General features: G+C 75.4%; 51 protein-coding genes and 1 rRNA gene (1 of these 52 cut by a window edge). 9 read left to right on the top strand and 43 right to left on the bottom strand.

All coding sequences use genetic code 11. The features are described from left to right. The 8 genes from BM158_RS07805 to BM158_RS07770 form a co-directional block, all read right to left on the bottom strand. Positions 1-121: ribosomal RNA gene (locus BM158_RS07805) — 16S ribosomal RNA — on the bottom strand; the annotation flags it as partial. 427 nt (positions 122-548) lie between these two features. Next, positions 549-1,343, bottom strand: a complete 795-nt coding sequence (gene dapB / locus BM158_RS07800) for a 4-hydroxy-tetrahydrodipicolinate reductase (RefSeq protein WP_091556029.1) — start codon at positions 1,341-1,343, stop codon at positions 549-551. A gap of 46 nt (positions 1,344-1,389) precedes the next feature. Beyond that, positions 1,390-1,746: a VanZ family protein gene (locus BM158_RS07795; protein ID WP_091556027.1), complete on the bottom strand. Its 357-nt coding sequence runs from the start codon at positions 1,744-1,746 to the stop codon at positions 1,390-1,392. Beyond that, on the bottom strand, positions 1,743-3,086 hold the full coding sequence (locus BM158_RS07790) for a M16 family metallopeptidase (RefSeq protein ID WP_229827920.1): 1,344 nt from the start codon (positions 3,084-3,086) through the stop codon (positions 1,743-1,745). The genes BM158_RS07795 and BM158_RS07790 overlap by 4 nt, the downstream gene beginning before the upstream one ends. A 32-nt stretch (positions 3,087-3,118) precedes the next feature. Further along, the gene (locus tag BM158_RS07785) at positions 3,119-5,365 is read right to left on the bottom strand and encodes a polyribonucleotide nucleotidyltransferase (protein WP_091556023.1); all 2,247 of its coding nucleotides are present in this window, start codon (positions 5,363-5,365) and stop codon (positions 3,119-3,121) included. A gap of 262 nt (positions 5,366-5,627) precedes the next feature. Next, positions 5,628-5,897: a 30S ribosomal protein S15 gene (gene rpsO / locus BM158_RS07780; protein WP_091066175.1), complete on the bottom strand. Its 270-nt coding sequence runs from the start codon at positions 5,895-5,897 to the stop codon at positions 5,628-5,630. Between the two features lie 92 nt (positions 5,898-5,989). After that, positions 5,990-6,949, bottom strand: a complete 960-nt coding sequence (locus tag BM158_RS07775) for a bifunctional riboflavin kinase/FAD synthetase (RefSeq protein ID WP_091556021.1) — start codon at positions 6,947-6,949, stop codon at positions 5,990-5,992. A gap of 1 nt (position 6,950) precedes the next feature. Further along, positions 6,951-8,096: a branched-chain amino acid aminotransferase gene (locus tag BM158_RS07770; protein ID WP_091556019.1), complete on the bottom strand. Its 1,146-nt coding sequence runs from the start codon at positions 8,094-8,096 to the stop codon at positions 6,951-6,953. Positions 8,097-8,204: 108 nt separating this feature from the next. Here BM158_RS07770 and BM158_RS07765 point away from each other — a divergent pair, with 108 nt between their 5' ends. Beyond that, on the top strand, positions 8,205-9,182 hold the full coding sequence (locus tag BM158_RS07765) for an alpha/beta fold hydrolase (protein WP_091556017.1): 978 nt from the start codon (positions 8,205-8,207) through the stop codon (positions 9,180-9,182). On the opposite strand, the gene BM158_RS07760 is transcribed toward BM158_RS07765, so the two are convergent. Continuing rightward, the gene (locus tag BM158_RS07760; protein ID WP_091556016.1) at positions 9,157-9,474 is read right to left on the bottom strand and encodes an antibiotic biosynthesis monooxygenase family protein; all 318 of its coding nucleotides are present in this window, start codon (positions 9,472-9,474) and stop codon (positions 9,157-9,159) included. The two genes, BM158_RS07765 and BM158_RS07760, sit on opposite strands and share 26 nt — an antisense overlap. 57 nt (positions 9,475-9,531) lie before the next feature. Between BM158_RS07760 and BM158_RS07755 the strand changes: the two genes are divergently transcribed. Continuing rightward, a complete protein-coding gene (locus BM158_RS07755) occupies positions 9,532-10,338 on the top strand; it encodes a hypothetical protein (protein ID WP_091556014.1) in 807 nt (268 codons plus the stop codon). Between the two features lie 17 nt (positions 10,339-10,355). Beyond that, positions 10,356-11,312 (top strand): 2-hydroxyacid dehydrogenase, encoded by a 957-nt coding sequence (locus BM158_RS07750; protein ID WP_091556012.1) that lies wholly within the window; start codon positions 10,356-10,358, stop codon positions 11,310-11,312. 2 nt (positions 11,313-11,314) lie between these two features. Here BM158_RS07750 and truB read toward each other — a convergent pair whose 3' ends face one another. The 10 genes from truB to rimP form a co-directional block, all read right to left on the bottom strand. Next, a complete protein-coding gene (gene truB / locus BM158_RS07745) occupies positions 11,315-12,229 on the bottom strand; it encodes a tRNA pseudouridine(55) synthase TruB (RefSeq protein ID WP_091556009.1) in 915 nt (304 codons plus the stop codon). Beyond that, positions 12,226-13,515: an MATE family efflux transporter gene (locus tag BM158_RS07740; RefSeq protein ID WP_091556007.1), complete on the bottom strand. Its 1,290-nt coding sequence runs from the start codon at positions 13,513-13,515 to the stop codon at positions 12,226-12,228. Before BM158_RS07740 ends, truB begins: the two co-directional genes overlap by 4 nt. Next, positions 13,512-14,489 (bottom strand): DHH family phosphoesterase, encoded by a 978-nt coding sequence (locus BM158_RS07735; RefSeq protein WP_091556004.1) that lies wholly within the window; start codon positions 14,487-14,489, stop codon positions 13,512-13,514. The genes BM158_RS07740 and BM158_RS07735 overlap by 4 nt, the downstream gene beginning before the upstream one ends. A gap of 4 nt (positions 14,490-14,493) precedes the next feature. Further along, positions 14,494-14,772 (bottom strand): hypothetical protein, encoded by a 279-nt coding sequence (locus tag BM158_RS07730; protein WP_191328786.1) that lies wholly within the window; start codon positions 14,770-14,772, stop codon positions 14,494-14,496. Continuing rightward, a complete protein-coding gene (gene rbfA, locus BM158_RS07725; protein ID WP_091556001.1) occupies positions 14,769-15,278 on the bottom strand; it encodes a 30S ribosome-binding factor RbfA in 510 nt (169 codons plus the stop codon). Before rbfA ends, BM158_RS07730 begins: the two co-directional genes overlap by 4 nt. A gap of 24 nt (positions 15,279-15,302) precedes the next feature. Continuing rightward, on the bottom strand, positions 15,303-15,599 hold the full coding sequence (locus BM158_RS07720; protein ID WP_091556000.1) for a DUF503 domain-containing protein: 297 nt from the start codon (positions 15,597-15,599) through the stop codon (positions 15,303-15,305). 31 nt (positions 15,600-15,630) lie between these two features. Further along, positions 15,631-18,561: a translation initiation factor IF-2 gene (gene infB / locus BM158_RS22665; RefSeq protein ID WP_091555998.1), complete on the bottom strand. Its 2,931-nt coding sequence runs from the start codon at positions 18,559-18,561 to the stop codon at positions 15,631-15,633. A gap of 63 nt (positions 18,562-18,624) precedes the next feature. Beyond that, a complete protein-coding gene (locus BM158_RS07710) occupies positions 18,625-19,014 on the bottom strand; it encodes a YlxR family protein (RefSeq protein ID WP_091555997.1) in 390 nt (129 codons plus the stop codon). 8 nt (positions 19,015-19,022) lie between these two features. Then, entirely contained in the window at positions 19,023-20,147 is a 1,125-nt protein-coding gene (nusA, locus tag BM158_RS07705) for a transcription termination factor NusA (RefSeq protein ID WP_091555995.1), read from the bottom strand. Next, a complete protein-coding gene (gene rimP, locus BM158_RS07700; protein ID WP_207506225.1) occupies positions 20,144-20,782 on the bottom strand; it encodes a ribosome maturation factor RimP in 639 nt (212 codons plus the stop codon). Before rimP ends, nusA begins: the two co-directional genes overlap by 4 nt. 183 nt (positions 20,783-20,965) lie before the next feature. On the opposite strand from rimP, the gene BM158_RS07695 reads away from it, so the two are divergent. From BM158_RS07695 to BM158_RS07685, 3 genes are read left to right on the top strand one after another with little or no spacing between them, the layout of a single operon-like run. Then, positions 20,966-21,481 (top strand): hypothetical protein, encoded by a 516-nt coding sequence (locus BM158_RS07695; RefSeq protein WP_091555993.1) that lies wholly within the window; start codon positions 20,966-20,968, stop codon positions 21,479-21,481. After that, on the top strand, positions 21,478-21,981 hold the full coding sequence (locus BM158_RS07690; protein ID WP_091555991.1) for a ferritin-like domain-containing protein: 504 nt from the start codon (positions 21,478-21,480) through the stop codon (positions 21,979-21,981). The genes BM158_RS07695 and BM158_RS07690 overlap by 4 nt, the downstream gene beginning before the upstream one ends. Positions 21,982-22,024: 43 nt before the next feature. Next, positions 22,025-23,497 carry an Nramp family divalent metal transporter gene (locus BM158_RS07685; protein WP_229827573.1) on the top strand — a complete coding sequence of 491 codons (1,473 nt, stop codon included), beginning with the start codon at positions 22,025-22,027 and terminating at the stop codon, positions 23,495-23,497. Between the two features lie 3 nt (positions 23,498-23,500). Here the strand turns inward: BM158_RS07685 and BM158_RS07680 are convergent, their stop codons facing one another. The 5 genes from BM158_RS07680 to dxr are packed head-to-tail and all read right to left on the bottom strand — an operon-like array spanning position 23,501 to position 30,106. Continuing rightward, on the bottom strand, positions 23,501-25,420 hold the full coding sequence (locus BM158_RS07680) for a penicillin-binding transpeptidase domain-containing protein (protein ID WP_229827574.1): 1,920 nt from the start codon (positions 25,418-25,420) through the stop codon (positions 23,501-23,503). 42 nt (positions 25,421-25,462) lie between these two features. Then, positions 25,463-26,332: a GNAT family N-acetyltransferase gene (locus BM158_RS07675; protein WP_229827575.1), complete on the bottom strand. Its 870-nt coding sequence runs from the start codon at positions 26,330-26,332 to the stop codon at positions 25,463-25,465. Positions 26,333-26,336: 4 nt separating this feature from the next. Continuing rightward, positions 26,337-27,491, bottom strand: a complete 1,155-nt coding sequence (gene ispG / locus BM158_RS07670) for a flavodoxin-dependent (E)-4-hydroxy-3-methylbut-2-enyl-diphosphate synthase (protein WP_165628849.1) — start codon at positions 27,489-27,491, stop codon at positions 26,337-26,339. A 27-nt stretch (positions 27,492-27,518) separates the two neighbouring features. Beyond that, positions 27,519-28,952, bottom strand: a complete 1,434-nt coding sequence (locus BM158_RS07665) for a M50 family metallopeptidase (protein ID WP_229827576.1) — start codon at positions 28,950-28,952, stop codon at positions 27,519-27,521. Continuing rightward, positions 28,910-30,106 carry a 1-deoxy-D-xylulose-5-phosphate reductoisomerase gene (gene dxr, locus BM158_RS07660; protein ID WP_091555990.1) on the bottom strand — a complete coding sequence of 399 codons (1,197 nt, stop codon included), beginning with the start codon at positions 30,104-30,106 and terminating at the stop codon, positions 28,910-28,912. The genes BM158_RS07665 and dxr overlap by 43 nt, the downstream gene beginning before the upstream one ends. A 66-nt stretch (positions 30,107-30,172) precedes the next feature. On the opposite strand from dxr, the gene BM158_RS07655 reads away from it, so the two are divergent. Further along, positions 30,173-30,490, top strand: a complete 318-nt coding sequence (locus BM158_RS07655) for a DUF2631 domain-containing protein (RefSeq protein ID WP_091555988.1) — start codon at positions 30,173-30,175, stop codon at positions 30,488-30,490. Between the two features lie 14 nt (positions 30,491-30,504). On the opposite strand, the gene rlmN is transcribed toward BM158_RS07655, so the two are convergent. The 3 genes from rlmN to BM158_RS07640 form a co-directional block, all read right to left on the bottom strand. After that, the gene (rlmN, locus tag BM158_RS07650; protein WP_091555986.1) at positions 30,505-31,698 is read right to left on the bottom strand and encodes a dual-specificity RNA methyltransferase RlmN; all 1,194 of its coding nucleotides are present in this window, start codon (positions 31,696-31,698) and stop codon (positions 30,505-30,507) included. Between the two features lie 66 nt (positions 31,699-31,764). Continuing rightward, the gene (locus BM158_RS07645) at positions 31,765-32,565 is read right to left on the bottom strand and encodes a hypothetical protein (protein WP_091555985.1); all 801 of its coding nucleotides are present in this window, start codon (positions 32,563-32,565) and stop codon (positions 31,765-31,767) included. Between the two features lie 88 nt (positions 32,566-32,653). Beyond that, positions 32,654-33,301, bottom strand: coding sequence for a TrmH family RNA methyltransferase (locus BM158_RS07640; RefSeq protein WP_091556468.1), 648 nt, complete (start codon positions 33,299-33,301; stop codon positions 32,654-32,656). 42 nt (positions 33,302-33,343) lie between these two features. Here BM158_RS07640 and BM158_RS07635 point away from each other — a divergent pair, with 42 nt between their 5' ends. Beyond that, the gene (locus BM158_RS07635) at positions 33,344-33,676 is read left to right on the top strand and encodes a DUF952 domain-containing protein (RefSeq protein ID WP_091555983.1); all 333 of its coding nucleotides are present in this window, start codon (positions 33,344-33,346) and stop codon (positions 33,674-33,676) included. Here the strand turns inward: BM158_RS07635 and BM158_RS07630 are convergent. The 5 genes from BM158_RS07630 to rpsB all read right to left on the bottom strand — a co-directional run bounded on the left by BM158_RS07630 (position 33,673) and on the right by rpsB (position 38,140). After that, complete coding sequence (locus tag BM158_RS07630) at positions 33,673-34,779, bottom strand: phosphatidate cytidylyltransferase (RefSeq protein WP_091555981.1); 1,107 nt, start codon at positions 34,777-34,779, stop codon at positions 33,673-33,675. The genes BM158_RS07635 and BM158_RS07630 overlap by 4 nt on opposite strands. 32 nt (positions 34,780-34,811) lie before the next feature. Then, complete coding sequence (frr, locus tag BM158_RS07625) at positions 34,812-35,369, bottom strand: ribosome recycling factor (protein WP_091555980.1); 558 nt, start codon at positions 35,367-35,369, stop codon at positions 34,812-34,814. A 58-nt stretch (positions 35,370-35,427) separates the two neighbouring features. Continuing rightward, positions 35,428-36,195 carry a UMP kinase gene (gene pyrH / locus BM158_RS07620; protein ID WP_091555977.1) on the bottom strand — a complete coding sequence of 256 codons (768 nt, stop codon included), beginning with the start codon at positions 36,193-36,195 and terminating at the stop codon, positions 35,428-35,430. A gap of 112 nt (positions 36,196-36,307) precedes the next feature. Further along, positions 36,308-37,123 carry a translation elongation factor Ts gene (gene tsf / locus BM158_RS07615; RefSeq protein WP_091555976.1) on the bottom strand — a complete coding sequence of 272 codons (816 nt, stop codon included), beginning with the start codon at positions 37,121-37,123 and terminating at the stop codon, positions 36,308-36,310. An 84-nt stretch (positions 37,124-37,207) separates the two neighbouring features. Next, positions 37,208-38,140: a 30S ribosomal protein S2 gene (gene rpsB / locus BM158_RS07610; protein ID WP_091555974.1), complete on the bottom strand. Its 933-nt coding sequence runs from the start codon at positions 38,138-38,140 to the stop codon at positions 37,208-37,210. Between the two features lie 325 nt (positions 38,141-38,465). On the opposite strand from rpsB, the gene BM158_RS22325 reads away from it, so the two are divergent. Then, positions 38,466-38,978 (top strand): M23 family metallopeptidase, encoded by a 513-nt coding sequence (locus BM158_RS22325; RefSeq protein ID WP_229827577.1) that lies wholly within the window; start codon positions 38,466-38,468, stop codon positions 38,976-38,978. Between the two features lie 72 nt (positions 38,979-39,050). On the opposite strand, the gene BM158_RS07600 is transcribed toward BM158_RS22325, so the two are convergent. The 11 genes from BM158_RS07600 to BM158_RS07550 all read right to left on the bottom strand — a co-directional run. Next, positions 39,051-39,428: a DUF4267 domain-containing protein gene (locus tag BM158_RS07600; RefSeq protein WP_091555972.1), complete on the bottom strand. Its 378-nt coding sequence runs from the start codon at positions 39,426-39,428 to the stop codon at positions 39,051-39,053. After that, positions 39,425-40,009, bottom strand: coding sequence for a hypothetical protein (locus BM158_RS21730; RefSeq protein WP_091555970.1), 585 nt, complete (start codon positions 40,007-40,009; stop codon positions 39,425-39,427). Before BM158_RS21730 ends, BM158_RS07600 begins: the two co-directional genes overlap by 4 nt. After that, entirely contained in the window at positions 40,006-40,626 is a 621-nt protein-coding gene (locus tag BM158_RS07590; RefSeq protein ID WP_091555969.1) for a class I SAM-dependent methyltransferase, read from the bottom strand. Before BM158_RS07590 ends, BM158_RS21730 begins: the two co-directional genes overlap by 4 nt. Before the next feature lie 64 nt (positions 40,627-40,690). Then, positions 40,691-41,503 carry an RNA polymerase sigma factor WhiG gene (gene whiG / locus BM158_RS07585; RefSeq protein WP_091555967.1) on the bottom strand — a complete coding sequence of 271 codons (813 nt, stop codon included), beginning with the start codon at positions 41,501-41,503 and terminating at the stop codon, positions 40,691-40,693. Between the two features lie 13 nt (positions 41,504-41,516). Then, positions 41,517-42,473 carry a tyrosine recombinase XerC gene (locus tag BM158_RS07580; RefSeq protein ID WP_091555964.1) on the bottom strand — a complete coding sequence of 319 codons (957 nt, stop codon included), beginning with the start codon at positions 42,471-42,473 and terminating at the stop codon, positions 41,517-41,519. Positions 42,474-42,560: 87 nt separating this feature from the next. After that, on the bottom strand, positions 42,561-43,520 hold the full coding sequence (locus tag BM158_RS07575) for an FRG domain-containing protein (RefSeq protein WP_091555962.1): 960 nt from the start codon (positions 43,518-43,520) through the stop codon (positions 42,561-42,563). A 36-nt stretch (positions 43,521-43,556) separates the two neighbouring features. Next, positions 43,557-44,765 (bottom strand): DNA-processing protein DprA, encoded by a 1,209-nt coding sequence (gene dprA, locus BM158_RS07570; protein WP_091555960.1) that lies wholly within the window; start codon positions 44,763-44,765, stop codon positions 43,557-43,559. Next, positions 44,762-46,285 carry a YifB family Mg chelatase-like AAA ATPase gene (locus tag BM158_RS07565; protein WP_091555958.1) on the bottom strand — a complete coding sequence of 508 codons (1,524 nt, stop codon included), beginning with the start codon at positions 46,283-46,285 and terminating at the stop codon, positions 44,762-44,764. The genes dprA and BM158_RS07565 overlap by 4 nt, the downstream gene beginning before the upstream one ends. After that, entirely contained in the window at positions 46,285-46,641 is a 357-nt protein-coding gene (locus tag BM158_RS07560; protein ID WP_091555956.1) for a YraN family protein, read from the bottom strand. Before BM158_RS07560 ends, BM158_RS07565 begins: the two co-directional genes overlap by 1 nt. Before the next feature lie 113 nt (positions 46,642-46,754). Further along, positions 46,755-47,090: a DUF2469 domain-containing protein gene (locus BM158_RS07555; RefSeq protein ID WP_091555954.1), complete on the bottom strand. Its 336-nt coding sequence runs from the start codon at positions 47,088-47,090 to the stop codon at positions 46,755-46,757. Continuing rightward, a protein-coding gene (locus BM158_RS07550) for a ribonuclease HII (RefSeq protein WP_091555952.1) crosses the window boundary here: on the bottom strand, positions 47,087-47,539 show its 3' portion. Its footprint extends 267 nt past the window's final position; only the last 453 of its 720 coding nucleotides appear in the window; the start codon falls outside the window, past its right edge; its stop codon occupies positions 47,087-47,089. The genes BM158_RS07555 and BM158_RS07550 overlap by 4 nt, the downstream gene beginning before the upstream one ends.

The following is a 47,539-nucleotide window of genomic DNA, read 5'->3' as shown; positions in this document are numbered from 1 at the left end:
GCCCACGTGTTACTCACCCGTTCGCCACTAATCCACCAGCAAGCTGGCTTCATCGTTCGACTTGCATGTGTTAAGCACGCCGCCAGCGTTCGTCCTGAGCCAGGATCAAACTCTCCGTAGATGAATTCAACCCAGACCAAGAACCAAGACCTGACAGATCTTGATCATCAATCCAGAAACCCCCAGACCCACAAGCCTGAAGGGGTCAAACAGTTGGCACTGACTTTCGGCACGCTGTTGAGTTCTCAAAGAGCGGACGCGCAAGAACCCCGGCCTCCCGGCCTTCGATGTCTCGGCTTGTTGTCCTGCTCGGCGCTTCGGGCCCGACCTCGCGGTCGTCCCCGGCGCAGAGAGAAAGTTACGCCACCGGTCGGGGCGCGTCAAACCCGGGGGGTCCCCCGGGTGGCGTCCCGGCGTCCGGCGGGGGTGCCTGCGGGGTGAACGAGCAGGTCAGCGGATTCCGAGCCGGCGCCGTCTGGGAGGCAGGTCACGTGTCGGCGGGGTGTCGCGGGCGTGTCGGACGCGTCCGCGCTCCCCCACCCGACCCGTCAGAGACCCAGCAGCGACTCGATGCCGATGGTCAGACCGGGCCGGCGCTGGATCTCCCGGACGGCCAGCAGCACCCCCGGCATGAAGGAGGACCGGTCGTAGGAGTCGTGCCGCAGGGTCAGCGTCTCGCCGTGGGTGCCGAGCAGCACCTCCTCGTGCGCGACGAGACCGGCCAGGCGCACGGCGTGCACGGGCACGCCCCCGACCACCGCGCCGCGGGCACCGGGCAGCGACGACCCGTCCTGGGTCGCGTCGGGTGCCGGGGCGACGCCGGCGTCCGCCCGCGCCTGGCTGATGAGCTGTGCGGTGCGGGTCGCCGTCCCGGACGGGGCGTCGACCTTGTTCGGGTGGTGCAGCTCGACGACCTCGACCGAGGTGAAGAAGCGGGCGGCCTCGGCCGCGAACTTCATCAGCAGGACCGCACCGATGCCGAAGTTCGGGGCGATGAGCACACCGAGCTCGGGCTTGGGGGCCAGCCACTCCCGGATGGTGGCGATCTTCTCGTCGTCGAAGCCGGTGGTGCCGACCACGCAGTGGATGCCCTGGTCGATGCAGAAACGGATGTTCTCCATCACCGACTCCGGACGGGTGAAGTCCACCGCGACCTGGGCACCGGCGTCGGCGACGTTGAACAGCCACTCGCTGCCCTCGACCATGGCGACCAGCTCGAGGTCCTCGGCGTCGTCGACCGCCTTGCACACCTCGACACCCATCCGGCCGCGGGCACCGAGCACCGCGACCGGGGTGAGCGGGCCGTCGGGGGCGGGGGCGGTGACGGGGCTGCTGGAGGTCATGGCCGCACCCTGACGGGCGCCCGACCCGGATGCAACCCCGGGACGATCAGCGGCGGGCGAGGGTGGCCGCGCGCCAGAGCAGCAAGCCGGCCAGCACGCCCACCACGTCGGCCAGCCAGTCGCCGAGGGAGGCGTCGCGGCCCACCAGGTCGGTCCCCTGCAGCGCCTCGCTGACCGCGGCGTAGAGCACCATCAGCACGGCGGTGACCCCGCGACCGACCCCGGCCCACCGCGCGGTGAAGGCCAGGGCGGCGAACAGCAGGGCGTGCACCACCTTGTCCACGCCGTAGGGGGTGGTGGGCACGTCGCCCGGCGGGGCGAACAGCACGGCGAGGGACACCAGCACGCCGACCGCGAACGCGCCGCGCGCCAGGGCACCGTGCTCGGTGAACCACTCCCTCATGCCGACAGCCGCTCCAGGTCCCTGTCCCGGTAGGGGCCGACGACGGCCAGCGCGGTGGGCCGGGCCAGCAGGTCCGCGGCGACGGCACGCACCTCGGCGGTGTCCACCGCCTCGAGCCGGGCCAGCACCTCGCGCACGGGCAGGTACTCCCCGTAGGACAGCTCGCTCTTGCCGATCCGGCTCATCCGCGACCCGGTGTCCTCCAGGCCGAGCACCAGCCCGCCCTTGAGCTGACCGATGCCCCGGGCCACCTCGTCGTCCCGCAGGCCGTCGGCGGCGACCTCGGCGAGCCCGGCCCGCACCAGCCGGAGCACCTCGGGGACGCGCTTGGGAGCGCAACCCGCGTAGACGGAGAAGACCCCGCTGCCGGCGTAGTGGGTGAGCGAGGACCCCACGCTGTAGACCAGGCCGCGCTTCTCGCGGATCTCCTGGAACAACCGTGAGCTCATCCCGCCGCCCACGGCGGCGTCGAGGACGGCGGCGGCGTACCGGGTGGGGTCCAGCCGGCCCATCCCGACCGAGCCGAGCAGCAGGTGGGTCTGCTCGGTGCGCCGGTGGATCAGGCCGGTCCGGTGCGCGGGCACGCCGGGCACGCCGTCGTCGCCGAGGCGCAGCGGGTCGGGGCGGGCCCCGCCGGACAACCGCTCGCCGAAGGCCGCGCGCACGAGGTCGAGGACCTGCGCGTGGTCGACCCGGCCCGCGGCGGCCACCACGATCGAGGGCGTCGCGTACCGGCCGCGGTACCAGCCGTCGACGTCGTCCCGGGTGAGCGACTCGATGGACTCCACGGTGCCCAGCACCGACCGGCCCAGCGGGGTGTCGCCGAACAGGGTCGAGGCGAACAGGTCGTGGACGGCGTCGGCGGGCTCGTCGTCGCGCATGGCGATCTCCTCGAGCACCACCGTGCGCTCGGACTCCAGGTCCGGGGCCGTGTTGAGTGCGTCGGTGACCAGGTCACCGAGCAGCGTCACCGCCAGCGGCAGGTCGCTGGCGAGCACGTTGGCGTAGTAGCAGGTGTGCTCCTTGGCGGTGAAGGCGTTCATCTCACCGCCCACGGCGTCCATGGCCGTGGCGATCTCCAGCGCCGTCCGCGAGCGGGTGCCCTTGAAGAGCAGGTGCTCGAGGAAGTGCGAGGAGCCGGCCAGCCCGGGCGTCTCGTCGCGCGAGCCCACGCCGACCCAGATGCCGACCGTCGCGGAGAGCACGCCGGGCATCTGCTCGGTGATGACCCGCAGGCCACCGGGCAGCTCGGTCCGCTCGACGCGGCCGCCGACCTCGTCGACGTCCAGCACCTCGGTCTGCCCGACGGCGACCGGGGTGGGCGCCTGGTCGGCACCCACCCCGGTCACGGTCGAGCTGCGGTCAGCCGTGGTCACTCACCCGCGGGGGCGGCGGCCTCGGCCGGCGCCTCGGCGGCGCCGCCCTCGACCACGGGCACCAGGCTGATCTTGCCGCGGGCGTCGATGTCGGTGATCTCGACCTGCAGCTTGTCGCCGACGTTGGCGACGTCCTCGACCTTGGCGATCCGCTTGCCGTTGCCCAGCTTGCTGATGTGCACCAGGCCGTCGCGGCCGGGCAGCAGGGAGACGAAGGCACCGAAGGCGGTGGTCTTGACGACCGTGCCCAGGAACCGCTCGCCGACCTTGGGCAGCTGCGGGTTGGCGATGGCGTTGATCCGGTCGACCGCGGCCTGGGCCGAGGGGCCGTCGGAGGCGCCGACGTAGATCGTGCCGTCGTCCTCGATGGTGATGTCGGCGCCGGTCTCGTCCTGGATCGCGTTGATCATCTGGCCCTTGGGGCCGATGACCGCACCGATCTTGTCGACCGGGATGCGCACCGTGGTCACCCGGGGGGCGAACGGGCTCATCTCGTCGGGGCCGTCGATGGCCTCGAGCATGACGTCGAGGATGTGCAGCCGGGCCGCGCGGGCCTGGGTCAGCGCACCGGCGAGGACGTCGGAGGGGATGCCGTCGAGCTTGGTGTCCAGCTGGAGGGCCGTCACGAAGTCCTTGGTGCCGGCGACCTTGAAGTCCATGTCGCCGAAGGCGTCCTCGGCGCCGAGGATGTCGGTCAGCGCGACGTACTCGGTCTTCCCGTCCACCTGGTCGGAGACCAGACCCATGGCGATGCCGGCGACCGGGGCGCGCAGCGGCACACCGGCGTTGAGCAGCGACAGGGTCGAGGCGCAGACCGAGCCCATCGAGGTCGAGCCGTTGGAGCCCAGGGCTTCGGAGACCTGCCGGATCGCGTAGGGGAACTCCTCGCGGTCGGGCAGCACGGGCAGCAGGGCCCGCTCGGCGAGGGCGCCGTGGCCGATCTCGCGGCGCTTGGGCGAGCCCACGCGGCCGGTCTCGCCGGTGGAGTACGGCGGGAAGTTGTAGTTGTGCATGTAGCGCTTGCGGGTCACCGGGTTCAGGGTGTCCAGCTGCTGCTCCATGCGGAGCATGTTGAGCGTGGTGACGCCCATGATCTGGGTCTCGCCGCGCTCGAACAGCGCCGAGCCGTGCACCCGCGGGAGCACCTCGACCTCGGCCGACAGGGGCCGGATGTCGGTGACGCCGCGGCCGTCGATGCGGACCTTGTCGCGCAGGATGCGCTGCCGGACGACCTTCTTGGTGACGGCGCGGAAGGCGGCGGAGATCTCCTTCTCGCGGCCCTCGAACTGGTCGGCCAGGGCGGCCTTGACCTCGTCCTTGAGCGCGTCGGTGGCGTCCTCGCGCTCGGCCTTGCCGGCGATGGCCTGGGCCACGGTCAGCTTCTCGTGCGCCTGGGCCTCGACGGCGGCGTAGACGTCGTCCTGGTAGTCGAGGAACCGGGGGAAGTCCTGCACCGGCTTGGCGGCCTTGCCGGCCAACGCCGACTGCGCCTCGCACAGCGCCTTGATGAAGGGCTTGGCGGCCTCGAGGCCCTGGGCCACGACCTCCTCGGTGGGGGCGGTGGCGCCACCGGCGACCAGCTCGATGGTCTTCTCGGTGGCCTCGGCCTCGACCATCATGATCGCGACGTCGCCGTCGGGCAGGACCCGGCCGGCCACGACCATGTCGAAGACGGCGTCCTCGAGCTCGGTGTGGGTGGGGAAGCCGACCCACTGGCCGTTGATCAACGCGACGCGGGTGGCGCCGACCGGGCCGGAGAACGGCAGGCCCGACAGCTGCGTGGACGCCGAGGCGCCGTTGATGGCGAGCACGTCGTACAGGTGGTCGGGGTCCAGCGAGAGCACGCTGATGACGACCTGGACCTCGTTGCGCAGGCCCTTGGCGAAGGTCGGGCGCAGCGGGCGGTCGATGAGCCGGCAGGTGAGGATCGCGTCCTCGGAGGGCCGGCCCTCGCGGCGGAAGAACGAACCGGGGATCTTCCCGATCGCGTACATCCGCTCCTCGACGTCCACCGTCAGCGGGAAGAAGTCGAAGTGGTCCTTGGGCTGGCGGCCGGCCGTGGTGGCCGACAGCAGCGTGGTGTCGCCCATGGTGGCGACGACGGAGCCGGCGGCCTGCTTGGCCAGCCGGCCGGTCTCGAAGGTGACGGTGCGGGACCCGAAGGACCCGTTGTCGATGACCGCGGAGGCGGTGAAGACGCCGTCCTCGGCGTCGTAGTCGACGGTGTCGGTGGGTGCGGACATCTCGTGAGTCCTCTTCCTGCGCCGCATGCGGCGGCGCCCTCTTGGTTCGGCGGTCTGCGCCGGGTGGTCCCTGGGACCGGTCTTCGATCGAAGCCCTCGGGTCGCGGGGCTGGTGCCTGCCGCGTCCCGGGGGCCACTACCGAGGACCGGGCCGTGCGCGGTGCGCGACCAGGGCCGGTGCGTGGCCGCCTGGGCCCGTGCGGCGGGTGCCGCACGGGAGAGGGGACCGTCCCCGCGGTGCGGAGCCGGTCCCCTCGACGTGCTAGCGGCGCAGACCGAGCCGCTCGATGAGCGAGCGGTAGCGGTTGATGTCGGTCTTGGCCAGGTAGTTCAGCAGCCGGCGACGCCGGCCGACCAGCAGGAGCAGGCCCCGCCGGCTGTGGTGGTCGTGCTTGTGCTGCTTGAGGTGCTCGGTCAGGTCGCTGATCCGTCGGGTCAGCATCGCCACCTGCACCTCGGGGGACCCGGTGTCACCCTCGACCGTCGCGTACTCGGTCATGATCTGCTTCTTCGTCGCGCTCTCCAGCGCCATGGGTGCCTCCTGGGCAGGTCACGTGTGGCCCCCGGTCGGTGTCACGGGGGCAGCATGCACACACGTCGGCAGGGCCGACGCCGTGGGCAAGGCTACACGGTGCCCAGGACGCGCCGGGTCTCGAGGACGTCGCGGTCCATCTGCTCGACCAGCGCCTCGGGGCCGGTGTAGGCGACCATCGGGCGCAGCCGCTCGGCGAACTCCACGCCCACGTGCTCGCCGTAGAGGTCGCCGGACCAGTCGAGCAGGAACGCCTCCACGGTGCGGTGGGTGCCCTGGAAGGTGGGGTTGGTGCCCACCGAGATCGCGGCCGGGAAGCGGCGGCCGCTGCGGCCGGCCCGGTCGCGCAGCACCAGGTGGCCGGCGTAGACGCCGTCGGCGGGGACCGCGGTCCAGGGCGGGGACTCCACGTTGGCCGTCGGGTAGCCCATCTCGCGGCCGCGCTGGTCGCCCTTGACCACCACGCCGTCCACCCGGTGCGGCCGGCCCAGCGCGCGGGCCGCCGCACCCAGGTCGCCGGCGGCCACGCACGCCCGGATGTAGGTGGAGGAGATGGTCACCTCTCCCCCGCCGGCGGAGTCCGCGGTCAGGTCCAGGCCCTCGACGGCGAAGCCGAACCGCCGTCCCTCGCGGGTGAGGGAGGCGACGTCCCCGGCGGCGCGGTGGCCGTAGCTGAAGTTCTCCCCCACCACCACGGCCACCGCGTGCAGGTGCTCGACCAGCACGGTGTGGGTGAAGGACTCCGGGGACAGGCGGCTGAACTCCGGCGTGAAGGGCAGCACGCACATCGCGTCCACGCCCAGCTCGGCGACCAGCTCGGCCTTGCGGTCGGCGGAGGTGAGGATGGCCGGGTGCGAGCCGGGCCGCACGACCTCGGCCGGGTGCGGGTCGAAGGTCAGCAGCAGCGCCGGGCGGCCGAGGCTGCGCGCCCTGGCCACCGCGGCGCCGATCAGCTGCTGGTGCCCGCGGTGGACACCGTCGTACATGCCGACGGTGACCACCGTCCGGCCCAGGTCGCCGGGGGTCGCCTCCAGGCCGCGCCAGCGCTGCACGTCAGGCGGCGGTGACGGTGTGCTGCCAGCCGTGCTCGTCGGCGACGCGCCCGTGCTGGATGTCGAGCAGCCGCTCGCGCAGCGCCATGGTCACCGCGCCGGGGGTGCCGTCGCCGACGGTGAAGTCGCCGGTGCGGGCCTTGACGTGGCCGACCGGGGTGATCACCGCGGCGGTGCCGCAGGCGAAGGTCTCGGTGATCGAGCCGTCGGCCACCCCGGCCCGCCACTCCTCGACCGAGAAGCGGCGCTCGGTGACCCGGTGCCCCAGCTCCTGGGCCACGGTGATCAGCGATTCGCGGGTGATGCCGGGCAGCAGGGTGCCGGTCAGCTCGGGGGTGACCAGCTCGGCGTCGGCGCCTGCACCGAGGACGAAGAACAGGTTCATCCCGCCCATCTCCTCGACGTACTTCTTCTCCGTCGCGTCGAGCCAGACGACCTGGTCGCAGCCCGCGGCGATGGCCTGCTCCTGGGCCAGCAGGCTGGCGGCGTAGTTGCCGGCGCACTTGACGTCGCCGGTGCCGCCGGGGGCGGCCCGGATGTAGTCCTCGGAGAGGTAGACCGACACCGGCTGGACGCCGCGCGGGAAGTAGGCGCCGGCCGGGCTGGCGATGACCACGAACAGGTACTCCGACGCCGGGCGGACGCCGAGGAACGGCTCGACGGCCAGCTGGTACGGGCGCAGGTACAGCGTCTGGTCCGGGCCGGTGGGCACCCAGTCGCGGTCGGCGTCGACGAGGGCGTCGACGGCGGCGAGGAAGCCCTCGGCGGGGACCGGCGGCATCGCCATGCGGACCGCACCGCGCGCCATCCGGGCGGCGTTCTGCTCGGGCCGGAAGACCGCGACCGAGCCGTCGGGCTGGGCGTAGGCCTTGAGGCCCTCGAAGATCGACTGCGCGTAGTGCAGGGCGGCGGTGCTGGGGTCGAGCTGGAGCGGGGCGTACCCGGTCAGCGTCGCCTCGGTCCAGCCCCGCCCGGCGACGTAGCGGGCCACGACCATGTGGTCGGTGAAGACCTTGCCGAAACCGGGGTCGGCCAGCAGCTGCTCGCGCTCGGCCACCGGGCGGCGGGTCGCCTGCTCCACCACCAGCGGCACACCCTCGGCGAAGGTGCGCGAGGAGGTGTGGCTGGGGCTGAGCGTGTCGGTCATGGCTCCCACTTCGAGTGTCCGGGACAGGCACCGGGCACGTGCCCGGCCCCCTGCACCCTAGACCCGCACCACGTCCCGGCCCGCCGGGTGCGACCTACGCTCGGGTGCATGTCACCTGCGGTCACACCATGGACGACGCCGCACGTGCGGCAGGTGCGGGTCCGGCTGCACGGCCACGACCTCTCCGCCCGGGTGGGCGGGACCGGAGGACCGGTCCTGCTGCTGGTGCACGGCCTCCTCGGCTCCGGCGCCAGCTTCGGCCCGGCGCTGGACCTGCTCGCCCGCGACCACCGTGTGGTGGCGCCGGACCTGATGGGCCACGGCGAGTCGGAGAAGCCCCCGGGCGACTACAGCCTGGGCGCCTTCGCGACCCAGGCCCGCGACCTGCTCACCGTGCTGGGGGCGTCGTCGGCGACCGTGGTCGGCCACAGCCTGGGCGGCGGGGTGGCCCTGCAGTTCGCCCACCAGTTCCCGGCGCTGGTGGAGCGGCTGGTGCTGGTCGACTCCGGCGGGCTGGGCCGCGACGTCTCCCCCGCCCTGCGCGCGGTGACCCTGCCGGGTGCGGAGTACGTGCTGCCGGCGGTGTTCAACCGGTGGACCCGGGCCGCGGGCCGGCAGGTGCTGCGGCCGCTGCAGCGCTGGACGCCGCCGGGCACCACCCAGGTGGTCAGCGGGCTGGACACCCTGGCCGACGCCGACGCGCGCGCCGCGTTCGTGCACACCGCCCGCGCGGTGCTGGACACCGGTGGGCAGCGGGTCAGCGCCGCCGACCGGGTCTACCTGGCCCGGGCGCTGCCGCTGCTGCTGGTGTGGGGCGGCGCCGACGCGGTCATCCCGGTGCGGCACGCGCACGAGCTGCACGCGCTGCTGCCGGGCAGCCGGCTGGAGGTCTTCCCCGGCGCCGGGCACTTCCCGCAGGTGGACGACCCGGGCCGCTTCGCCGCCGTCGTCACCGACTTCGTGACGACGACGGCGGACGACGTCCTGACGCCCGCGCAGCGGGAACGGCGGTGGGCCGACGCGGTGCGCGGGGCCAGCTCGGTGGCCGACGCCGCGGCGGTCAGCCCTTCGCCGACGCCTGCGTGACCACCTCGAAGGACCACACGTGCGACCCGGTGGCGGCCGGGGCCATCCCCGACCCGCCGCCGGAGTGGCCGCGGGCGAAGTCCTGCCCGTCCTGCCACGCCTGGAAGTCCTCCTCGCTGCGCCAGCGGGTGTAGACGAGGTAGGAGTCGGTGCCCTCGACCGGGCGCAGCAGCTCGAACCACTCGAACCCGTCGGAGGACTCCACGGCCCCGGCGCGGTTGGCGAAGCGGTCCTCGAGCCGCTCCCGGGCCTCGGCGGGCACGGTCAGCACGTTGATCTTCACGACGCTCATGCCCCTCCCCTGCCCCGCCGGTCCCCCGGCCACACCGCGTCGGGCACCATCGGCGCCGTGACCGAGCTGGCGCTGGCCGCCGCCGTGCTGGCCATGCTGGTCAACAGCGCCGCCTCCCTGCTGGAGGCCGAGGGCAGCCGGCGCGTGCGGCCGGGGCGGCCGCTGGCCACCCAGCCCCGCTACGTGGGCGGTCTGGTCCTCGACGGCCTCGGCTGGGTGCTCTCGGTCGTGGCGCTGCGGTCGCTGCCGGTGGTCACCGTGCAGTCGGTGCTCGCCGGGGCGGTCGCGGTGACGACGGTCGCCGGCCGGACCGGGCGGGTGCGCGACCTGCCGCGGCGGTCGTCCGCAGGGGTCCTCGCCGTCGTGGCCGGCCTGGTGCTCGTGGCCGCCGCGGCGCAGCCCGGGCGGCCGGCGGCGCTGCCCGCGGCCGCGGAGCCGGCGCTGCTGGCCGCCGCAGTGGTCGCGCTGCTCGCGCTCGAGCCGGTCCGCCGGTCGGGGACGGCGGTGGCCACCGCGGCCGCGGCGGGGCTGGCCTACGGCGGGGTGGCGCTGTCGGTGCGGGCGCTGCACGTGCGGTCGGCCGGGTGGGGGTCGGTGGCCGAGCTCGCCGCCGAGCCGCTGGCCTACGGCGTCCTGGCGCTCGGGGTGACCGGCACGCTGTGGACCGCCGCCGCCCTCCGCACGGGGGTCGTGGGCACGGTGACCGCGGTCCTGGCCACCACGCAGGTGGTGGTGCCCGGGCTCCTCGGGCTGGCCCTGCTCGGGGACCGGCTGCGGCCGGGCTGGGCGCCGGTGCTGGCGGTGGGGTTGACGCTCACCGTCGCCGGGGTCGTGCTGCTCGCCCGGGCGCCCCGGGCCCGCTGACGCCGTACGGTCCGGGCGTGGACCGACCCCGGGTGGTGCTGAGCCGGCGACTGCCGGACGCCGCGGTGCAGCTGCTGGCCGACGTCGCCGACGTGGTGCAGCCCCCGGTGGACCGGCCGCTGGGGGCAGCCGAGCTGCGGGCGGCGGTGGCCGGCGCCGACGCGCTGGTCTGCCTGCTGCTGGACCGGGTGGACGACGCCCTGCTGGACGCCGCCGGGCCGCAGCTGCGGGTGGTCGCGAACATCGCCGTCGGCTACGACAACGTCGACGTCGAGGCCTGCCGTCGCCGGGGCGTGCGGGTGACCAACACCCCCGGGGTGCTCACCGACGCGACCGCCGACCTGACCCTGGCCCTGCTGCTGGGCATCACCCGCCGGGTCGGCGAGGGCGACCGGCTGCTGCGCGCGGGCCGGTCGTGGGGCTGGGACCTGGACTTCATGCTCGGCACCGGCCTGCGCGGCGCCCGGCTGGGCCTGGTCGGCTACGGCGCGATCGGCCAGGCGGTGGCCCGCCGGGCGGCCGCGTTCGGGATGGAGGTCGCCTACGCCGCCCGCCGTCCCGCCGCCGACGGCGCCCCGCCCGCCGAGCACCTGCCGCTGGAGGAGCTGCTGGCCGGCTCCGACGTCGTGTCCCTGCACTGCCCGCTGACCCCGCAGACCCGGCACCTGGTGGACGCCGCGGCGCTGCGGTCGATGCGGGCCGGCGCCTACCTGGTGAACACCGCGCGCGGGCCGGTCGTCGACGAGGCCGCGCTGGTTGCGGCGCTGGAGGCCGGGGAGATCCGGGGCGCGGCGCTGGACGTGTTCGAGGACGAGCCCGCCGTCCACCCCGGCCTGGTGGGCCGCGACGACGTGCTGCTCACCCCGCACCTGGGCTCGGCGACCGTGCAGACGCGGGAGGCGATGGCGGTGCTGGCGGCCCGCAACGCCGCGGCGGTGCTGGGCGGGCAGGAGCCCCCGACGCCGGTCCGCTGAGCTCAGGCGGGGAAGCCCACCGAGACCCGGGCGGTGCGGCCGGCGTCCTCGACCAGGGCGACCAGCCGGCCGGCGGGGTCGACCGCGGCGTGCAGGCCCGGTGCGCCGGTGGCCACGACCCGCTTGCCGTGGCCGAGGTCGACGGCCTCCTCCGCGGTGACCCGGCGCTCGGGGAACACCGCGGTGGCCGCGGCGGTCAGCGGCACGAAGCCGGGACCGGCACCGGCCAGCAGCGCGGCCGCGGCGTCCTCGACGGGGCAGGCCACGGCCTGGTCGAAGGGGCCCGACCGGGTGCGGCGCAGCGCCGTGAGGTGCCCGCCGACGCCGAGGGCGGCCCCGGCGTCGCGGGCGATGGCCCGGATGTAGGTGCCGGTGGAGCAGACCACCTCGACGTCGGCGTCCACCAGGTCCGGGGCCGGCCGGCGGACGTCGAGCACGGCCAGGGAGTGCACGGTGACCGAGCGGGGGGCGAGCTCGACCTGCTCGCCGGCGCGCACCCGGTCGTAGGACCGCACCCCGCCGACCTTGACCGCGCTCACCGACGAGGGCACCTGCTGCAGCGGCCCGGTCTGCTCGGCGAGGGCCGCCCGCACCTGCTCGTCGGTGAGCCCGCCGGCCGGGGTGGTGGTGAGCACCTCGCCCTCGCGGTCGTCGGTGACCGTGGTCTGCCCGAACCGCACGGTGGCCGCGTAGGCCTTGTCGTCGCCCGCCAGGTGGCCGAGCAGCCGGGTGGCGGTGCCGACGCCGAGCACCAGCACGCCGGTGGCCATCGGGTCCAGGGTGCCGGCGTGGCCGACCTTGCGGACCGACAGCGCCCGCCGGGCCCGGGCCACCACGTCGTGGGAGGTCATGCCGGGCTGCTTGTCGACCACCAGCAGACCGGGCGGGACGTCGGCGTCGGGGCGGCGGGGGCTCACCGGACCACCGTGGCACGGGTCCACCGGTCGCCGGACACCCGGGCCAGCACGGCGACCAGCCGCAGCGCGATGAACAGCGTGAGGCCGGTCCAGACGCCGGGCAGGCCCCAGCCGAGGGGCACCGACAGCAGCGACAGCGGCACGAAGCCGACGAGCGCCGACCCGATGGTCACCGTGCGCAGGTAGCCGACGTCGCCGGCGCCCATGAGCACGCCGTCGAGGGCGAAGACGACGCCGGCCAGCGGCTGCACGAACGCGAGGAACCACCAGACGACGGCGGCCTGGCCGAGCACCGCGGGGTCGGCGGTGAACAGCGGTGCCACCACCGGCCGGGCCAGCAGCAGGACGACGGCGACCACCACGCCGGTGCCCAGGCCCCACCACACCACCCGGGCCGCGGCGGCGCGGGCGTCGGCCACCCGCCCGGCGCCCAGGGCCTGGCCGACCAGGGTCTGCGCGGCGACGGCGTAGGCGTCGAGCACCAGGGCGAGGAACAGCCACAGCTGCAGCGCGATCTGGTGCGCCCCCAGCTCGGCTGTGCTGGACCGGGCGACGACCGCCGCCGCCACCGCGAACGCGCCCTGCAGGACGGCGGCGCGCAGCAGCAGGTCCCGGCCGATGGTGAGCTGGGCGAGCACGGCGGGCAGCCGGGGCCGCAGCGGGACGCCCTCGCGGCGCAGCGCGGCCAGGAACAGCACCGCGGACACCGCCTGGCCGCACACGTTGGCCACCGCCGAGCCCTCGAGCCCGAGCCCCGCGGGGTAGACCAGCAGCGGGTTGAGCACCAGCGAGACCAGGCTCCCGGCGACCACGAACCGCACCGGCCGGCCGAGCTCGGCGACCCCGCGCAGCCAGCCGTTGCCGGCCAGCGCCACCAGCAGCAGCGGCAGGCCCAGGCAGGCCACCCGCAGCCAGCCCTCCGCGGCCTGCGCCACCGGCCCGTCGCCGCCGGCGAGCAGCCGGGTGAGCGGGCCCGCGGCGAGCTGGAGGCCCAGCACGCCGAGCAGGCCCAGCCCCAGCGCCAGCCAGGTGGCCTGCACGCCCTCGGCCACCGCGCCCGCCCGGTCCCCGGCGCCGGCCCGCCGCGCGGCGCGCGCCGTCGTCCCGTAGGCCAGGAAGTTCAGCAGCCCGGCGACCGGGGCGAGCAGGCCGCCGCCGACCGCGAGCCCGCCGAGCTCGACGGTGCCCAGGTGGCCGATGACCGCGGTGTCGACCAGCAGGTACAGCGGCTCGGCCGCCAGCACCACCAGCGCCGGCAGCGCGAGCGCGGGGACCGACCGGGTCACAACCGCTCGCGGATGGCGGCCAGGGTGGCGTCGCGGTCGAGGTGGGAGGTGAAGCCGGCGGCCATCCGGTGCCCGCCGCCGCCCAGCGCGATGGCCACGGCGGAGACGTCGGTGGCGCCGCGGGAGCGCAGCGACACGTTCCAGGCGCCGTCGGCGGTGCCCTTGAGCACGCAGGCGACGTCGGCCTCCTGCGCTGCGCGGACCACGTCGACCAGCGCCTCGAGCTGGTCGGCGGGCAGGCCGTGCGCGGCGGCCTCGGCGGTGGTGGCCCAGGTCCACACCAGGCCGTGGCCGGCGGGGTCCAGCTGCGCCCGGCCGGTGGCCAGGGACAGCAGCGAGAGCCAGCCGAAGGGGGCGGTGTCGAACAGCCGCTGGCTGATCCGGGCGTGGTCGATGCCGCGCTCGAGCAGCCGGGCGGCCAGGCCGTGGGTGGCCGGGGAGGTGTTGCCGAACCGGAAGGACCCGGTGTCGGCGGCCAGCCCGGCGTACAGGCAGGTCGCGAGGTCGGCGTCGAGTTCGACCTGCAGCCCGTCGAGCAGGTCGGCGACCAGCGCCACCGTGGCCGCGGCGTCGGGGTCGACGAGCTGCACGCCGCCGAAGCCGGGGTTGGAGGCGTGGTGGTCCACCACCAGGGACGCGGGGGCGGCGGTGAGGACCGGCCCGATCTCGCCGAGCCGGCGCAGGTCGGCGGCGTCCAGGCCCACCACCAGGTCGGGGTCGGCCGGGATCTCCGAGGCCGGCACCAGCCGGTCGGCGCCGGGCAGCCAGGCCAGCGACTCGGGCAGCACGAACGGGCCGGGGAAGGTCGCGGTCACCCGCGCCCCGCGCCGGCGCAGGCCCTCGGCGAGGGCGAGGGTGCTGCCGAGGGCGTCGGCGTCGGGCTGCACGTGCGCGCAGAGCACGACGACGGCGCCGTCGTCGGCCGCCCGGGTGAGGACGGCGACGGCGGCGGCCAGCGCGCCCTGCGGTGCCACCGGGTCAGTCGTCGGTGGGGCCGGGGTCGGCGTGCGGGACCTCGTCGGGCTCCTCCCCGGGCGACCCGCCAGCGACCGGGATGGCCGGGCCGCCGTCGGTGGGCTCGTCGGCGGCGATGGAGGCCGCGTTCGGGTCGCTGCCCGGGTCGGCGTCCCCGGCCTGGCCCGTGCGGCCGCCGGCCGTGGGGTCGCCGTCGGCGGGCTCCACGCGGCCGCCGAGGACCGCGGAGGCCTCGGTGCCGTCGCCGGGGTCGACCGCCTCGGTGCCGGGCTGCTGGGTCATCGCACGCTCCCCTGGTGGTCCTCGGCCAGCACGTCGTCGTCCTGGTCGTCGTGCTCGTCGCCGTCGTCGTCCTCGTCGTCGGTGTCGACGGCGGGCTTGCGGTAAGGGTCGGCGTCGCCGGCGTAGGCGGCGCCGGCCCGGGCGCGGGCGAGCTCCTCGTCGGCCTGCCGGGCGCGCTCGAGGGCCTCGTCCAGCTCGCGGGCGGTCTCGGGCACCGCGTCGGCGACGAAGGTCAGCGTCGGCACGAACTTGATGCCGGTCTGCTTGCCGACGGTCGACCGCAGCACGCCGGTGGCGCTGGCCAGGGCGGCCGCGGAGTCGGCAGCGGCCTCGGCGTCGCCGTAGACGGTGTAGAAGAGCGTGGCCTCGCGCAGGTCGCTGGTCACCCGCGAGTCGGTGATGGTGACCATCCCCAGCCGCGGGTCCTTGATCTGCATCTCGATGGTGGCGGAGACGATCTGGCGGATGCGCACCGCCAGCCGTCGTGCCCGGGCAGCGTCGGCCATCGGGTCCCCCTGCGGGTCGTCGGGTCAGGAATCGTCGGAGCTGAGCAGCTGGCGGTGCACCGACAGCAGCGTCAGCTCCGGCCGCTCGGCGAGCAACCGCTCGCAGGCGTCGAGGACCTCGCCCACCTGGGCGGCATCCCCGGCGACGGTGGCGACGCCGACCTGCACGCGCCGGTGCAGGTCGGTGTCGCCGACCTCGGCCGCGGCCACCGCGTAGCGGCGCCGCAGCTCGGCCACGACGGGCCGCACGAGCGAACGCTTCTCCTTGAGGGAGTGGACGTCGCCCAGGAGCAGGTCGGCGGTCAACGCACCGGTGAACACCGGCCCATCATCCGCCGACCTGCTGCCTGCGTCAGGTGCGGGGCTTCTCGCGCAGCTCGAAGGTCTCGATCACGTCGTCGACCTTGATGTCGTTGAACGACCCCAGGCCGATACCGCACTCGTAGCCCTCGCGGACCTCGGTCGCGTCGTCCTTGAAGCGGCGCAGCGAGTCCACCGACAGGTTGTCGGCGACGACCGCGCCGTCGCGGATGAGCCGGGCCTTGCTGTTGCGCACGATCGTGCCGCTGCGCACCAGCGAACCCGCGACGTTGCCGATGCGGGGCACCCGGAAGACCTCGCGGACCTCCGCCGTGCCCAGCTGCACCTCTTCGAACTCGGGCTTGAGCATGCCCTTGAGCGCGGCCTCGATCTCCTCGATGGCCTGGTAGATCACCGAGTAGTAGCGCACGTCGACGCCCTCGCGGTTGGCGAGCTCGGTGGCCTGCCCCTCGGCCCGGACGTTGAAGCCCAGGACGATGACGTCGTCGGCCAGCGCCAGGTCGATGTCGCTCTTGGTGATGCCGCCGACGCCGCGGTGGATGACCCGCAGCGACAGGTCGTCGCTCACCTCGATCTTCATCAGGGCCTCCTCCAGCGCCTCCACGGTGCCGGAGTTGTCGCCCTTGATGATCAGGTTGAGCTCGCGGCTCTCCTTCAGGGCGGCGTCGAGGTCCTCCAGGCTGATCCGCTTGCGCGCCTGCGCGTTCTGCGCGTTGCGGATGCGGGCCTGGCGGCGGTCGGCGATCTGCCGGGCGGTGCGGTCCTCCTCGACGACGAGGAAGGTGTCGCCGGCGCGGGGCACCGAGGTGAGACCCACGACCTGCACGGGGCGGGCCGGCAGGGCCTCCTTCAGCTTGTTGCCGTGCTCGTCGAGCAGCGACCGGACGCGCCCGTAGGCGTCGCCGGCCACGATCGAGTCGCCCTGGCGCAGCGTGCCGCGCTGGACCAGCACCGTGGCGACGGGGCCCCGGCCCTTGTCCAGCTTGCCCTCGATGACCACACCCTGCGGGTCCTGCTCGGTGTTCGCGCGCAGGTCGAGGCTGGCGTCGGCGGTCAGCAGCACCGCGGCCTCGAGCTCCTCGAGGCCCTGGCGCGTGGTGGCCGAGACGTCGACGAACATCGTCTCGCCGCCGTACTCCTCGGCGACCAGGCCGTACTCGGTGAGCTGCTGGCGGATCTTGGCGGGGTTGGCCCCCTCCTTGTCGATCTTGTTCACCGCGACCACGATCGGCACCTCGGCCGCCTGGGCGTGGTTGAGCGCCTCCACCGTCTGCGGCATGACGCCGTCGTCGGCGGCCACGACCAGCACCACGATGTCGGTGACCTTCGCGCCACGGGCACGCATCGCGGTGAACGACTCGTGGCCCGGGGTGTCGATGAAGGTGATCGGCCGCTCGACGCCGTCCAGCTCGGTGACGATCTGGTAGGCGCCGATGTGCTGGGTGATGCCACCGGCCTCCTTGGCCACCACGTTGGTGTGGCGCAGGGCGTCCAGCAGCTTGGTCTTGCCGTGGTCGACGTGACCCATGACCGTGACCACCGGCGGGCGGGCGCTCCAGTCGTCCTCGTCGCCCTCCTCGTCGCCGAAGGTGAGGTCGAAGGTCTCCAGGAGCTCGCGGTCCTCGTCCTCGGGGCTGACGACCTGGATGTCCCAGTCGATCTCGGCGCCGAGCAGCTGCAGCGTCTCGTCGTTGACCGACTGCGTTGCGGTGACCATCTCGCCCAGGTGGAACAGGGCGGTCACCAGCGCGGCCGGCTGGGCGCCGATGCGCTCGGCCAGGTCGGTCAGCGACGCACCGCGCGGGAGCCGCACGGTCTGGCCGTTGCCGCGGGGGAGGCTGACGCCACCCATCGACGGCGCGGCCATGGAGTCGAACTCCTGACGCCTCTGCTTCTTGCTCTTGCGCCCGCGGACCGGACCGCGACCGCCGGGACGCCCGAAGGCACCGGCGGTGCCGGCACCCGAGCCACCGCGGCCGCGACCGCGACCGCCACCACCGGGGCGGAAACCGCCCGCGGGGGCACCGCCGCCGCCACCGGGGCCGCCGCCACCGGGACGGAAGCCGCCGCCACCGGGGGCACCCGGGCGGCCACGGCCACCGGGGGCACCGGGACGACCGGCCGCGCGACCGGGCATCATGCCCGGGCTCGGCCGCTGCGGCATCATGCCCGGGTTCGGGCGCGGACCGCCGGGGCCCGCCGCCGGGCGGGGACCGCCGGGGCCGGCCGCCGGACGCGGGCCGCCGGGGCCCGCCGCGGGACGGGGACCGCCGGCGCCCGGGCCGGGACGGGGACCGCCCTGGCCGGGAGCACCCTGCCCGGGCGCGCCGCCGGGGGCGCCGCCGCCGGGCCGCGGGGCGGCCGGGCGCGGAGCGCTGGAGAAGGGGTTGTTGCCCGGCCGCGGGGCCGGACGGGGGCCGGGGCGCGGACCGCCCTGGCCGGGAGCCGAGCCGCCGGGGGCGGCCGGGCGCGGGGCACCCGGGCGGGGTGCGCCCGGACGCGGCTGGGCCGGCGCGGAGGGCGCCTGCGCAGCGGGGGCCTGCGGAGCCGGGGCGGCCGGGGCGGCCGGGGCCTGGGCGGCCGGCGCCTGCGGAGCCGGGCGCGGACCGGGCCGCGGGGCGGAACCGCCGGGACGGCCGACCGGGCGGGGGCCCGGTGCCGGGGTCGCCGCGGGGGCGTTCGGGGCGGCGGGGGCACTGGCCGCCGGCGCGGCCGGGGCCTGCGCGGCGGGGGCCTGCGGGGCCGGCGCCGGGGCAGCCGGGCGCGGGGCCGGCTTCGGGGCGCTGGGGGCGGGGGCGCCCGAGGACCCGTAGGCCTCGCGCAGCCGCCGGGCGACGGGCGCCTCGACGGTGGACGATGCGGACTTCACGAACTCGCCCTGCTCCTTGAGCTTGGCGAGCACGGCCTTGCTGTCGATGCCGAGCTCCTTGGCGAGCTCGTGCACGCGGGCTTTGCCTGGCACTGGTCTCCTCACGGGGTGAGGCCGGCGGCTGGCCCGCGCGACCTCGTCGTCAGTGGTACATGGTCATCGGTGCGACTTCACGGGTGGGTCATCCGAGGTCGTCCTGCTCTCGACGAGCGGACCGGCCGGGTGCCGGTCCGACGGTTGGTGCTGGTGCTGCGGTGGTGCGGGCCGCGCCGGGGAGCCGTCGGGTGACGGGGTGGCGACGTGGTCCTCGAGCTGGTCGGTCCCCAGCGGGGCGCTGCTGCGCAGTGCCCGCGGGAAGGCCCGACGCCGGACCGCTGCCCGCACGCAGTCCGGGGTGGGGTGCACGGAGGCGCCCCGTCCGGGCAGCCGACGGGCGGGGTCCGGCACCAGCCGGGACTCCCGCACGACGACGCGCAGCAGTTCGGTGACCGGAGCGCGTTGCCGGCACCCCACACAGGTGCGGACCGGGATCGGCGAGGCGGCCATCGAGCAGTCTAGCGCGCCGACGGCCCGCGGTGCTCCGGCCGGCGGGCACCGGGCCGCGCACCGCCCCGCGGCGGCGGCCCCGCCGGGGTACCGGCCGGGCGCGGGGCCGAGCGCAGCGGGGCGCGACCCTCCCCCGGCGACACGGTGTCGGGCGTCTCGGGCTGGGCGTCGCTGCGGATGTCGATGCGGCAGCCGGTCAGCCGGGCGGCGAGGCGAGCGTTCTGGCCCTCCTTGCCGATGGCCAGCGACAGCTGGTAGTCCGGCACGACCACGCGCACCGCGCGGGCGGAGGCGTCGACGACCCGCGCGCTGCTGACCCGGGCCGGGGACAGCGCGTTGGCCACGAAGGTCGCCTCGTCCTCGGACCAGTCGACGATGTCGATCTTCTCGCCGTGCAGCTCGCCCATCACGTTGCGCACCCGCTGGCCCATCGGGCCGATGCAGGCGCCCTTGGCGTTCAGCCCCGGGACGGCGGTGCGGACGGCGATCTTGGAGCGGTGCCCGGCCTCGCGCGCCACCGCGACGATCTCGACGCTGCCGTCGGCGATCTCGGGCACCTCGAGGGCGAACAGCTTGCGCACCAGGTTGGGGTGGCTGCGCGAGACGGTGACCTGCGGGCCGCGGTAGGTGCGGGCCACCGAGACCACGTAGGCCTTCAGCCGGCTGCCGTGCGGGTACACCTCGCCGGGCACCTGCTCGGTGGCCGGCAGGTTGGCCTCCACCTTGCCGATGTCGACCAGCACGGTGCCCTCGTTGTTGCGGCGCTCGTGGGCCTGCACGACACCGCCGACGATGTCGCCCTCCTTGCCCGCGTACTCGCCGAACGTCTGCTCGTGCTCGGCGTCGCGCAACCGCTGCACGATGACCTGCTTGGCGGTGCTGGCCGCGATCCGGCCGAAGTCGGTGGGGGTGTCGTCCCACTCGTGCACGACCTCGCCGTCCTCGCCCAGCTCCTGGGCCAGCACGACGACCTCGCCGCTCTTGCGGTCGATCTGCACCCGGACGTGCTTGGCGGCGCCGTCGGCGTGCCGGTAGGCGGTGACCAGCGCGGTCTCGATCGCCTGCAGCACGGTGTCGGTCGGGATGCCCTTCTCGCGCTCGACCGCCTTGAGGGCGGTCACGTCGATGTTCACTGTTCTCCTTCTGCTGCGTCGAGCTCGACGTCGAGGCCGTCGTCGTCGAGGTCGTCGGTGTCGTCGTCGGGGCCCTCCTCGGGGCCCTCGTGGACCAGGTGCGCGTCGCGGTGGCCGGCCGGGCGGTTGAACTCGACCTGCACGCGGCCCTCCCCGAGCTCGGCCCAGGTCAGCGTGCGGTTGCCGGCGGGCTTGCGGACCTGGCCCTTCTTGGCCCCGCCCTTCTCCACCGCCAGCACCACGCCGTCGTCGTCGACCGAGACGACCCGGCCGACGAGCTGCTCCCCGCCCACGGTGGCGGTGACCAGGCGGCCGACGTTGCGGCGCCAGTGCCGGGGCAGGGTCAGCGGGCGGTCCACCCCGGGGCTGCTGACCTCCAGGACGTAGGGCGACCGGCCCAGGTCGTCGTCCTCGGCGTCGAGGACGTCGGACAGCGCGCGGCTGACCTCGGCCACGTCGTCCAGGCTGACCCCGCTGTCGCGGTCGACGACCACCCGGACGACGACGCGGTTGCCCGCCGCCCGGACGTCGAGGTCCTCGAGGTCGTAGCCGGCGTCGCCGACCACCGGGGCGAACCAGGCGGTCAGCCGCTCGGCGGCGACCGGTCCGGAGCGGGAGCCGGGGGACGTGGACACCAGGGGCCTCCTCGGGCGGGTCGAGCGGGATGGTCGGGCGGGTCGGCCGGCGCACCCGGGCAGGCGCCGGGGGCGCCGAGCGGTCGCGGCGTGCGCGACGCGGACGCCCACGGTACCGCCCGCGGCCGGGTCACCGGCCCGGCGGGCGCGCCCACCGGCAGCTCAGCTGCCAGGATGTGGCCGATGTCCACCCGCCCCGCCCGACCGGTCGCCGCGGGGGCGTTCCCCCGCCGGTCGCTGCTGGTCGCGGCCGGGGCGCTCCCGCTGCTCGGGGCGCTGGCCGCCTGCACCGACCCGCCGCCCGGTGCCGACGCGGTGACCCCGCAGCAGGAGGACCGGCTGGCCGGCCAGGTGGCGGTGCAGACGGAGCTGGTGGCTGCGGTGGACGCGGTCCTGGCCGCCGCCCCGGACCTCGCCGCGGCCGTCCCGGCGGTGCTCGACCAGTGCCGGGACCAGCTGCGGCGGCTGCAGGAGGCGGCGCCGTCGGTGACCGGCTCCCCCACCACGACCTCCGGGTCGGGCACCGCCTCCCCCGCCCCGGCCGCACCGGTCGCCGACCCGCGGGCCGAGCTGCGCACCCGGCTCACCACCGCCGCCGACTCGCACGCCGCGGCCTGCCTGGACTTCACCGGCGCCCGGGCCGCCCTGCTGGGCAGCATCGCGGCCGGGCTGCGCGGCCAGCTGGTGGTGCTGGCGTGACCGCCCCTTCGAGCACCACTCCCCCGGGCACCGCCGGCCCCGCCGCACCCACGCCGGCGGAGGCCGGGTCGGCGCGCGCCGAGACCGCCGCGCTGCAGGACGCGCTGGCCGCCGAGCACGTCGCGGTCTGGGGCTACGGCACCGTCGGGGCCGCCCTGGCCGGGGAGGACCGCACCCCCGTGGCCGTCGCCGTCGAGGCGCACCGCGACCTGCGCGACCAGCTGGCGGCCCTGGTCGCCGACCGCGGCGCCGAGCCGGTGCCGACCCTGGCCGCCTACCAGCTGCCCTTCCCCGTGCTCTCGGCCGTGGACGCCGCGCGGCTGGCCGCGCAGCTGGAGGACGGGACGACCGCGGCGTGGGTCTGGGTGCTCGACCAGGCCGCCGACCGGGCCGTGCGCGAGCTGGCCGTCGGCGCCGCCTCGGCGGCCGAGGTGCGGGCGGTGCCCTGGCGCTCCCGGGCCGGCAGCACCCCGGCCACGACGGCGACGCCCGGCCTCTGAGCCCGGGCTGCGTGCCCGCTGTGCGGGCCCCAGGATCGGTGGCATGACCACCGAGCCCGGGGCCGGGCCCACCGACGACCCGCTCGCCGCGCAGGAACCGGGGCGGCGCTTCCCCACCGCGGGCGGGGCGCTGCCGATGCCGGGGACCGCGGACCTGCCCGAGCCGCGCCCGCTGCGCAAGGTGCTGGGTCCGGGGGTCATCGGCGCCGGCATCGGCCTGGCCTCGGGCGAGTTCGTGCTCTACCCCTACATCGCCAGCGAGGTCGGGCTGTCCTTCCTGTGGGCGGCGTTCGTCGGGGTGACCCTGCAGCTGTTCATCAACATGGAGATCGAGCGCTACACCCTGGCCACCGGGGAGACCGCGCTGACCGGGTTCTCCCGGCTGTGGCGGCACTGGGGCCTGGTGTTCGGCCTGCTGACGATCCTGGCCAACCTCTGGCCGGGCTGGGCGACCAGTTCGGCGACCGTGCTCACCTACGCGGTGGGCGGGGGCAGCGTCACCCTCATCGCGCTGCTCATGCTGGCCTCCATCGGCCTGGTGCTGACCCTGTCGCCGGTGGTCTACACCGCCGTCGAGCGGGTCGAGTTCGTCAAGGTCGGCGCCGTGCTGGCGTTCGTCGTCATCGCCTTCGTCGCGGTGGTCGGCGCCGACGACGTCGCCGAGACCCGTCGGGTGGTGACCGACTTCGGGTCGGTGCCCAGCCAGCTCGGCCTCGCCCTGGTGCTGGGTGCGCTCGCCTTCGCCGGGGGCGGCGGGGGGCAGAACCTGGTGCAGAGCAACTGGATCCGCGACAAGGGCTTCGGCATGGGTGCCCGCATCCCGCGGCTGGTCTCCCCCGTCACCGGCGAGGACCAGGCGAAGCCCTCCACGGGTTTCCTCTTCCCCGCGACGGAGGAGAACCTGCGGCGCTGGAAGGGGTGGTGGCGGGTCGCCAACACCGAGCAGCTGGTCAGCTTCTGGTTCCTCACCTGGCTGACCATCTCGGCCACCTCGGTGATCGCCTACGCGACCGTGTTCGGCCAGGACACCCCCGGCAACGACATCAGCTTCCTGCAGGTCGAGGGGCAGGTGCTCGCCGACACCGTGGGCAGCTGGTTCGGCACCTTCTTCTGGTGGATCGGCGCGGTGTCGCTGTACGCCGCGGCCCTGGGCATCTGCGACTACACCGCGCGGCTGGTCGCCGACACCGTCAAGGTCACCTACCTGGCCGGGTCCCAGCGGTGGAGCGAGAGCCGGATCTACTCGACGGTGGTCTGGGGCCTGCTGGTGGTCGGCGCCGTCGTCCTCCTGTCGGGCTTCGACCAGCCGCTGGTGCTGCTGGTGATCAGCTCGGTGGTCGGCGGGTTCATGATGTTCGTCTACTCGATCCTGCTCATCCGGCTCAACCGCACGGCGCTGCCCGGGCCGGTCCGGGTGCGCGGCTACCGGCTCGGCGTGATGGTGCTGGCCGTCGTGGTGTTCGGCGGGATCTCCGCGGTCATCATCGGCAACCAGGTCCTGAACCCCGGCGGCTAGGCGCTACCCGGACAGCCCGGACAGGAAGGCGTCGGTGACCGCGACGGCGACGCTGCTGGACTGCCCCGCCTCGACCAGGACGGCGAAGGCGATGTCGCCCTGCGGGCCGCCGAGCTGGTAGCCCATGAACCAGCCGTGCGAGTCCGGCGGCACGTTCGACCCGAACTCGGCGGTGCCGGTCTTGCCGTACACCTCACCCTGGTCGCCCAGCGCGCGGGCGGTGCCGGTGAGCACCACCTGCCGCATCATCGGCCGCAGCTGGTCCAGCACCGCCTGCCCCGGCCCGGCGGGGGCCGCGCCGGCGGCGGGTGCCCCGACCACCTCGACCGGCGCGGCCGGCGTGCCGCTGGCGATCCCGGCCGCGACCAGCGCAAGCTGCGCGGGGCTCATGAGCACCTCGCCCTGGCCGATCGCGTCGGCCGCCTCGGTCGTGCCGGTGCTGCTCGCCGGCACTGCGCCTGCGAAGATGCCGACCGGCAGCTGCCAGTCGGTGCCCACGCCGTAGCCGGCCGCCGCGGCCGAGAGCGCGCCGTCGGGCAGGGTGAGCGCCTGCTGGATGAAGGTCGTGTTGCACGACTGCGCGAAGGCCTCGGTGAGGGACACGGTGCCGAGGTCGAACTGGTCCTCGTTCTCGAACTCGCGGCCGTCGACCGTGGTGGTGCCCGGGCAGGGCACCGGGGTGTCGGGGGTGACGGTGCCGGCGCCCAGCAGCGCGGTGGCCGTGATCGTCTTCATGCTGGAGCCGGGCGGGAACTGCCCGCTCAGCGCGTTGCCGGGGTTCGCCGCCTCGTTGGAGCTGACGGCCAGGATCTCTCCCGTGCCCGGCCGGACGACGACCAGGTGGGTGGCCAGCGACTGGCCGGCCACCGCGGCGTCGGCGGCGTTCTGGATCGCGGGCACCAGCGGGGTCTGCACCGGGCTGCCGGGCACCGGGTCGACCGTGCCGACGACCGTGCCGGTGTCGCCGGTGGTGGTGTCCAGGCTGACCACGCTGACGGTGAACCCGGCGGTGCCGGCCAGCTGCTCCTGGTAGGCCCGCTGCAGCCCGGACAGGCCCAGCTGGTCGCCGCCGGCGTAGAGCGGCAGGCCGTCCTCGCCGGTGGTCTCCTCCAGCACCTCGGCGGTGGCGTCGCCGACCCGGCCCAGCAGGGCGGCCCCGAAGCGGGCGGTGGGGGCCAGCAACCGGGTGGAGGTCGGGAAGACCGCGCCGGGCAGGTCGAACACCTGGGCACGGATGGCCTCGAAGGCGTCGCGGCGCAGCGTGATGACCGGGACGAACTGACCCTCGCCGGCGGCCTCGACGTCGGCGGTGATGGTGGCCGGGTCGACGCCGGTGGCCGCGCCGAGCGCCGCGGCCAGCGACGGCAGGTCGGTGACCTGCGCCTTGTCGACGCCGACGTTCACCACCTCGGTCTCGGTGAACAGCGGCGCACCGGTGGCGTCGGTGATCGGGGCCCGCTCGGGCAGCGACCGGCCCAGCTGCAGGTGCTGGCCCTCCCCCAGCTCCGGGTGCACCACGGTGGGCTCGGCGACGACCTGCCACGGGGCGTCGCCGTCGGCGCGGCGCAGGTCGAGGGTGCCGTCGTAGGTCCAGTCGGGGGCGGCGGCGAGGTCCCAGGTCGCCGTCCACGTGGCGGTGGCGGTGGTGTCGCCGTCGCCGCCGACGGCGACCTCGCCGAGGTCGGCGGTCAGCGTGGCGTCGGGCAGGTCCTCGGCGGTCTGCTGCAGCAGCGTGGTTGCCGCCGCGGCGTCGTCGGTGTCGCCGGCGGCGGACTCGAGGTCACCGCCGGTCCAGGCGTCCAGGAAGGCCTGCGCTGCGGCGCGGGCACCGTCGGCCGGGTCGTCGGAGCTGCACGCCGACAGCACCGGGCCGGCCAGCACGACCGACGCCACCAGCAGGACAGCACCCCGTGATCTGCGCACACCGGCACCTTGGCACAGGACCCCGACAGGACGGTGGACGCCTCAGAACAGGATCGAGGCGTAGGTGCCCACGTCGCGGAACCCGACCCGCTGGTACGCCGCCCGGGCCGGGGCGTTGAAGTCGTTGACGTACAGGCTGACCACCGGCGCGATCGACCGGCGGGCGTACTCCACCACGGCGGCGGTGCCGGTCTGGCCGATGCCCTTGCCGCGGTGGGCCGGGGCCACCCAGACGCCCTGCACCTGGCAGGCGGCCCGCGACACCGCGCCCACCTCGGCCTTGAACACCACCTCGGGGCCACCGGGGCCGTCCTCGATCCAGGCCAGCGACTGCCCGGCCCGGACCAGCTCGGTGACCCGGGCCCGGTAGCCGGCCCCGCCGTCGACCCGCAGCGGGCTGACCCCGACCTCCTCGGTGAACATGGCGACCGCGGCGGGCAGCAGCGTCTCCAGCTGGGCCAGCCGGACCGGGCGCACCCGGGGCTCGGCGGCGACCAGCGGCGGGCCGTCGATGGCCAGCAGCGGCTGCCGGGGGCGGACGTCGCGGGCCGGGCCCCAGTGCGGCTCCAGCCGCTCCCACAGCGGGGCCACCGCGGCGACCGGGCCGACGATGGTCGAGCAGCGCCGGCCGGCCCGCCGGGCGCGGTCGGCGAAGGCGCGGGCGGCCTCGGCCTCGCAGCCGGGCCGGGTGAAGGGGATGAGGTTCGCCCCCGCCAGGCACACCGCGTCCAGCCTGCCGTCGCCGTCCAGGCCCCACAGCGGGGCGCCGAGGGAGGCCGGGTCGGTGCCGTGGGTCTCGACCCGGCCGGCCAGCATGCAGGTGGCCACCGGGTCGGTGGCCAGCAGCTGCCGCACCGCCCGCTCGTCGGCGGCCCCGAGCACCCGCGCCGCGCGGGCGCCCAGCACGGTCACCGGGTCAGGAGACGGTGACGGTGGGCGCCCCGGAGGTCACGCCCTCGTCGGCCTGCTGCTCGGCGATCCGGAACGCCTCCTCGATGAGCGTCTCCACGATCTGGGACTCGGGGACGGTCTTGATGACCTCGCCCTTGACGAAGATCTGGCCCTTGCCGTTGCCCGAGGCCACGCCCAGGTCGGCCTCGCGGGCCTCGCCGGGGCCGTTGACGACGCAGCCCATGACGGCCACGCGCAGCGGGATCTCCATGCCCTCCAGGCCCGCGGTGACCTCGTCGGCGAGCTTGTAGACGTCGACCTGGGCCCGACCGCAGGACGGGCAGGACACGATCTCCAGCCGGCGCGGCTTGAGGTTGAGCGACTCCAGGATCTGCAGGCCGACCTTGACCTCCTCGACCGGCGGCGCGGACAGCGAGACCCGGATGGTGTCGCCGATGCCCTGCGACAGCAGCGCGCCGAAGGCGACGGCGGACTTGATGGTGCCCTGGAAGGCGGGGCCGGCCTCGGTGACGCCCAGGTGCAGCGGGTAGTCGCACTGCGCGGCGAGCAGCTCGTAGGCGCGGACCATGACCACCGGGTCGTTGTGCTTGACCGAGATCTTGATGTCGCGGAAGTCGTGCTCCTCGAACAGCGAGCACTCCCACAGCGCGGACTCCACCAGCGCCTCGGGCGTGGCCTTGCCGTACTTCTCCAGCAGCCGCTTGTCCAGCGAGCCGGCGTTGACCCCGATCCGGATCGGGGTGCCGTGCTCCTTGGCCGCCCTGGCGATGTCGCCGACCTTGTCGTCGAACTTCTTGATGTTGCCCGGGTTGACCCGGACGGCGGCGCAGCCGGCCTCGATCGCGGCGAAGACGTAGCGCGGCTGGAAGTGGATGTCGGCGATGACCGGGATCTGCGACTTCTTGGCGATGACCGGCAGCGCCTCGGCGTCGTCGGTGTCGGGGACGGCGACCCGGACGATCTGGCAGCCCGACGCGGTCAGCTCGGCGATCTGCTGGAGGGTGGCGTTGATGTCGGCGGTCTTGGTGGTGCACATCGACTGCACGCTGACCGGGGAGTCGCTCCCGACCCCGACGCCGCCGACGTCGAGCTGCCGCGTCTTCCGGCGCGGGGCCAGGACGGGCGGGGGCGGGGCAGGCATGCCGAGGTTGACGCTCACGACTCCATTGTCCCCCACCTGGGCGGCCTACTGCAGCGTGATCGGGTTGACCACGTCGGCCACCAGCAGCAGTGCCGACAGCGCGATGAACAGGCCGGCGACCACGTAGGCCACCGGCATGAGCCGGGCGATGTCGAAGGGGCCGGGGTCGGCCTTGCCGCGCCAGCGGGCGACGGTGGAGCGGGCCTTCTCGTAGAGCGCCCCGGCCACGTGCCCGCCGTCCAGCGGGTAGATCGGCAGCAGGTTGAACAGGAACAGCACCAGGTTGACGCTGGCCAGCAGGCCCAGGAAGAAGCTCAGCTTCTCCAGCCCGCTGAACTGGCTCAGGGAGAACACCTCGCCGGAGATGCGGCCCACCCCGACGATGCCGATCGGGCCGTTCTCGTCGCGCTCGTCACCGAGGAACGCGGCGCCGAACAGCGCCGGGATGCGCTCGGGGATCTCCAGCAGCCGGTCCACGGAGTTGGCCACGATGTTGCCGAAGTAGGAGGGCACCTCGGTGATCGACTGCCGGGCCAGGGTGCCGGCGGGGCTCACGCCGAGGTAGCCCGCGCTGACGGTGCCCTCGCCGTCCAGGCTGGCCACGGTGTTCGGGATGGGGGTGACCGTGACCTGCTGCTCCGCGCCGTCCCGCAGCACGGTGAGGGTCAACGGCTGGTCCGGCGAGGCGCGGACCGCGGTCTGCACCTGGGTCCAGGAGTCCCAGGCGGTGGGGTCCAGCTCCCGGCCGTCGATGGCGGTGATGGTGTCGCCGGGCTGCAACCCGGCCTCGGCGGCGGGGCTCTGCGCGGGGACGGCGCAGTCCGCCGTCCCCTCCTCGCAGACCTGGCCCTGCTGCGGGCCGGTGGTGACCAGCGGGGTCCCGCAGCGCTGCTCGTCGGTGTAGTCGTCGGTGAGGGTCGCGGCGTTGGAGGGCAGCACGCAGGCCGGCACGGACGCCAGGGTGGTGGTGAGCACCTGGGTGCCGATGGTGGTCAGCGTCAGGGTGAACAGCACGACGGCCAGGAGCAGGTTGTGCAGCGGCCCGGCCGACATGACCACGACCCGCTGCCACCAGGGCTTCCTGTAGAAGACGCGGTCGCCGTCGGTGGGCAGCACGTCGTTGAGCGCCGCCCCGCGGACCTCGGCGATGAAGCTGCGCATCCGGGTGGCGCGCGTGCTCTCGCCCTCCTCGGCCGGCGGGATCATGCCGACGATGCGGATGTAGCCGCCCAGCGGGATCCACTTGACGCCGTACTCGGTCTCCCCGCGGCGCCGGGAGAACAGGGTGGGCCCGAAGCCGACCATGAACTGCGGCACCCGCATGCCGAACTTCCGGGCCCAGTAGAAGTGCCCGAACTCGTGGAAGCCGATGGAGAACAGCAGCCCGAGGAAGAACGCGACGATCCCGAGGACGGTCAGCAGGATCGTGCTCAGGGTCAGCCTCCGGCGATCGCGGCGCGGGCGTGCTCCCGGGCCCACCTCTCGGCGGCCAGCACGTCCTCGACGGCGGTGGGGACGCCGAGGTCCGGCGCCGCGTCGAGGGTACGCGCGATCGTCTGCACGATCCCTGGGAACCGCAGGTGCCCCGCCAGGAAGGCGGCCACCGCCTCCTCGTTGGCCGCGTTGTACATCGCCGGGACGACGCCCCCGGCCTCCCCCGCCTGCCGCGCCAGCCGCACCGAGGGGAAGGCCTCGTCGTCCAGCGGGGCGAACTCCCACGCCGACGCCGCCGTCCAGTCCAGGGCGGGCTGCACGTGGGGCAGCCGGTCGGGCCAGCCCAGCGCCAGCGCGATCGGCAGCCGCATGTCCGGCGGGCTGGCCTGGGCGATCGTGGCGCCGTCGACGAAGGTGACCATCGAGTGCACGATCGACTGCGGGTGGACGACGACGTCGATCTCGGCGTAGGGGACGCCGAAGAGCAGGTGCGCCTCGATGACCTCCAGGCCCTTGTTCACCAGCGTCGAGCTGTTGACGGTCACCACCGGGCCCATCGCCCAGGTCGGGTGGGCCAGCGCCTGCTCGACCGTGACGTCGGCCAGCTCGTCGGCCGACCGGCCGCGGAAGGGCCCCCCGCTGGCGGTGAGCACCAGCCGGGCCACCTCTCCCCGGGCACCGCTGCGCAGGCACTGCGCCAGCGCGGAGTGCTCGGAGTCCACCGCCAGCAGCTGCCCCGGGGCCGCGGCCGCGGTGACCAGGGCGCCGCCGGCGACGAGGGACTCCTTGTTGGCCAGCGCCACGGTCCGCCCGGCGTGCAGGGCGGCCAGGGTGGGGCCCAGCCCGATCGAGCCGGTGATGCCGTTGAGGACGACGTCGGCCGGCCGGGCGGCGAGCTCCTCGGCGGCGCGCGGGCCGGCCAGGATCTCGGGGAGCCGGTAGCGGCCCTCGGACCAGCCGCGCTGCTGGGCGGCCGCGTAGAAGGCCAGTTGCAGGTCCTGCGCGGCGGTGGCCCGGGCGACGGCGACGGTGTCGACCCCGAGGGTCAGGGCCTGCTCGGCGAGCAGCGCGACGTCCGAGCCGCCGGCGGCCAGGCCGGTGATCCGCAGCCGGTCGGGGTTGGCCGCCACGACCTGCAGGGCCTGGGTGCCGATGGAGCCGGTGGACCCCAGGACGGTGACCGTGCGGGGCTCGCTCATGCACCCATCCAAGCCGACCCGTCGTGCTGCCGCGTGCGCCGGGTGCGGGCCTGCCATGATGGGTGGGTGAGCGGCAACGACCACCTCGGCCAGCAGACCAGCGCGACCGTCGTCGCCCAGTCCAACCGCGAGGAGGCCATCGTCCGTGCCGGCTCGCAGCCGGTGCACGACGCGGACCGCCCGGAGGACTGGGGCTGGCACGGCGAGACCGGCAAGAAGGGTCGCATCGGCGTGGTCATCGCCGCGCTGATCCTGTTCTCGTTCCAGTTCACCAACCACGAGGGCGACGTCGAGAACATCTGGCTCAACGCGATCGCCGCCGGCCTGCTGGTGATCCTGGTGTGGGACTGGCGCCGCCGGAAGAACGCCTGGCGCTCGGAGTGAGCTGAGGCCGCGGCTCAGCCGAGGGGCACGGTCTCCTCGAGCTCGGGCTGCGGCGCGGCCACCGACGGGATCCCGGGGACCTCGCTGGCCGCCAGCTGACCGCAGGCGCCGTCGATGTCCTGGCCGCGGGTGTCGCGCACCGTCGTCGCCACGCCGTGGGCCCGCAGCCGGGCCACGAACTCGCGCTGCGCGGGCAGGGGGCTGGCGTCCCACTTGCTCCCCGGGGTCGGGTTGAGCGGGATCAGGTTCACGTGGGCCAGCCGCTTGGCCAGCCGCCGGCCAAGCAGGTCCGCGCGGAAGGGCTGGTCGTTGACGTCGCGGATGAGGGCGTACTCGATGGAGTACCGGCGGCCGGTGCGGCGGGCGTAGGCGTCGGCGGCCTCGAGCACCTCGGTCACGTTCCACCGGGTGTTCACCGGCACCAGTGTGTCGCGCAGCTCGTCGTCGGGGGCGTGCAGGCTCACCGCGAGGGTGACGTTGAGGCCCTCCTCGGTGAGCCGGTGGATGGCCGGCACCAGCCCGACGGTCGACACGGTCACCGACCGCTGCGCCAGGCCCAGGCCGTGCGGCGCCGGGGTGAGCAGCGCGTCGAGGGTGGTGCGCACCCGGTTGTAGTTGGCCAGCGGCTCACCCATGCCCATGAAGACCACGTTGGACAGCCGGCCGGGCCCGCCGGGGATCTCCCCCGAGGCCATCGCCGCCGCCGCGGCGACGGCCTGGCCGATGATCTCGGCGGCCGACAGGTTGCGGGTCAGCCCGCCCTGGCCGGTGGCGCAGAAGGGGCAGGCCATGCCGCAGCCGGCCTGGCTGGAGATGCAGACCGTGGCCCGGTCCGGGTAGCGCATGAGCACGCTCTCGACCAGTGCGCCGTCGTGCAGCCGCCACAGGGTCTTGCGGGTGCGGCCGCCGTCGGCGCTCTGGTGCCGGACCACGGTGAGCAGGCCGGGCAGCATGGCCTCGACGAGGTCGGCGCGGGCAGCGGCGGGCAGGTCGGTCATCGCGGCCGGGTCGGTCACCCCGGCGTAGAAGTGCCGGGCGAGCTGGTCGGCCCGGAAGGCGGGGTGGCCGAGCTCGGCGACGGCGGCGCGGGCCTGCTCGCGGGTGAGGTCGGCGAGGTGGCGCGGGGGCTTGGCCGCCCGGCGCGGGGCCTCGAAGACCAGGGGCAGCGGGTCGCGGGCCCCGGTGGGCTCGGTGGTGTCGGCAGTCATGACCGCACCACTGTCCCACTGCCCGGGGGTGTCGTGCGCCCGCCGGGTGGGTGAGATCGCTCCCGCTCAGCCCGCGGGGGTGTCCGTGGCGGTGACCGGGTCCGGGTCGACGGGCTCGCTCCCGGTACCGCTGCCGGGGTCGGGGGCGGGCGGGGTGCTCGGGTCCGGCACACCGGTCGGGTCGGTCGGCGCGGGGGCGGTCGTCGACGGCGGCGCGGACGCCGTCGTGGGGGCCGTCGAGGGTGCCGACGTGGGTGCCGTCGTGGGTGCCGACGTGGGTGCCGTGGTCGGCCCCGTGTCGCCGCCGTGCGTGGGGGCCGCGACGACCGGGCCGGCCGGGTCCGCGGCCGGCGGGGTGGCGACGCCCGGGTCGGTGACCGCCGGAGTCGCAGGCGCGGGGGTGGGCGCGGGCGGGTCCGGGACGACGACCGCGACCGGGGGCGCGGCCGCCGTCGCGGCGGGGCGGGGAACCGGGTCGGTCGTCGGGTCGCCGGCGGCCGGGGACGCCGACACCGGCGCGGACGCCGTGGACACGGGCCCCGTGCCCGGTGAGCCGAGCGGGACGGCACCGGCCCGGGGAGCTGCACTGCTCGACGGCGTCGCCGGGGCACCGGTCGCTGCGGGCACCGCGGCCGGACCGCCGACGACCGCGGCGAGCAGCACGGCGGTGACGACCAGCGCCACCGCGGCCACGGCGACCGCCACCCGGCGGCCCAGCGGCACCGCGGGCGGGGCCGGTGCCCGGGGCGTCGCCGCCGGCGGCTCCCCCGACGGCGTCGCGGTCACCCAGTCGGGCAGCCAGCCGTCGTCCCAGCCGTCGCCGGGGTCGGGTGACCCGCCCGGCGGCGGGACGGCGGGACCGGTCACGGGAACTCCTCGGGGCGGGCACGGCGAGCGGGACCATGCTGCCGCCCGCCGGTCCGTCCACCGCGGAGGCGCGACGACCCACAGCGATCTAGTGGTCACCGCCGGTGAGGTCGGCGTGCTGGCGGACCCAGCCGTGCATGGCGATGCCGGCAGCGACCCCGGCGTTGAGCGACCGGGTGGACCCGAACTGCGAGATGGAGACGGTCAGGTCGGCCCCGGCGCGGGCCTCCGCGGTCAGGCCCGGGCCCTCCTCGCCGAACAGCAGGACGCACCGCCGGGGCAGCTCGGCGGTCTCCAGCGGCACCGCGCCGGGGCCGTTGTCCACCGCCACCACGGCCAGGCCGGCACCCCGGGCGTGGTCCAGCAGCCCGGCGACGTCGGGGTGGTGGCGCAGGTGCTGGTAGCGGTCGGTGACCATCGCGCCCCTCCGGTTCCACCGACGCCGGCCGATCACGTGCACCTCGGCGGCGAGGAAGGCGTTGGCGGTGCGGACCACCGTCCCGATGTTCAGGTCGTGGCCGAAGTTCTCGATCGCCACGTGGAAGTCGTGCCGGCGACGGTCCAGGTCGGCCACGACCGCCTCGACAGTCCAGTACCGGTAGCGGTCGACGACGTTGCGGCGGTCGCCCTCGGCCAGCAACCGCGGGTCGTAGCGCGGGTCCTGGGGCCACGGGCCCACCCACGGCCCGACCCCGACCGTGCTCCCCCACTCGGTCGGTCCGGCCTGCTCGTCCACCACGGCAGCCTAGGTCGGTCGGTGGGTGGTTGAGTCCGGTGCGTGCTGCTCCACCTGATCACCGTGCCCGACTGGGCGCAGGCCTCGGCCCGGGGCGGCGTCGACCCGCTGCCCGAGGTGGGCTTCGTGCACCTGTCCGCGCCCGAGCAGGTGCACCTGCCCGCGCAGCGGCTGTTCGACGACCGGGACGACGTCGTCCTGCTGGTGGTCGACGAGCGACGGCTGACCGACCCGGTCCGCTGGGAGCCCGGCGTGCCCGGGGACCCGGCGGCGATGCGGTTCCCGCACCTGTACGGCCGGTTGCCGGTGGACGCCGTCGTCCGCGCGGTGCCCTGGCCCCGCCCGCGCGGCGCGGGCGACCCGCCGCCCCTCTAGGCCGGGACGAGCGCGGACAGCAGCAGGTAGGCCACGACCGCCGAGGGCAGCAGGGAGTCCATCCGGTCCATCAGGCCGCCGTGGCCGGGCAGCAGCGTGCCCATGTCCTTGATGCCGAGGTCGCGCTTGATCAGCGACTCCGCCAGGTCGCCGACCGTCGCGGTCGCGGCCATCGCCACGCCGAACACCACCCCGCCCCACCACGGCCCGTGGAAGGTGAGGGTGATGACCAGCACGCCGATCAGCACGCAGGCGGTGACCGACCCGGCGAAGCCCTCCCAGGACTTCTTCGGGCTGATCCGCTTGGCCATCGGGTGCTTGCCGAACAGCACGCCGGCCGCGTAGCCGCCCACGTCGCTGCAGACCACGGTCGCGATGAACAGCAGCACCCGGGCCGCGCCGTCGTCGGGCGCCAGCAGCAGCACCGCGAACCCGGCCAGCAGCGGCACGTAGAGCGCCACCAGGACGGCGGCGGACGTGTCGCGCAGGTAGCCCACGGGCCCGTCGCCCAGCCGCCAGAGCAGCACCGCCACCACGGTGGTGAAGAAGGCCACCACCAGACCCGAGGGCCCGCGGACCCAGGCCAGGCCCAGCATCAGCACGCCGCCGACCAGCACCGGGGGCAGCGGGGGCCGGTAGCCGCCGTTGTCCAGCGCCCGCACCAGCTCGGTCACGCTGACCACCACGGCCAGGGCGACGACGAGCAGGAAGCTCGGCCGGTAGAGGAACAGCGAGGCGATGACCACCGCGCCGAGCCCGGCACCGACGCCGACGGCGGCGCCCAGGTCGCGCCCGGCCCGGCTGACCCGGGGGGCGCCCGAGGGGGTCTCGGCCGGCGGCCGGCCGGTGGCCTCGGCACCCAGTGCGTCGGGCAGCGCCGTCACCGGCGGCTCCTCGCCGTCGGCGGCTGCGTCGCGGTCGCCTGGGCCGTCGCCGTCGGGCACGGTGGGCAGCACCCGCGGCAGCGGCGGCACCGGCCGTGCGGCGCCGCCGGCCGGCGGCCGGCCGACCAGCGGCAGCGCCTCGGTCGAGGGCTCCGCGACCCGGGCACGCCCACGGCCCGGTCGCTGCGGACCGGGGGGCGGGGTCGGGACGGCGGCCATCGGGTGCTCGGCGTCGGCTGGTGCGGGGCCGCTCAGACCTCGAGCAGCTCGGCTTCCTTGTTCTTCATGGCCTCGTCGATGCCGGCCACGTGCTGGGCGGTGAGGTCGTCGAGGTCCTTCTCCGCGCGGCGGACGTCGTCCTCGCCGGCCTCGCCGTCCTTGACGATGCGGTCGAGCTCCTCCTTGGCCCGGCGGCGCACGTTGCGGATCGCGATCTTGGCGTCCTCGCCCTTGGACCGGGCCTGCTTGACCAGGTCGCGGCGGCGCTCCTCGGTCAGCTGCGGGAAGTTGACCCGGATGATCTGGCCGTCGTTGCTCGGGTTGACGCCGAGGTCGGAGTTGCGGATCGCGGTCTCGATGGCGTTCAGCTGGCCGGCGTCGTAGGGCTTGATGACGGCCATCCGCGCCTCGGGGACGGTGATGGAGGCCATCTGCGGCACCGGGGTGGGCGCGCCGTAGTAGTCGACGACGATCCGGTTGAACATGCTCGGCGCGGCGCGGCCGGTGCGGACCGAGCCGAGGTCCTCGCGGGCGACCGACAGGGCCTTGTCCATCCGCTCCTCGGCGTCGAGCAGGGTGTCGTCGATCACGTGTGTCTCCTCCTGTGGCCCGCGGGCCGGTGGTGCGGGGTGGTCGGTGCCGGTGGCCTCAGGCGGACCGGCTGATCAACGTGCCGATCCTCTCACCCGCGACCGCACGGGCGATGTTCCCGTCCTGGAGCAGGTTGAACACCACGATCGGCATGCGGTTGTCCATGCACAGGCTGATCGCGGTGGCGTCGGCGACGGCGAGCTGGTCGGCCAGCACGGTCGAGTAGTCCAGGTCGGAGTACATGGTCGCGGTGGGGTCGGTGCGGGGGTCGGCGGTGTACACGCCGTCCACGCCGTTCTTGGCCATGAGCAGGACCTGGCACTCGATCTCCAGGGCCCGCTGGGCGGCGACGGTGTCGGTGGAGAAGTAGGGCATGCCCGCGCCGGCGCCGAAGATGACGACGCGGCCCTTCTCCAGGTGCCGCATGGCCTTGCGCGGGATGTAGGGCTCGGCGACCTGGCCCATGGTGATGGCGGTCTGCACGCGGGTCTCGATGCCGGCCTTCTCGCAGAAGTCCTGCAGGGCCAGGCAGTTCATGACCGTGCCGAGCATGCCCATGTAGTCGGCGTGCCCGCGGTCCATGCCGGCCTGGGAGAGCTCGGCGCCGCGGAAGAAGTTGCCGCCGCCCACGACGATGGCGACCTGGGTGCCCCGGCTGACCACGGTGGCCAGCTGCTCGGCGATGTCACGGATCACGGCGGGGTCGACGCCGACGCCGCCACCCCCGAACGCCTCGCCCGACAGCTTCAGCAGGACGCGGTCGTAGCCGTCCGTGCCGGCGGCCTTGAAGGCGGTGGGGGCGGACAGCGGGAGCTGGTCGGTCATCGGCGGTCTCGTGGTCCTCTCGCGGGTGGTGTCGTCTCGCATCCTGCCCGACCGGGGCCGGACAGACCTCCGGCCCCGCCCCCCGGTGCGGGGGACGGGGCCGGAGCGTGGATCAGGACTGGCCGACCTCGAACCGGGCGAACCGGTCGACGGTGAGCCCGGCCTCGTCGATGACCTGCTTCACCGTGCGCTTGGGCTCGGTGATGGAGGGCTGCTCGAGGAGGACGAAGTCCTTGTAGTAGGAGTTGACGCGCCCCTCGACGATCTTGGAGATCGCCTGCTCGGGCTTGCCCTCCTCCTTCGCGGTCTGCTCGGCCACGCGGCGCTCGGTCTCCACGGCCTCGGCCGGGACCTCGTCGCGGGTCAGGTAGCGCGGGCGGGCGGCGGCGATGTGCATCGCCAGCGACCGCGCGGCGTCCTCGGAGCCGGCCGAGTACTGCACCGCGACGCCGATGGCCGGGGGCAGGTCGGTGGCCCGCTTGTGCAGGTAGGTCGCGGTCGGGCCGTCGAAGATGGCGACCCGGGAGAGCACCAGCTTCTCGCCGATGCGGGCGGACTCGCCCTCGACCAGCTTCTCGACGGTCTGGCCGTCGACCTCGGTGGCCAGCAGCGCGGCGGCGTCGGCCGGCTTGTGCTCCAGCGCGATGTCGAGCAGCCGCTCGGCCAGCGCGGCGAAGTCGGTGTTCTTGGCGACGAAGTCGGTCTCGCAGTCGAGCTCGAGCAGCGCACCGTCGCGGCTGACGACCAGCCCGTTGGTGGTGGAGCGCTCCAGCCGCTTGCCGACGTCCTTGGCGCCCTTGACGCGCAGGATCTCGACGGCCTTGTCGTAGTCGCCGTCGGCCTCGGTGAGGGCCTTCTTGCAGTCCATCATGCCGGCGCCGGCGGCGTCGCGGAGACGCTTGACGTCGGCAGCGGTGACAGCAGCCATGTCACTTCCTCTTCTGTGGGAACGGGTGGGGACACGCCGCGGCGCCGCCGTCCGACCTCGCGGACGGACGGCGGCGCCGTCGGGTCACGCCTGGTTCGTGCTGTCCTGGACGATCTCGGTCACGGCGGGGTCGCCGGCGTTGGGCGCCTGCTCCTGCTCGCTGACCACGGACTCCTGCTCCGGCGCGGCCGGGACGGAGCTGTCGGCCGGCGCGGCGGCGTCGGCGCCCTGCCCACCGGTCAGCAGCTCCTTCTCCCAGTCGGCCAGCGGCTCGGCCTCGGCACCGGCGGGGGCGTCGCCCTCACCGCGGCCGGCGTTGGCCTGCGCGGCCGAGCGGGCCATCAGGCCCTCGGCGACGGCGTCGGCGATCACGCGGGTCAGCAGGGCGGCGCTGCGGATGGCGTCGTCGTTGCCCGGGATCTTGTAGTCGACCTCGTCGGGGTCGCAGTTGGTGTCGAGGATCGCGACGACGGGGATGCCCAGCTTGCGGGCCTCGCCGACGGCGATGTGCTCCTTCTTGGTGTCGACGACCCACACGGCGCTCGGGACCTTCTTCATGTCCCGGATGCCGCCGAGGGAGCGCTCGAGCTTGGCCTTCTCGCGGGAGAGGACCAGCTGCTCCTTCTTGGTCAGGCCGTTGATCGCGCCGGTCTGCTCCAGGTCCTCCAGCTCCTTCAGGCGCTCGAGGCGCTTGAAGACGGTCTGGAAGTTGGTGAGCATGCCGCCCAGCCAGCGCTGGTTGACGTAGGGCATGCCGACCCGGGTCGCCTGCTCGGCGATGACCTCCTGCGCCTGGCGCTTGGTCCCGATGAACATGATCGAACCGCCGTGCGCGACGGTCTGCTTCACGAACTCGTAGGCCTGGTCGATGTAGCCCAGCGTCTGCTGGATGTCGATGATGTAGATGCCGTTGCGCTCGGTGAAGATGAAGCGCTTCATCTTCGGGTTCCAGCGACGGGTCTGGTGCCCGAAGTGGACCCCGCTGTCGAGCAGGTTCTTCATGGTGACGACAGCCACGTGGCGCCGCCTCTCTGTGCACGCGCGGCACCCGGCCCTCCGGCCGGTCCACCGCGCTTCCCGGTTGTCGCGGCGCACCGGGTGGTGCACCGCCCTGGCGTCCTGCGGGCCACCTGCACCCGTGCTGGACGGGACCGGGGTGGGCGCCGCCCCACCGCTGGGGTGGGAGGAGGACGCGCGAAGTCGACCGGCCTCGGACCGGTCGCAGGGGCGAGCATACCCGCTGCCCGGGTGTCCCCGTCCGCGGTCCTCCACAGCCCCGGCCGCCGTCCACAGATCCGCTCCGCCTCCCCCGCGCCGGCCCCGCGGCGGGGACGGTCGCGGGGTGCCCGTCCTCCGCCTCGTCCTGCTCGTCGTGCTCGCCGGTGCCCTGCTCACCGGGGCGGGCCCGGCGGCGTCCGCCGCACCGTCGGCGGCTGCCGCCGGGCTCTACCGCTGGCCGCTGGACGGCGTCCCCGCGGTCACCCGCCCCTTCGACCCGCCGGCCACCGTCTACGGGGCCGGGCACCGCGGCGTCGACCTCGCGGCCGTCCCGGGCGCAGCAGTGCTCTCGGCCGGCGCGGGGGTGGTGGCGTTCGCCGGGCTGGTCGCCGGTCGCCCGGTGGTCAGCGTCGACCACCCCGACGGCGTGCGGACCACCTACGAGCCGGTGCAGCCGGGTGTCGCGGCGGGGCAGGCGGTGGCCCGCGGGTCCCCGCTCGGGGTGCTGCTGCCCGGCCACCCCGGCTGCCCGGCGGCGGCCTGCCTGCACTGGGGCGCCCGCACGGGCCCGTCGGCCTACCTGGACCCGCTGCGGCTGCTCACTCCCCCGCGGGTCCGGCTGCTGCCGTGGGTCTGACCGGGGTGCCCTGGTGGGACCACAGTCGCCACGCGTCGTCGGTGCGGCGCCACCGCCGGCGGCGCCGGCGGGTCAGTCGCGGTGCCAGTGCACCGCGCCGGCGGCACTGGTGGCGAGCACGAGCAGGGACAGGACGGCGCTGCGGGTGCGGGTGTCGCCCTGCCGGGTGGCCACGAGCACCGCCGCGGCGTCGACCGCGGTGAGCAGCAGCGTCACCTCGGTGGTGCGCCGCGCCTGCGGGGCGGGGCTGGCCAGCAGTGCGGCGCCCATCGCGATGTTGCGTGCGGCGACGAGGCGGACCAGCAGCGGCAGTGCCCGGTCCCGTGAGGTGGCGCGTGCGTCGACCCCCAGCAGGCGGGCCATCCGGCGGGGGGCGAACAGCGCCACCGTCCCCAGCCACATCGAGAGGGAGCCGATGGACAGCCGGGTCGTGGCCCACGGTGCGGTCATGGGCGGTCCGGTGCCCGCCGGTCACCAGGCCGAACCGGGGCGCAGCCGACGAGCACCAGCACGAGGGCGAGGAAGGGCAGCGTCACGACGCTGGCCAGCGCATCGCTGGCGGCCGCCACCGCGAAGGCTCCCGCACCCGGCGTGTCGAGCGGGCCGAGGACCCGGTCCGCCCCCAGGGCGGCGACCGAGGCGGGGACGGTGAGCACCGCCGACACCGCACCGCCGGCGACCACGCCCGCCAGCACCGTGCCCGGTGCGCGGCGCAACGCCCGCCAGCCGACCGCCGTCCCCCGGACCAGGGCGCCCCGCCACCGGGCCGGGCCACCGCGGGGCAGGTCGAGCAGGGCACCGGTGACCCAGAGCTGGGCCACGACCGCGGTGGCGACGCCGACGACGTCGACGGCCAGCGCGTGCCACCGGTCGGGGTCCTCCCAGACCAGCACCTGACGGAGGACGTCGGGCACGGTGTTGGCCGCGGTGGCCACCGCGGCCGCCGCGTAAGCCCGCCGGCGGTGGCGGACCAGCAGCGCCAGGGCGGCGGCCAGCACCGCGCGCACGCCGGTCCCGGCAGCGGCGTTCACCGCCGGGTGGCCACGCCCAGCAGCCACCGGCCCCCCGCGCGGCTGCGGTGGGTCCGCGCCGGGACGTCGAACCCCGCGTCCTCCAGCCCGACCAGGAGCTCGTCCTCGGTGAACCGGTCGGCCGGGTGCCGGGACACCAGCCGGAACCAGCGGGCGTCCAGCAGCCGGGCGGTCAGCTCGGTGTAGGCCAGCCGGCCTCCCGGGCGCAGCACCCGGGCGTACTCGGCGAGCGCGGCGGTCCAGTCCGGGAGGTGGTGCAGGGTGTGCAGCGACACGACCAGGTCCTGGCTGCCGTCGGGCACCGGCAGCGCGGTCGCGTCGGCGCGCTCGACGGTGACCCGGTCGCCCAGGTCGGCCAGCGCCCGCCGGGCGGACTCCACCGACGCCTGGTGCAGGTCGACGGCGCGCACCTGCCGGGCCCCGAGCGCGGTCACCGCGACCCGGGCGCCGAGCCCGCGGCGCCCGGTGCCGACGTCCAGGCACTGCTCGCCCCGGGCGCCGAGCCGGGCCAGGGTCGCCCCCTCCCAGCGCAGCCCGGCGTCGTACCTCGGCCTGCTGTCGACCCACAGCCGGGTGGCGTCGACGAGGGTGGGCGGCGGGCGCCGGTTCGCGGTCACCGCCCCGCGCTACCCGGCCCGCGGGGGGCTGTACGCGCCGGCGGACCGGGCGGTCCGCCGGGTGTCAGGCGATGTCGGCGAGCTTGGTGCGCAGGTGCAGGACGGCCTTGGTGTGCAGCTGGCAGATGCGGCTCTCGGTGACCCCGAGGACCCGGCCGATCTCGGCCAGGGTCAGGCCCTCGAAGTAGTAGAGGCTGACCACGACCTTCTCCCGGTCGGGCAGCTGCTCGACCGCGCGGGCCAGCAGCTGGCGGGCCTCCCCGTGCTCGGCCATGGCCTGCGGGTCGAGGGCGGAGGTGTCCTTCAGCGTGTCGACCAGCCGGGGTGCACCGCCCTCGTCGTCGCCGAGCAGCTCGTCCAAGGCGACCACGTTGACCAGCGACAGCTGGCCGAGGAACTTGCGGATCTCCTCGACGCCGACGCCCATCGCGTCGGCGACCTCGCTGTCGGTGGGGCTGCGCTGGAGCGTGGTCTCCAGGGAGGCGACGGTGCGCTCGAACTCGCGGGCCCGCATGCGCACCGACCGCGGGATCCAGTCGGTGGAGCGCAGCTCGTCGATGATCGCGCCGCGGATGCGGGCCATCGCGTAGCTCTCGAACTTGACCTCGCGCGAGGGCTCGTAGCGGGTGATCGCGTCGATGAGGCCGAAGGTGCCGTAGGAGACCAGGTCGGCCTGCTCGACGTGGGCCGGCAGGCCCGACCCCACCCGGCCGGCGACGTACTTGACCAGCGGCGCGTAGTGCAGGATCAGCCGGTCGCGGAGCGCGGCGTCGCGGCCCGAGACGTACCGCGCCCAGAGCTCGGCCAGGGCGGCGTCCGCGGCCGACGTGTCGGCCCGGTCGTCCTTGCGCGCGTCGGTCTGGCTGGTCCCCGTCACCGTGTGCTCCTCCTCAGGCCCGTGGGTGGGCCGCCGCGTGGACCGCCCGGAGCCGGTCGACCGTCACGTGCGTGTAGATCTGCGTCGTGGCGAGGCTAGCGTGGCCGAGCAGCTCCTGGACCGACCGCAGGTCGGCACCACCCTCCAGGACGTGGGTGGCCGCGGAGTGCCGCAGGCCGTGCGGGCCCAGGTCCGGGGCCCCGGGCACCGCCGCGGTGGCCGCGTGCACCACGCGCCGCACCTCCCGGGGGTCCAACCGGCCGCCGCGCAGACCCAGCAGCAGCGCCGGGCCGCTGCCCTCGCGGGCCAGCACCGGCCGGCCGTCGGACAGCCACGCCCGCAGCGCCCGCTCGGCGGGGACGCCGAAGGGCACGCTGCGCTCCTTGCGCCCCTTTCCGAGCACCCGCAGCAGCCGCCGGCCGTGGTCGACGTCGTCCAGGTCGAGACCCACCAGCTCGGCGACCCGGATGCCGCTGGCGTAGAGCAGGTCGACCACGAGCGCGTCGCGCAGCGCGACCGCCGCCTGCTCGGGCCCGGCGTCCTCGGGCAGCGGGCGGGGCGTCTCGGCCACCGCGCGGGCCTGGTCGGCGGTGAGCACCTCGGGGAGGGTGCGGTGGGCCCGAGGACTGGCCAGCCGCAGGCCGACGTCCTCGGGGGTCGCGCCGGTGCGCCGCAGGTGCGCGGTGAAGCTGCGTGCCGACGCGGCGCGGCGGGCGGTGGTCGACCTCCCGTCGCCGCGGGTGCGACCGAGCGCGAGCCAGCTGCGCAGGGTGCCGAGGTCCAGGTCGGTGACCTGCGTGCCGCCACGGCGGACCAGGTGGTCGAGCACGGAGACCACGTCGCCGGTGTAGGCGCGCACCGTGTGCGCGGACAGGTCGCGGCCGGCGGTGAGGTGCTCCACCCAGGCGTCCAGCGGCTCGGCCAGCGCCGGGGGCAGGGCCGCGCGCTGGGCGGCGGTCCGACCGGTCACGTCCCCGAGCCTGCGCGAGCGCCCGGGGCCTGGTCAACCGGGCTCGCCGATCGGGCACCCGGCCGGTGGGGCGACGGGGGGGACCTCTCAGCGGGTGCCCGCGTCCACGTCGTCGTGGGCGGAGACCACCGACCGGACAGCTCCCAGGTCCAGGTCGACGTGGCTCCCGCGGTAGGCGTCCCGGAACCCGTCGACGTCCGGGTACAGCACGCTGCGCCGCCGGTTCAGCGCCGTCAGGTGGTTCCTGATGGTGGCTTTCAGGTCGGGCGGGACGACGAGCGCGCAGAACGGCAGCTTCGTCGGCCGCCCTGCCTGGCGTCGCCCCTCGCCGAACAGCACGGTCAGCTTCTCCTTGCCCGGCGGGCGCCCGAGCTGGATCGGCAACCCGTCGATGCCGCCGCCCGGGCCGGTCCTCGGCACGACCCCGGAGAGGAAGAGTGCCTCCTGCGCTGCCGTCCGGGCATCGGGGACGGTCGGGCGGACGAGGAAGGGCTGCGCGTGGAGCGCGGACAGCCTGAGGGCACGTCGCAGGCCCCAGGCCAGCGGTTCGGACGGCAGGCCCCCGGTCTGCTGCTGGGGGTCGCTGGCCGGGTAGGTCGGCAGGCCGGTGACGTCGAACGCGAGGAGCACCCCGCCGACGTCGTCCTCCCCCTCGCAGGCGAACCAGAGCGCCGTCATCGGGTTGTGGGTGACGTCGAGCAGCCGGGTCGGGAGACCGTGGTGCTGCAGGTGCGCGAGCAGGTGGAGGTCGGAGGCGAGCGGGCCGACCTCGGGGGCGAGACCCCACGCACGGGCCTCGCGCAGGATCGCCAGCTCGTTCTGCCGCACCAGCAGCTCGTCGGGCAGCGGCTCGGCTTCGTCCACGATCAGCTCGCGGAGCAGCGAGGAGCGCACCCGGTGGCGCCGGTCGGTCGAGCCACGCCACACGTACTGGCGGCCCGGCGCGAGCGAGACGATGCGCATGATCGCCCGGAAGGCCTCGTCCTGGGTCTGCACGCGGTACCCCCACCCGCCGCGCACCCACTGCGGGTCGACCTGCTCAGCCACCCCGTCAGTCTCCGCCCTGCCGGTCGACACCACCGGTCACCGGCGGTCCCGGGTGACCCGCCAGCCGCCGGGGACCCGCTCCACCAGCTCGTGCAGCTCCAGCACGGGCAGCACCCGCAGCACGTCCAGCTCGGCGCAGCCGGCGACGGCGGCCAGCCGCTCCGGCGGGACGCCGATCCGCACCGGGCAGGCGTCCAGCACCCGGCGGGCGACGTCGGTGAGCTCGTCCCGCGGCGAGGAGGGCCGCGCGGGGACGTCGGCCAGGTCGGCGCCGATGCTGCCCACCTCCTCCAGCACCTCCCCCGCCGAGCTGACCAGCCGCGCCGGCGGGACGCCGCGCAGCAGCTGGTGCACCCCGACGCTCAGGGCGCTGGTGACCGGGCCGGGCACGCCCATCACCGGCCGGCCGAGCTCCCGTGCCCGGTTGGCGGTGGCCAGCGACCCCGACCGGGCGGCGGCCTCCACGACCACCGTGCCGCGGGACAGCGCCGCGATCAGCCGGTTGCGGACCAGGAACCGGTGGCCCAGCGGCGCCGACCCGGGTGGCCACTCGCTGACCACCAGGCCGTCCTCGAGCACCCGCTCCAGCAGGGTGGTGTGGCGTGGCGGATAGGCGCGGTCGACGCCGCAGGCCAGCACCGCGACCGTCGCTCCCCCGGCGGCCAGCGCACCCCGGTGGGCTGCGCCGTCGATGCCGGTGGCCGCGCCCGACACCGTCGTCCAGCCCCGGGACCACAGGTCGGCGGCCAGCTCGGCGGAGACGTGGTTGCCGTAGGCGGTGCTGGCCCGGGACCCGACCACGGCCACCGACCGGTCGGACAACTGGTCCAGCCGCGGCCGGCCGCGCACCCACAGGCCCAGCGGCGGCACGAGGGCGGCGGTGCGCTCGACCCCGCCGCCCTGCCGGTCGGAAGCCACGACGAGGTCGTGCAGCGCCCGGCCGGGCCACTCGTCGTCGCCGGGCACCACGAGCCGGGCGCCGATCCGCGCGGCGGTGAGCAGGTCGGCGAGGCTGCGGTCCTCGCCCCGGGCCGCGGCCTGGGCGGCGAACCGGGACGGGGCGGTGCCGGCGAGCAGGGACCGCACCGCGGCCACCTGACCGGTGGCGGCGACCCACCGCGCCAGCGCGGGGTCGCCGGGCTCGAACACCCGGGTGAGCCACGCCCCGGCCCGCTGCCGCACCCCGGGGTCGGCCGGGTCGCCGGCGACCACCGACGCCAGTGCGCCCTCGGCCACCGCGCTCACGCCGCGGCCGCCGGCAGCCGCAGGCCCAGTGCCTCGCCGACCTCGTCCGGGCCGGGCACCGTGCGGCCGGCCAGGTCGGCGAGCGTCCAGGCCACCCGCACCACCCGGTCCAGGCCCCGCAGGGACAGCGCCCCGCGCTCCAGGGCCCGCTCGGCCAGCGCGAGGGCCGGGCGCGGGACCGGCCACCGCTCGCGCAGCAGCCGGCCGGGGACCTCGCCGGTGGTGCGCAGGCCGGTGCCGGCCAACCGCTCGGCGGCGGCCCCGCGGGCGGCCCGCACCCGGGCGGCGACCACGGCGGTCGACTCGGGGGCCGCGACGCGGTCCAGCCAGCCCGCGCGGGTCACCGGCGGCAGCTGCACCCGCAGGTCGATGCGGTCCAGCAGCGGGCCCGAGAGCCGCGCCTGGTAGCGCCGGCGCTCCAGCGAGCCGCAGCTGCACGCGGCGTCGCCGGCCGGCGAGGCGCACGGGCAGGGGTTGGCCGCCAGCACCAGCTGGGTGCGGCAGGGGAAGGTCGCCGACCCGTGCGCGCGGTGGACGGTGACCGTGCCCCGTTCCAGCGGCTGGCGGAGGGAGTCGAGCACCGTGCGCGGGAACTCTGGCGCCTCGTCGAGGAACAGCACGCCGCCGTGGGCGCGGGACAGCGCGCCGGGCCGGATCTGGCCCGACCCGCCGCCCACCAGCGAGACAGCCGACGCCGAGTGGTGCGGCGCCTCGAACGGGGGCCGGGTGATCAGCGCCGCGCCCGGGGGCAGCGTGCCGGCGACCGACGCGACCGCGGTGACCTCGGTGGCCAGCTCGTCGTCCAGGATCGGCAGGATCCCGGGCAGCCGCTGGGCCAGCATGGTCTTGCCCGCCCCGGGCGGGCCGGACAGGAACAGGTGGTGACCGCCGGCGGCGGCGACCTCGACCGCGCGCCGGCCGGTCACCTGGCCCACCACGTCGGCGAGGTCGGGCCCGGGCGGCAGGGGCGGTGCCGGTGCCCGCTCGTGCGGGGCCAGGCGGGGACCGCGGCGCTGCAGGTGCGCGACCACCTCGCGCAGGTGGCCCGCGGCGAGCACCTGCACCCCGCCGACCAGCGCCGCCTCGTCGGCGACGGCGGCCGGCAGCACGACGGTGCCGAAGCCGGCGTCGCGGGCGGCCAGCACCCCGGGCAGCACGCCGCGCACCCCGCGCAGGGACCCGTCGAGGCCGACCTCGCCGAGGAACACCGGCTGGTCGACGTCGTGCAGCACGAGCTTGCCGGTGGCGGCCAGCGCCGCGACGGCCAGCGCCAGGTCGAAGCCGGCACCCTGCTTGGGCATCGCGGCCGGGGACAGCGCGATGGTCACCCGCCCGTCGGGGAAGGACCACCCGCAGCGGCGGACCGCCGCCCGGACGCGGTCGACGGACTGCCGGACCACCGCGTCGGGCAGCCCCACGAGCGAGAGCCCGGGTGCGCCGGGGGCGTCGTCCACGGCCACCTCGACCAGCGCGCCGGTGACCCCGACGAGGCCGACGGACCAGGTGCGCGCCTGCGCCATCAGAACGCCCCGCGCAGGTGGTCGACCGTGGCCCGGCCGGCGACCAGCAGCACCGCGACGACGTCGAAGCGCAGCCGGGCGGCCCGCTCGTCGTGCTCGTCCAGCCACCGGCCGGCCAGTTGCTTCATCCGGGCCTGCTTGACCGGGGTGACCGCCTGCACCGGGGACCCGTAGCGGGTGCCCGAGCGGGTCTTCACCTCGCAGAACACCAGCGCGTCGCCCTCGCGGGCGACGACGTCCAGCTCGCCGCGGGCGCAGCGCCAGTTGCGGTCGAGGACGGTCAGGCCGGCCGCCACCAGGTGGTCGACGGCCAGCTGTTCACCGCGGGCGCCGAGGGCGGCTCGTGAGGTCTGCACGCCGCCACCGTCGGGCCGGGCGGGCGGGTGCGGGGCCGCCGCGGCCGATCTGTGGACAGCACCCCCGCGTGTGGACGACGGCGGGCACGGCCGCCCGCCGTCGTGCTAGGGCCTCAGCTGCCCGGGCCCCGAGCGATGCCGGGGTCGTCGGGCAGCTCGAGGTCGGGCTTGTCCAGCTCCTCGACGTTGACGTCCTTGAACGTCACCACCCGCACGTTCTTCACGAACCGCGCGGGCCGGTACATGTCCCACACCCAGGCGTCGGAGAGCTTCAGCTCGAAGAACACCTCGCCGCCGGCCTCGCGGACCTGCAGGTCGACGGAGTTGGCCAGGTAGAAGCGCCGCTCGGTCTCCACCACGTAGGAGAACTGGCGGACGATGTCCTTGTACTCCCGGTAGAGCTGCAGCTCCATCTCGGTCTCGTACTTCTCGAGGTCCTCGGTGCTCATCGCAGACTCTCCACGGGCGTCGGGGACTGGTGCACCCGACCATCATCGTCCATCGGTGGTCGGCCGCCACGCGCGACGTGCGCGTCCCGGGCCCGGGCGACGTTGACGAACCGGTGCCGGTGCTCCGGGCAGGGGCCGAAGCGGTCCAGCGCGGCGGTGTGCAGGTCGGTGATGTAGCCCTTGTGCACGTCGAACTCGTAGTGCGGGAACCGGCGGTGCAGGTCGACCATCATCCGGTCCCGGGTCACCTTCGCCAGCACCGAGGCCGCGGCCACGCAGGCGGCCACCCGGTCGCCCTTCCAGACCGCCAGCGTGGGCTGGGCCAGGCCGCTGACCGGGAAGCCGTCGGTGAGCACGTAGTCCGGCGGCACGTCGAGGCCGCCGACGGCGCGGCGCAGCGCCTCGATGTTGGTCACGTGCATGCCGCGCTCGTCGAGCTCGGGGACGTC

It is taken from the genome of Klenkia taihuensis, from assembly GCF_900112525.1.
GTDB lineage: Bacteria > Actinomycetota > Actinomycetes > Mycobacteriales > Geodermatophilaceae > Klenkia > Klenkia taihuensis.
This window is presented reverse-complemented; position numbering and strand designations above follow the sequence as displayed.

Coding starts and splice junctions, on each gene's coding strand:
- dapB (WP_091556029.1), bottom strand. CDS start 1,343: ATGACCTCCAGCAGCCCCGTCACCGCCCCCGCCCCCGACGGCCCGCTC.
- BM158_RS07795 (WP_091556027.1), bottom strand. CDS start 1,746: ATGAGGGAGTGGTTCACCGAGCACGGTGCCCTGGCGCGCGGCGCGTTC.
- BM158_RS07785 (WP_091556023.1), bottom strand. CDS start 5,365: ATGTCCGCACCCACCGACACCGTCGACTACGACGCCGAGGACGGCGTC.
- rpsO (WP_091066175.1), bottom strand. CDS start 5,897: ATGGCGCTGGAGAGCGCGACGAAGAAGCAGATCATGACCGAGTACGCG.
- BM158_RS07770 (WP_091556019.1), bottom strand. CDS start 8,096: ATGACCGACACGCTCAGCCCCAGCCACACCTCCTCGCGCACCTTCGCC.
- BM158_RS07765 (WP_091556017.1), top strand. CDS start 8,205: ATGTCACCTGCGGTCACACCATGGACGACGCCGCACGTGCGGCAGGTG.
- BM158_RS07760 (WP_091556016.1), bottom strand. CDS start 9,474: ATGAGCGTCGTGAAGATCAACGTGCTGACCGTGCCCGCCGAGGCCCGG.
- BM158_RS07730 (WP_191328786.1), bottom strand. CDS start 14,772: ATGACCCAGCAGCCCGGCACCGAGGCGGTCGACCCCGGCGACGGCACC.
- rbfA (WP_091556001.1), bottom strand. CDS start 15,278: ATGGCCGACGCTGCCCGGGCACGACGGCTGGCGGTGCGCATCCGCCAG.
- BM158_RS07710 (WP_091555997.1), bottom strand. CDS start 19,014: ATGGCCGCCTCGCCGATCCCGGTCCGCACCTGTGTGGGGTGCCGGCAA.
- BM158_RS07695 (WP_091555993.1), top strand. CDS start 20,966: ATGTCCACCCGCCCCGCCCGACCGGTCGCCGCGGGGGCGTTCCCCCGC.
- BM158_RS07685 (WP_229827573.1), top strand. CDS start 22,025: ATGACCACCGAGCCCGGGGCCGGGCCCACCGACGACCCGCTCGCCGCG.
- dxr (WP_091555990.1), bottom strand. CDS start 30,106: ATGAGCGAGCCCCGCACGGTCACCGTCCTGGGGTCCACCGGCTCCATC.
- rlmN (WP_091555986.1), bottom strand. CDS start 31,698: ATGACTGCCGACACCACCGAGCCCACCGGGGCCCGCGACCCGCTGCCC.
- BM158_RS07630 (WP_091555981.1), bottom strand. CDS start 34,779: ATGGCCGCCGTCCCGACCCCGCCCCCCGGTCCGCAGCGACCGGGCCGT.
- pyrH (WP_091555977.1), bottom strand. CDS start 36,195: ATGACCGACCAGCTCCCGCTGTCCGCCCCCACCGCCTTCAAGGCCGCC.
- tsf (WP_091555976.1), bottom strand. CDS start 37,123: ATGGCTGCTGTCACCGCTGCCGACGTCAAGCGTCTCCGCGACGCCGCC.
- BM158_RS07600 (WP_091555972.1), bottom strand. CDS start 39,428: ATGACCGCACCGTGGGCCACGACCCGGCTGTCCATCGGCTCCCTCTCG.
- BM158_RS07565 (WP_091555958.1), bottom strand. CDS start 46,285: ATGGCGCAGGCGCGCACCTGGTCCGTCGGCCTCGTCGGGGTCACCGGC.
- BM158_RS07555 (WP_091555954.1), bottom strand. CDS start 47,090: ATGAGCACCGAGGACCTCGAGAAGTACGAGACCGAGATGGAGCTGCAG.